The sequence below is a fragment of the Pseudomonas sp. GM41(2012) genome, from assembly GCF_000282315.2.
Classification (GTDB): Bacteria; Pseudomonadota; Gammaproteobacteria; order Pseudomonadales; family Pseudomonadaceae; genus Aquipseudomonas.
Window position 1 is genome coordinate 682,716 of sequence record NZ_AKJN02000006.1, and the last position, 57,671, is coordinate 740,386.

The 57,671-nt window shown below is 59.6% G+C and carries 42 protein-coding genes, 1 tRNA gene and 1 pseudogene (1 of these 44 only partly in view); 26 read left to right on the forward strand and 18 right to left on the reverse strand.

Annotated features, from left to right (window positions below; all coding sequences use genetic code 11):
• Window positions 1-188: 188 nt before the first annotated feature.
• The 8 genes and pseudogenes from PMI27_RS22535 (at window position 189) to PMI27_RS22505 (ending at window position 10,879) form a co-directional block, all read left to right on the forward strand.
• Window positions 189-1,646, forward strand: coding sequence for a serralysin family metalloprotease (locus tag PMI27_RS22535; RefSeq protein ID WP_008156345.1), 1,458 nt, complete (start codon window positions 189-191; stop codon window positions 1,644-1,646).
• 67 nt (window positions 1,647-1,713) lie between these two features.
• Window positions 1,714-2,139 (forward strand): AprI/Inh family metalloprotease inhibitor, encoded by a 426-nt coding sequence (locus PMI27_RS22530; RefSeq protein WP_081757395.1) that lies wholly within the window; start codon window positions 1,714-1,716, stop codon window positions 2,137-2,139.
• Window positions 2,140-2,345: 206 nt separating this feature from the next.
• Entirely contained in the window at window positions 2,346-4,121 is a 1,776-nt protein-coding gene (locus PMI27_RS22525) for a type I secretion system permease/ATPase (protein ID WP_008156341.1), read from the forward strand.
• Window positions 4,118-5,452: an HlyD family type I secretion periplasmic adaptor subunit gene (locus tag PMI27_RS22520; RefSeq protein ID WP_008156339.1), complete on the forward strand. Its 1,335-nt coding sequence runs from the start codon at window positions 4,118-4,120 to the stop codon at window positions 5,450-5,452. The genes PMI27_RS22525 and PMI27_RS22520 overlap by 4 nt, the downstream gene beginning before the upstream one ends.
• Window positions 5,453-5,454: 2 nt before the next feature.
• On the forward strand, window positions 5,455-6,819 hold the full coding sequence (locus PMI27_RS22515) for a TolC family outer membrane protein (protein ID WP_008156337.1): 1,365 nt from the start codon (window positions 5,455-5,457) through the stop codon (window positions 6,817-6,819).
• A gap of 121 nt (window positions 6,820-6,940) precedes the next feature.
• Window positions 6,941-7,198 (forward strand): annotated as a pseudogene (locus PMI27_RS30255) (autotransporter domain-containing protein); the annotation flags it as partial.
• Window positions 7,199-7,241: 43 nt separating this feature from the next.
• A complete protein-coding gene (locus PMI27_RS22510) occupies window positions 7,242-8,930 on the forward strand; it encodes a polyurethane esterase (protein ID WP_008156333.1) in 1,689 nt (562 codons plus the stop codon).
• A 95-nt stretch (window positions 8,931-9,025) separates the two neighbouring features.
• Window positions 9,026-10,879 carry a polyurethane esterase gene (locus tag PMI27_RS22505; protein ID WP_008156331.1) on the forward strand — a complete coding sequence of 618 codons (1,854 nt, stop codon included), beginning with the start codon at window positions 9,026-9,028 and terminating at the stop codon, window positions 10,877-10,879.
• A gap of 122 nt (window positions 10,880-11,001) precedes the next feature.
• Here PMI27_RS22505 and PMI27_RS22500 read toward each other — a convergent pair whose 3' ends face one another.
• The gene (locus PMI27_RS22500; protein ID WP_008156328.1) at window positions 11,002-11,226 is read right to left on the reverse strand and encodes a YgdI/YgdR family lipoprotein; all 225 of its coding nucleotides are present in this window, start codon (window positions 11,224-11,226) and stop codon (window positions 11,002-11,004) included.
• A 208-nt stretch (window positions 11,227-11,434) separates the two neighbouring features.
• Between PMI27_RS22500 and PMI27_RS22495 the strand changes: the two genes are divergently transcribed.
• From PMI27_RS22495 to PMI27_RS22480, 4 genes are all read left to right on the forward strand, one after another.
• The gene (locus PMI27_RS22495; RefSeq protein ID WP_008156326.1) at window positions 11,435-13,102 is read left to right on the forward strand and encodes a VRR-NUC domain-containing protein; all 1,668 of its coding nucleotides are present in this window, start codon (window positions 11,435-11,437) and stop codon (window positions 13,100-13,102) included.
• Entirely contained in the window at window positions 13,099-15,378 is a 2,280-nt protein-coding gene (locus PMI27_RS22490; RefSeq protein WP_008156323.1) for an ATP-dependent DNA helicase, read from the forward strand. The genes PMI27_RS22495 and PMI27_RS22490 overlap by 4 nt, the downstream gene beginning before the upstream one ends.
• A 128-nt stretch (window positions 15,379-15,506) precedes the next feature.
• Window positions 15,507-16,415: a zeta toxin family protein gene (locus PMI27_RS22485; protein ID WP_008156321.1), complete on the forward strand. Its 909-nt coding sequence runs from the start codon at window positions 15,507-15,509 to the stop codon at window positions 16,413-16,415.
• A gap of 86 nt (window positions 16,416-16,501) precedes the next feature.
• Window positions 16,502-18,424 (forward strand): hybrid sensor histidine kinase/response regulator, encoded by a 1,923-nt coding sequence (locus PMI27_RS22480; protein ID WP_008156319.1) that lies wholly within the window; start codon window positions 16,502-16,504, stop codon window positions 18,422-18,424.
• Between the two features lie 822 nt (window positions 18,425-19,246).
• Here the strand turns inward: PMI27_RS22480 and PMI27_RS22475 are convergent.
• The 5 genes from PMI27_RS22475 to PMI27_RS22455 form a co-directional block, all read right to left on the reverse strand.
• The gene (locus PMI27_RS22475) at window positions 19,247-19,723 is read right to left on the reverse strand and encodes a hemerythrin domain-containing protein (protein WP_008146888.1); all 477 of its coding nucleotides are present in this window, start codon (window positions 19,721-19,723) and stop codon (window positions 19,247-19,249) included.
• A 244-nt stretch (window positions 19,724-19,967) separates the two neighbouring features.
• On the reverse strand, window positions 19,968-21,311 hold the full coding sequence (locus tag PMI27_RS22470; protein ID WP_008146886.1) for a cation:proton antiporter: 1,344 nt from the start codon (window positions 21,309-21,311) through the stop codon (window positions 19,968-19,970).
• A 46-nt stretch (window positions 21,312-21,357) separates the two neighbouring features.
• On the reverse strand, window positions 21,358-21,969 hold the full coding sequence (locus PMI27_RS22465; RefSeq protein WP_008146884.1) for a Yip1 family protein: 612 nt from the start codon (window positions 21,967-21,969) through the stop codon (window positions 21,358-21,360).
• Between the two features lie 80 nt (window positions 21,970-22,049).
• Entirely contained in the window at window positions 22,050-22,907 is an 858-nt protein-coding gene (locus tag PMI27_RS22460) for an SDR family oxidoreductase (protein WP_008146882.1), read from the reverse strand.
• Window positions 22,908-23,085: 178 nt separating this feature from the next.
• Complete coding sequence (locus tag PMI27_RS22455; protein WP_008146879.1) at window positions 23,086-24,240, reverse strand: MalY/PatB family protein; 1,155 nt, start codon at window positions 24,238-24,240, stop codon at window positions 23,086-23,088.
• A gap of 389 nt (window positions 24,241-24,629) precedes the next feature.
• Here PMI27_RS22455 and fdnG point away from each other — a divergent pair, with 389 nt between their 5' ends.
• The 7 genes from fdnG (at window position 24,630) to PMI27_RS0229220 (ending at window position 33,722) form a co-directional block, all read left to right on the forward strand.
• Entirely contained in the window at window positions 24,630-27,695 is a 3,066-nt protein-coding gene (gene fdnG / locus PMI27_RS22445; protein ID WP_150113512.1) for a formate dehydrogenase-N subunit alpha, read from the forward strand.
• Window positions 27,696-28,631, forward strand: a complete 936-nt coding sequence (gene fdxH, locus PMI27_RS22440; RefSeq protein WP_008146872.1) for a formate dehydrogenase subunit beta — start codon at window positions 27,696-27,698, stop codon at window positions 28,629-28,631.
• On the forward strand, window positions 28,628-29,281 hold the full coding sequence (locus tag PMI27_RS22435; protein ID WP_008146870.1) for a formate dehydrogenase subunit gamma: 654 nt from the start codon (window positions 28,628-28,630) through the stop codon (window positions 29,279-29,281). Before fdxH ends, PMI27_RS22435 begins: the two co-directional genes overlap by 4 nt.
• Before the next feature lie 4 nt (window positions 29,282-29,285).
• Window positions 29,286-30,212: a formate dehydrogenase accessory protein FdhE gene (fdhE, locus tag PMI27_RS22430; protein ID WP_008146868.1), complete on the forward strand. Its 927-nt coding sequence runs from the start codon at window positions 29,286-29,288 to the stop codon at window positions 30,210-30,212.
• A gap of 76 nt (window positions 30,213-30,288) precedes the next feature.
• Entirely contained in the window at window positions 30,289-31,716 is a 1,428-nt protein-coding gene (selA, locus tag PMI27_RS22425) for an L-seryl-tRNA(Sec) selenium transferase (protein ID WP_008146866.1), read from the forward strand.
• On the forward strand, window positions 31,713-33,620 hold the full coding sequence (gene selB, locus PMI27_RS22420; protein ID WP_008146864.1) for a selenocysteine-specific translation elongation factor: 1,908 nt from the start codon (window positions 31,713-31,715) through the stop codon (window positions 33,618-33,620). The genes selA and selB overlap by 4 nt, the downstream gene beginning before the upstream one ends.
• Before the next feature lie 6 nt (window positions 33,621-33,626).
• A tRNA-Sec gene (locus tag PMI27_RS0229220) sits at window positions 33,627-33,722 on the forward strand.
• 9 nt (window positions 33,723-33,731) lie between these two features.
• Here the strand turns inward: PMI27_RS0229220 and PMI27_RS22415 are convergent.
• The 5 genes from PMI27_RS22415 to phbB all read right to left on the reverse strand — a co-directional run bounded on the left by PMI27_RS22415 (window position 33,732) and on the right by phbB (window position 39,713).
• Window positions 33,732-35,063, reverse strand: a complete 1,332-nt coding sequence (locus PMI27_RS22415) for an OprD family porin (RefSeq protein WP_008146863.1) — start codon at window positions 35,061-35,063, stop codon at window positions 33,732-33,734.
• Window positions 35,064-35,130: 67 nt separating this feature from the next.
• Window positions 35,131-35,784, reverse strand: a complete 654-nt coding sequence (locus PMI27_RS22410; protein WP_008146861.1) for a hydrolase — start codon at window positions 35,782-35,784, stop codon at window positions 35,131-35,133.
• A 144-nt stretch (window positions 35,785-35,928) separates the two neighbouring features.
• The gene (gene phaC, locus PMI27_RS22405; protein WP_008146859.1) at window positions 35,929-37,632 is read right to left on the reverse strand and encodes a class I poly(R)-hydroxyalkanoic acid synthase; all 1,704 of its coding nucleotides are present in this window, start codon (window positions 37,630-37,632) and stop codon (window positions 35,929-35,931) included.
• A 98-nt stretch (window positions 37,633-37,730) separates the two neighbouring features.
• The gene (locus tag PMI27_RS22400; RefSeq protein ID WP_008146857.1) at window positions 37,731-38,909 is read right to left on the reverse strand and encodes an acetyl-CoA C-acetyltransferase; all 1,179 of its coding nucleotides are present in this window, start codon (window positions 38,907-38,909) and stop codon (window positions 37,731-37,733) included.
• A gap of 57 nt (window positions 38,910-38,966) precedes the next feature.
• Window positions 38,967-39,713, reverse strand: a complete 747-nt coding sequence (phbB, locus tag PMI27_RS22395; RefSeq protein WP_008146855.1) for an acetoacetyl-CoA reductase — start codon at window positions 39,711-39,713, stop codon at window positions 38,967-38,969.
• Between the two features lie 256 nt (window positions 39,714-39,969).
• On the opposite strand from phbB, the gene PMI27_RS22390 reads away from it, so the two are divergent.
• The gene (locus PMI27_RS22390) at window positions 39,970-41,007 is read left to right on the forward strand and encodes an AraC family transcriptional regulator (protein ID WP_008146851.1); all 1,038 of its coding nucleotides are present in this window, start codon (window positions 39,970-39,972) and stop codon (window positions 41,005-41,007) included.
• 142 nt (window positions 41,008-41,149) lie between these two features.
• On the opposite strand, the gene PMI27_RS22385 is transcribed toward PMI27_RS22390, so the two are convergent.
• Window positions 41,150-43,651, reverse strand: a complete 2,502-nt coding sequence (locus tag PMI27_RS22385) for a DUF3141 domain-containing protein (protein WP_008146849.1) — start codon at window positions 43,649-43,651, stop codon at window positions 41,150-41,152.
• Between the two features lie 255 nt (window positions 43,652-43,906).
• Between PMI27_RS22385 and phaP the strand changes: the two genes are divergently transcribed.
• Complete coding sequence (gene phaP / locus PMI27_RS22380; protein ID WP_008146847.1) at window positions 43,907-44,476, forward strand: TIGR01841 family phasin; 570 nt, start codon at window positions 43,907-43,909, stop codon at window positions 44,474-44,476.
• Window positions 44,477-44,511: 35 nt separating this feature from the next.
• Here phaP and phaR read toward each other — a convergent pair whose 3' ends face one another.
• From phaR to PMI27_RS22350, 6 genes are all read right to left on the reverse strand, one after another.
• Window positions 44,512-45,060 (reverse strand): polyhydroxyalkanoate synthesis repressor PhaR, encoded by a 549-nt coding sequence (gene phaR, locus PMI27_RS22375; protein WP_008146845.1) that lies wholly within the window; start codon window positions 45,058-45,060, stop codon window positions 44,512-44,514.
• 203 nt (window positions 45,061-45,263) lie between these two features.
• Complete coding sequence (locus PMI27_RS22370) at window positions 45,264-46,532, reverse strand: OprD family porin (RefSeq protein WP_024164540.1); 1,269 nt, start codon at window positions 46,530-46,532, stop codon at window positions 45,264-45,266.
• A 129-nt stretch (window positions 46,533-46,661) separates the two neighbouring features.
• Window positions 46,662-48,434, reverse strand: a complete 1,773-nt coding sequence (locus PMI27_RS22365; protein WP_008146414.1) for an acyl-CoA dehydrogenase C-terminal domain-containing protein — start codon at window positions 48,432-48,434, stop codon at window positions 46,662-46,664.
• A gap of 64 nt (window positions 48,435-48,498) precedes the next feature.
• Complete coding sequence (locus tag PMI27_RS22360) at window positions 48,499-50,169, reverse strand: cation acetate symporter (RefSeq protein ID WP_008146417.1); 1,671 nt, start codon at window positions 50,167-50,169, stop codon at window positions 48,499-48,501.
• Window positions 50,169-50,495, reverse strand: a complete 327-nt coding sequence (locus tag PMI27_RS22355) for a DUF485 domain-containing protein (RefSeq protein WP_008146418.1) — start codon at window positions 50,493-50,495, stop codon at window positions 50,169-50,171. Before PMI27_RS22355 ends, PMI27_RS22360 begins: the two co-directional genes overlap by 1 nt.
• A 127-nt stretch (window positions 50,496-50,622) precedes the next feature.
• Entirely contained in the window at window positions 50,623-52,245 is a 1,623-nt protein-coding gene (locus PMI27_RS22350; protein WP_008146420.1) for an acyl-CoA synthetase, read from the reverse strand.
• A gap of 230 nt (window positions 52,246-52,475) precedes the next feature.
• On the opposite strand from PMI27_RS22350, the gene PMI27_RS22345 reads away from it, so the two are divergent.
• The 5 genes from PMI27_RS22345 to PMI27_RS22325 form a co-directional block, all read left to right on the forward strand.
• On the forward strand, window positions 52,476-54,752 hold the full coding sequence (locus PMI27_RS22345; RefSeq protein WP_008146421.1) for a PAS domain-containing sensor histidine kinase: 2,277 nt from the start codon (window positions 52,476-52,478) through the stop codon (window positions 54,750-54,752).
• 4 nt (window positions 54,753-54,756) lie between these two features.
• Complete coding sequence (locus tag PMI27_RS22340; protein WP_008146422.1) at window positions 54,757-55,392, forward strand: response regulator transcription factor; 636 nt, start codon at window positions 54,757-54,759, stop codon at window positions 55,390-55,392.
• Between the two features lie 422 nt (window positions 55,393-55,814).
• On the forward strand, window positions 55,815-56,915 hold the full coding sequence (locus PMI27_RS22335) for an AI-2E family transporter (RefSeq protein ID WP_008146423.1): 1,101 nt from the start codon (window positions 55,815-55,817) through the stop codon (window positions 56,913-56,915).
• 67 nt (window positions 56,916-56,982) lie between these two features.
• Window positions 56,983-57,447, forward strand: coding sequence for a MaoC family dehydratase (locus PMI27_RS22330; RefSeq protein ID WP_008146424.1), 465 nt, complete (start codon window positions 56,983-56,985; stop codon window positions 57,445-57,447).
• Window positions 57,448-57,589: 142 nt separating this feature from the next.
• On the forward strand, window positions 57,590-57,671 hold the 5' end (the start) of the coding sequence (locus tag PMI27_RS22325) for a patatin-like phospholipase family protein (protein WP_150113538.1). The gene runs 1,061 nt beyond the window's last position; 82 of the gene's 1,143 nt are visible here — the first part of the coding sequence; the start codon lies at window positions 57,590-57,592; the stop codon falls past the right edge of the window.

The following is a 57,671-nucleotide window of genomic DNA, read 5'->3' on the forward strand; positions in this document are numbered from 1 at the left end:
CAGCGCAGGCATTGTTTCCGGGTACTTGCAGGAACAACTCAATTTGACGTCAAAAAAAATGTAGACGGTTGATTTCAAATTGTGTCAGTTTTCTTTCGCCTTCATTGGGCGAGTGATAGGACGATCTCGCCAGAGATTGTCGCTGTCTGACAAAAAACTGTTCCATAGCTAAACAAGGAAGTGTGTTTATGTCGAAAGTAAAAGACAACGCTATTGATACCGCCGAACAGGCGTTCCAGCCACTGCAAGCATTGGCTGCATCCAGTTCTGCGTTCAACCAGATCAATAGCTTCAGCCATCAGTATGATCGGGGCGGTAACCTCACGGTCAATGGCAAACCCTCCTTCTCCGTCGACCAGGCAGCGACCCAGTTGCTGCGCGATGGTGCTGCCTACCAGGACAAGGACGGCAGCGGCAAAATCGAACTCACCTACACGTTCCTGACCTCGGCGTCGTCGAGCACCATGAACAAACACGGGATTACCGGGTTCAGCCAGTTCAGCGCTCAGCAGAAAGGCCAGGCCGTGCTGGCCATGCAATCCTGGGCCGATGTAGCCAATGTCACGTTCACCGATAAGGCCACGGGTGGCGACGGTCACATGACCTTCGGCAACTACAGCGGCGGTCAGGATGGCGCAGCGGCCTTCGCCTATCTGCCGGGTACGGGCGCTGGTTACGACGGTACTTCCTGGTACCTGACCAACAGCAGCTACACGCCAAACAAGACGCCGGACCTGAACAATTACGGCCGGCAAACCCTGACCCACGAAATCGGTCATACCCTGGGCCTTGCCCATCCTGGCGACTACAACGCCGGCGAGGGCGCTCCGACCTACAACGACGCTTCCTACGGGCAAGACACCCGCGGTTACAGCGTCATGAGCTACTGGAGTGAAAGCAATACCAGCCAGAACTTCAGCAAGGGCGGCGTCGAAGCCTATTCGTCCGGTCCGCTGATGGACGATATCGCAGCCATCCAAAAGCTCTACGGCGCCAACACCACCACCCGTACCGGCGACACCACGTACGGCTTCAACTCCAACGCCGGGCGCGACTTCCTGAGCGCGACTTCGTCGTCGGACAAGGTTGTGTTTTCGGTTTGGGATGCGGGCGGAAAGGACACCCTGGACTTCTCCGGTTTCACCCAAAACCAGAAAATCAACCTCAATGAGGCCTCGTTCTCCGATGTTGGCGGCCTGGTGGGTAACGTGTCCATTGCCAAGGGCGTCACCGTCGAGAACGCTATCGGCGGTTCGGGCAACGACCTGCTGATCGGCAACAGCGTGTCCAACGAACTGAAGGGCGGTGCCGGCAACGACATCCTCTACGGCGCGGGCGGCGCGGACAAACTTTGGGGTGGAGCCGGTTCGGACACCTTCGTGTTCGCCGCCAGCAGCGATTCCAAACCCGGTGCTGTCGACCAGATCCTCGATTTTGTCAGCGGCCTGGACAAGATCGACCTGACCGGCATCACCAAAGGCGCGGGCTTGCATTTCGTGAATTCGTTCACCGGTGCGGCAGGCGATGCGGTGTTGACCTCTTCGGGTGGCAACAGCCTGTTGTCGGTGGACTTCTCCGGGCATGGCGTGGCTGATTTCCTGGTCAGCACCGTGGGTCAGGCGGCTTACTCCGACATCGCTGCGTAATGTGAGGTGAAAAGGAGGGCGGCGCAGATGCGCTGCTCTCTGCCCCTTGATTGGAGTAAAACGCCTTATGATTCATAACGGCTTAACTGACAGAGCAACCGCGTGGCTATTGGCGACGCTCATGATGATTTTTGGAGATGTAGCCATGGCGAGCAGCCTGAAATTAGCAGACCCCTCGGAACTGGCCGGCAAATGGCAAGCCACCTTGAACACCGCGCAAGACGCCCCTGAGTCCCAAGCGTTGCAGGACAAGCCGTCAAACGTATGCGTCATCGACTTTCAACTGAAACAGACGCTGGGTGATGGCGCCGAATGTCTCAGCGCCTGGCTGGACGAGCCGGCCGTTGGCTGGTTCCCGGAACCCGACGGCATTTCGATTACCGGCAAAGAAGGCTCAAGAGTTGTGTTCTTCAGCCGACAACATGAGGGGCTTTACAAAAGCACTTTGAAGTCAGGTCTGATCATTACGCTCCAGCGCACTGTGCTGAAGTGAAAAATACCAGACCTCTGTCAGATGCCGAATATAAAGCCTGTAATTGCAGTTATAAGCAGAACATGAGTAACCGGACTGTTGGGCGAGCCTGAATAGTTGTTATTAATGTGTAAGCGATAACTGGTAAAGAATGTCTCGACTCGTGTGCGGACAGTTAATTGGAATCTCGCCAGGAATGGCGAGAGATATCATCTCAGGAAAAACCAATGAAGACGGCGAAGGCCCAAGCCACCGCACCGTTAATCAAGGCACTGGGCGACTATAAAAGCATTCTGATCAGCGTCGGTTGTTTTACCGCATTGATCAACATACTGATGTTGGTACCCTCTATTTATATGCTCCAGGTCTACGACCGGGTGCTGTCATCGCAAAACGAAACCACCTTGGCCATGTTGTCGTTGATGGTGATCGGGTTCTTTGCCTTCATTGGCTTGCTGGAGATTGTCCGCAGCTTCATTGTCATCCGCATCGGCAGCCAATTGGAGCGACGCTTCAATTTACGGGTCTATCAGGCGGCGTTCGAGCGCAACCTGTTCAAAGGCGAGGGCAATGCTGGCCAGTCCCTCGGAGATCTGACCCATATTCGCCAATTTGTCACCGGCCCTGCGCTGTTTGCCTTCTTCGATGCGCCGTGGTTTCCGGTCTACCTGTTCGTGATCTACCTGTTTAATGTCTGGCTTGGCGTGTTTGCGACAGTAGGCACGGTGCTGTTGATCGGCCTTGCTTGCCTCAACGAGGCAATGACCAAAAAGCCCCTGGGTGAAGCCGCAGGGCTTTCCCAGAAATCCAGCCGACTGGCCACCAGTCACCTGCACAACGCCGAAACCATTCAGGCCATGGGCATGCTCGGGGCGTTGCGTACACGTTGGTTCCTGGTCCATTCACGTTTCCTCGGCTTGCAGAACCAGGCCAGCGACACCGGTGCTGTCATCAGCTCCCTGAGCAAAACCCTGCGCCTGTGCCTGCAATCGTTGGTGCTGGGGCTGGGTGCATTGCTGGTGATCAAGGGTGATATGACGGCCGGGATGATGATCGCCGGTTCCATTCTGATGGGCCGCGTCCTGAGCCCCATCGATCAGTTGATCGCCGTGTGGAAGCAGTGGAGCGGCGCCAAGCTCGCTTACCGTCGTCTTGATTCGTTGCTGCAAGCCTTTCCACCGAGTGACGAGGCCATGGCGCTGCCGGCGCCGAAGGGTCAGATCAGCTTCGAACAGGTCAGTGCCGCGCCGCCGGGGCAACGGGCCGCCACGCTGCATCTGGTCAATTTCAGCCTTGGCGCGGGAGAAGTGCTGGGGGTGCTCGGGGCATCCGGTTCCGGAAAATCGACCTTGGCCCGGGTGCTCGTTGGCGTCTGGCCGACGCTGGGCGGCACGGTGCGGCTCGACGGCGCGGACATTCATCGCTGGAACCGCGACGATCTTGGCCCCTACATCGGTTATCTGCCGCAAGACATCGAGCTGTTCAGCGGCAGCATCGCCGAAAACATCGCCCGGTTCAGTGAGGCAGACCCGCAAAAAGTCGTTGAAGCCGCGCAGCAGGCCGGCGTTCACGAACTGATTCTGCGCATGCCGAAAGGCTACGACACCGTGCTCGGCGAGGACGGCAGCGGCTTGTCCGGGGGCCAGAAGCAGCGCGTAGCACTGGCTCGCGCGTTGTACGGTAACCCGCGTCTGGTGGTGCTGGACGAACCCAATTCCAACCTCGACACCGTGGGCGAAGCCGCATTGGCCAGCGCCATTGCGCAAATGAAAGCCCAAGGCACCAGCGTGATTCTGGTGACCCATCGCTCCTCAGCACTGGCCCAGGCCGACAAGCTGCTGGTGCTCAACGAAGGGCGCCTGCAAGCCTTCGGTGCAAGCCAGGACGTGCTCAAGGCACTCGCCGCCAATCAGGAGCAGCAGCGGGAGAAAACCGCGCAAGCACCGGGCGGGCTCAGCATGAGCCGGCAGTATCAGCCCTCGACAAGGAATCCGGGCGTATGAGCAACATCAGCGAAGCCACCCTGGAACATGACTACATCGCAGAACGCCCTGAGCGCGACGCGCGTTTCTTCGTCCGCATGGGCTGGATTCTGGCGATCGTCGGCGCCGGGAGTTTCTTCACCTGGGCCAGTCTCGCGCCTCTCGACCAAGGCATTCCCGTGCAAGGTACGGTCGTGGTGTCGGGCAAGCGCAAAGCCGTGCAATCAATGAGCAGTGGCGTGGTCAGCCAGATTCTGGTGCGCGAGGGTCAAGTGGTGAGGCAGGGCCAGTCATTATTCCAGCTCGACCAGACGCAAGTCGCCGCTGACGTGCAATCGTTGCAAGCGCAATACCGCATGGCCTGGGCCAGTCTGGCGCGGTGGCAGAGTGAACGGGACAATCTCAAACAGGTGAGTTTCCCCGCTGAACTGAGCAACAATCCTGACCCGCGCCTGGCCTTGGTGCTGGAAGGCCAACGGCAGTTGTTCAGCAGTCGCCGTGAGGCGTTTTCCCGCGAACAGGCTGCCTTGCGCGCGAGCATTGAAGGCGCCAGTGCGCAACTGGCCGGCATGCGCCGCGCCCGCACTGACCTGACTGCCCAGGCCAGCTCTCTGCAACAGCAGCTGAGCAACCTGCAGCCCCTGGCGGATAACGGCTACATCCCGCGTAATCGGTTGATGGAGTACCAGCGTCAGCTGTCGCAAGTTCAGCAACAATTGGCGGAAAACACCGGAGAAAGCGGTCGTGTGGAGCAGGGCATCCTCGAATCGCGGCTGAAACTGCAACAGCACATCGAGGAATACCAGAAAGAAGTCCGCACCCAACTGGCCGATGCGCAATTGAAAAGCGTGACGCTGGAAGAGCAACTGACCTCTGCCGGGTTCGATCTGCAACACAGCGAGATCATCGCCACGGCCGATGGCATTGCGGTCAACCTCGGTGTTCACACCGTCGGCGCGGTGGTGCGTCAGGGCGAAACCCTGCTGGAGATCGTGCCTCAGGGGACGAGTCTGGAGGTGGAAGGGCACCTGCCGGTCAACCTGGTAGACAAGGTCGGCACGCACTTGCCAGTGGACATCTTGTTCACGGCGTTCAACCAGAGCCGCACACCGCGCGTGCCCGGCGAAGTCAGCCTGATCTCCGCCGACCAGATGATCGACGAGAAAACCGGTGCACCGTATTACGTACTGCGCAGCAGCGTCAGCGATCAGGCCATGGAAAAACTCAACGGTCTGGTGATCAAGCCTGGCATGCCGGCGGAAATGTTCGTGCGCACCGGTGAACGTTCACTCCTCAACTATTTGTTCAAACCGCTGCTCGACCGGGCAGGTTCCGCGTTGACTGAGGAATAAGGATGTTCCGCTGTATGAATAAGCTTTCCATGCTCGCAGCGACCCTCGCGTTGCTGACCTGCAACAGTGTGCTGGCGATGGGACCGTTCGACATCTACGAACAAGCATTGCGCAATGATCCGGTGTTTCTCGGCGCCATCAAGGAACGCGATGCCGGCCTTGAAAACCGCGCCATCGGCCGCGCCGGACTGTTGCCCAAGATCGGTTACAACTACAACAAGGGGCGCAACTCCTCCAAGGTCACCTCCCTCAACGAACGCGGGCAGAACCGCACCGATGACCGCAACTACAGCAGTTACGGCTCGACCCTGACCCTGCAACAACCGCTGCTCGACTACGAGGCTTACGCGTCGTACCGCAAAGGCGTGGCGCAATCGCTGTTTGCCGACGAAGCCTTTCGCGGCAAGAGCCAGGAATTGCTGGTTCGGGTACTGGAGAGTTACACCCAGGCGCTATTCGCTCAGGATCAGATCGACATCGCACAAGCCAAGAAAAAGGCTTTCGAGCAACAGTTCCAGCAGAACGAGCACATGTTCCGTCAGGGCGAGGGCACGCGGACCGACATCCTTGAGGCCGAGTCCCGCTATGAACTGGCCACGGCCGAGGAAATCGAAGCCCGTGATGAACAGGACGCGTCGTTACGAGAACTGGGCGCGCTGATTGGCGTGCCGGCGATCAACATCGGGGATTTGGCGCCGTTGGATCAAGGCTTCCAGACGTTCACTCTGCAACCGGCCAATTACGACACCTGGCACGAAATGGCCGTGGCCAACAATCCGAACCTGGCTTCGCAGCGCCATGCCGTGGAAGTCGCGCGTTATGAAGTCGAACGCAACCGCGCCGGACACCTGCCCAAAGTCAGCGCCTACGCCTCGGTGCGCCAGAACGAGTCGGAAAGCGGCAACACCTACAACCAGCGTTACGACACCAACACCATCGGCATCGAAGTCAACGTGCCGTTGTACGCCGGCGGCGGGGTCTCGGCCTCGACCCGCCAGGCCAGCCGCACCATGGAGCAGGCCGAGTACGAACTGGACGGCAAGACCCGGGAAACGTTGATTGAACTGCGTCGCCAGTTCAGCGCCTGCCTGTCGGGCGTGAACAAGTTGCGCGCTTATCAGAAAGCCCTGAAGTCCGCCGAAGCGTTGGTGGTTTCGACCAAGCAAAGCATTTTGGGCGGTGAGCGCGTCAACCTCGATGCATTGAATGCAGAACAACAACTATTTACCACCCGCCGCGATCTGGCAAAGGCACGCTACGACTACTTGATGGCCTGGACCAAGTTGCATTACTACGCCGGGACGTTGAATGAGCAGGATTTGGCCAAGGTTGACGAGGCGTTCGGCCAAGGCCCCAGGACCCAATAGATACCCCCAAAAAAAAACAAAAAAAGCGAGAAGTCACGAACATGGACGTACAGATCAAGCCGATGTCGGTCGGCACGCTATTGTTCTGGATTTCATTAGCGCCCGGCTCGGCCCAAGCGCTTTATCAGGAGGCTGGCAGCACAACCTGAGCGGTACCGATTCCGAAGAGCACCTGGCGTTTGCCGGCGGCAGCACAGCGTTTTCCGTGGAGAGTTCGCCAATGGTGCGTGATGCGGCGCTGGTGGGCGCCCATGCCAGCCTGGCCCTGAGCCGGGACATCCGCTTGGACCTCGATTACACGGGCCAACTGGCCAGCCGCGAGAAGAGCCATGGCGTAGGGCTGAGCCCTGTAGGAGCCAAGACCACGGTGTGGGTCTGACGCTCGACTGGCAGTTCTGATTTAACGCAAAGGAAGCAAACCTATGGGACTGTTTGATTACAAAAATGCTGACGGCAAGGCGTTGTACTCCGATGCCATCGCGCTGACGCTGTATGCGTACACGCCAACCGGTCAGCCGCTGCCGGCGACGGGTTGGGCGCCGATTGGCGCTACGCAGCTGGGTTATCAAGGCAAGGTCGGCGCTCAAGGCACCTTCTATGGCGAAAAGGACGGCTTCACCAGCGCCGAAGCCGAAGTGCTCGGCAAGTACGACGTGGCGGGCAAGCTGATCAGTATCGGCATTGCCTTTCGTGGCACCGGCGGCCTGGGTTATAGCGACACCTTCGGCGACATGAAAAACAACCTGCTGGCCGCCGTCGGCCCGGTGGATTACGCGACGAACTACGCGAAGAATGCCTTCGACAACTTGCTCACGGACGTTGCCGCGTTTGCGATTTCCCATGGTCTGAACGCCAAGGACGTCATGGTCAGCGGCCATAGCCTGGGCGGGCTGGGCGTCAACAGCCTCGCCGAACTGAGTGGCAACAACTGGGGCGGTTTCTTCAAGGAGGCCAACTACGTTGCCTTCGCCTCGCCGACCCAGAGCGCTACCGGTAACAACGTGCTGAACATCGGCTATGAGAACGATCCGGTGTTTCGGGTACTTGACGGCACCACGTTCAGCAGCGGTTCCCTGGGCAAGCACGACGGACATCAGGACTCGGCGACTAACAACATCGTCCACTTCAATGACCAGTACGCTTCCACCGCGCAGAACCTGGTGCCGTTCAGCATCCTCAACCCGTTGAACTGGTCGGCTCACGGCTCGCTGGGTTATGCCGACGGGTTGAACCGGGTAATCGACTCGCGTTTCTACGACCTCACCGACAAGGACTCGACGCTGATCGTGTCCAACCTGGCGCAAGCGTCCCGGGGCAAGACCTGGGTCGAGGACCTCGGTCGCAGCGGCGAACCTCACTCCGGCAGCACCTTCATCATCGGCACCGACAGCAACGACTTGCTCAAGGGCGGTGCCGGCAATGACTTCATCGAAGGTCGCGACGGCAATGACCGCTTCCGCGATGACGGTGGCTACAACCTCCTGCTGGGCGGCAAGGGCAGCAACACCTTCGAACTGCAGAAACCGTTGCAAAACTTCAGCTTCGCCAACGATGGCGACGGCACGCTGTACGTGCGTGATGCCTATGGCGGCATCAGCATGACCCGCGACATCGGCGCGCTGGTCAGTAAAGAGTCGGGTTCATGGTGGGGGAGCAAGGAGGTGGCTTACAGCGTCACCGCCAACGGTTTGCTCAACGGCAGTGAGCTGACCCAGTACAACCACTCGCTTAACGGTGATGCCTACGGCAACACGCTGGCGGCCAGTGTCGACGGCGACTGGCTGTTCGGCAATGCCGGCGACGACCTGCTGCGTAGCGACAAAAGCCACGTGACCTTCGTCGGTGGCGCGGGCAATGACGTGATGCAGGCCTCGGGTGGCAACAACACGTTCCTGTTCAGCGGCGCCTTCGGTTTCGACGCGATTAATGGCTACCAGGGCAGCGACAAACTGCTGTTCGTGGGCGTTCAGGGCGCGGGGCAGGGTTATGACTACAAACAACACGCTTCGCAGTCGGGCCATGACACGGTGCTGAAGATTGGCGACTTTGCCGTGACCCTGGTGGGGGTGGGACTGGATAACCTGTCGGCTTCAGGCATTACATTTGCCTGAGGCTGCATGCACTAAATGCTCCGGGGCGCCTCGTGAGTGAGGCGTCCTGGTTGTGAGCTATCTCTAACAATTCCAACAAAAGAGAGGCAATACCAATGGGTGTGTACGACTACAAAAACTTCGGTACAGCCGATTCCAAAGCGTTATTTACCGACGCGATGGCAATCACGCTGTATTCCTACCACAACCTGGATAACGGCTTTGCCACTGGCTATCAGCACAACGGCTTCGGCCTTGGCTTGCCGGCGACACTGGTGACCGCACTGATCGGCGGCACCGACTCCCAAGGCGTCATTCCCGGAATCCCCTGGAACCCCGATTCGGAAAAAGCCGCACTGGACGTGGTGCAGAAAGCCGGCTGGACGCCGATCACCGCCACGCAACTGGGCTATGACGGCAAGGTTGATGCACGCGGAACGTTCTTCGGCGAAAAGGCCGGGTACACCAGCGCTCAGGTGGAAATCCTCGGCAAGTACGACGCGCAAGGTCATCTGAGCGAAATCGGTATCGCCTTTCGCGGCACCAGCGGCCCACGAGAAATCCAGATCGGCGACTCCATCGGCGATGTGATCAATGATCTGCTGGCGGCGTTGGGGCCAAAGGATTATGCGAAAAACTACGTCGGCGAAGCCTTCGGTAATCTGCTCGGCGACGTGGCGGCCTTTGCCCGGGCCAATGGCCTGTCGGGCAAGGACGTGCTGGTCAGCGGTCACAGCCTCGGCGGGCTGGCGGTCAACAGCCTGGCGGATTTGAGCAACGACAAGTGGGCCGGGTTCTACCAGGATTCCAACTACATCGCCTACGCCTCGCCGACCCAAAGCAGCACCGACAAAGTGCTGAACGTCGGTTACGAAAACGACCCGGTGTACCGCGCCCTCGACGGTTCATCCTTTAACCTGTCATCGGTGGGCGTGCACGATGCCGCCAAGGTCTCGGCGACCGATAACATCGTCAGCTTCAATGACCACTACGCTTCGACAGCGTGGAATGTGCTGCCGTTTTCCATCCTCAACATCCCGACCTGGATCTCGCACTTGCCCACCGCCTATGGCGACGGCATGAACCGGGTGATCGAGTCGAAGTTCTACGACCTCACCAGCAAAGACTCGACGATTATCGTTGCCAATCTGTCGGACCCGGCGCGTGCCAACACGTGGGTTCAGGATCTCAATCGCAACGCAGAAACCCACAAGGGCAGCACCTTCATCATCGGCAGTGACGGCAACGATCTGATCCAGGGTGGCCGGGGCAACGACTATCTGGAAGGCCGCGATGGCAACGATACTTTCCGCGACGGTGGTGGCTACAACATCCTGTTGGGCGGCAAGGGCAACAACGTGCTGGACGTGCAGCAGTCGGTCAAAAACTTCGACTTCGCCAACGACGGCGCCGGCAACCTGTACATCCGCGACGCCAATGGCGGCATCAGCATGACCCGCGACATCGGCAGCATTGTGACCCAGGAACCGGGGTTTCTGTGGGGGCTGTTCAAGGATGACGTGATCCGCAGCGTCACTGCCGACGGCCTTAAGGCAGGCACCAACCTGACTCAGTACGCGTCAACGGTGAAGGGCGGGGCCGGCGCCGATACGCTCACGGCTCATGCCGGTGGTGATTGGTTGTTCGGGCTGGATGGCAATGATCATTTGCTCGGCGGCAATGGTAACGATGTGTTTGTCGGCGGGGCGGGCAATGATGTGTTGGAGTCGGGAGGCGGGATCGATACGTTCCTGTTTAGCGGCGCGTTTGGTCAGGACCGGGTGGTTGGCTACCAGGCCAGCGACAAACTGGTGTTTCTCGGGGTTCAGGGGGTGACGCCGAACGACGACTATCGGGCGCATGCCACGGCGGTGGGGCACGACACGGTGCTGACGTTTGGGGGGGATTCAGTGACGTTGGTTGGGGTTGGGCTGGATAGCTTGTCCGGCTCAGGGGTGGTTATCGCCTGATGGTGATTTGCTGCCTGTAAGGGCCCCATCGCGAGCAGGCTCACTCCCACATTAGAACTCGGTCTAATGTGGGAGTGAGCCGGCTCCGGGCGGCGTTCCGACGATGAACGATAACGCGGTATTCAGTCTTCCTGCCGAATCGTGCTCACTTCATCGGCCCTGACCTTCACTTTCGCCCCGGAAATGTCTTCGAACTCGAAGAAGCCGTCCTTGGTCTTGGTTTTCGGCATGTCCTTGGTCAAATACTGGGTGCCGTTCTGCAGCGTCACAACCGTTGGCGTCGAGCAACCGGCCAGGGCCAGAAAGGCCGCTACCGCCAGGGGCAAGCCCAGAGTCTTGATATTCATAACCACCTCTCATCCTTCAAAAAAAACAGCGCGACTGCCACGAACGAAATCAGACTTCGCTGTACCTCTATCGCGGTTAGGTGCGATGGAGCGGCAGAAAGTTCATAGACACCGGAAAAATTACCGAATCAGGCCGCCGCTTATCCTTTTCCGTTTGCCCGGGCAGGGCGTAGCTGGTATCTGTACGCATAACCAGTACTCGCTCGCCATGGCCTTTTTTCCTGTGACTGCAAATCCGCTCGACGATCCGTTCTATTACTTGAACAACTTCATGCAAGTGCTTGATTGGCTTGAGCTTCGCTATGCCGATGTGCTGAGTGTCGAAGAGCAACACTTCACCCGCGAGTTCAAGCGGTTGCCCCGTGAGTCTAAGGCGTTGCTGGTCCGGATGGTGATGCGCAAGGGGATTCATTTCCGGGCGAGCAAGCTGCATTACCTCGAGATCGGCGACATCGGCATTGCCGCCGGCCCGCTGCTGGCGCTGGGCTGGATCGATGAGCAATCGCCGCTGTCGATCGAAGCGCTGTTCGAGGTACTGCTCAAGGCGGAAATTCTCCAGTGTTTTGGCCCCACCATCGATCAACCCAAGGGAAAAAAGACCGATTGGCTGCCCGCACTGAGCGAACGGTTTCCCCAGACTCACAGCTTCGGCCAGTGGTGCCCGGCGCTGGATGATCGATTGTTCAGCCTGACCATCATGGGCCTGTGTGATCGGCTGCGCTTGATGTTTTTTGGCAATCTTTACCAGGACTGGTCCGAGTTCGTGCTGGCTGACCTGGGCATCTTTACCTATGAAAAAGTCGAGTTCTGCGCCGACTCCCGAGGCCTGCGCAGCCGTGACGACGTGGACGCCTGCCTCTTCCTTCATGAATGTCAGCAACATTTCGAGGCCGGTGAAGCCGTGGAAGGCATTGTCGAGCAGATCAAAGGGCTGGCGCTGAGCAATCCCTGGCTGCAAAGACGTCGCGAAAAACTGTTGTTCCAGATCGGTCAGCACTGCGAGCGTGTGGCGGATTTCTCTACCGCACTGGCGATCTACCGCGAGTGTGCCTATCCCGGCGCGCGCCTGCGGTTGATTCGCGTGTTGGAGCGCTGCGGTGAATACCAGCTGGCCATGGACCTAGCCACCGCGGTGGAGCAATCGCCGGAAAGTGCCGCCGAGCAGCAACAATTGCTGCGTGTGCTGCCCAGGCTGCGGCGCAAGCTGGGCGGGCCGGTGATAAAGCGCTCGTCCCCACGAGAGATGCTGCGCCTGGACCTGCAACTGCCCAGAACCGACCCGGCATTGTCGGTGGAGTCTTACGTTCAGGCGCATTTGGCGGAAGATTCGGCACCGGTGCATTACGTCGAAAACAGCCTGATCAACTCGCTGTTCGGCCTGCTGTGCTGGCCGGCGATTTTCGCGCCGTTGCCGGGGGCGTTTTTCCACCCGTTCCAGCGTGGGCCGGTGGATCTGCTCAATGAGGATTTTCACGCACGCCGTGCGGAGCTGTTCCAAAGCTGCCTGGCTGAACTCGATGACGGGCGCTACCGTCAGACGATTCGCGAACGCTATGCCAGCAAGTGGGGCGTGCAGTCGCCCTTCGTGTTCTGGGGTGTGCTGAACGAAGCATTGCTCGATCAGGCACTCGATTGCCTGCCGGCCGAACACCTCAAGCACTGGTTCAATCGACTGCTGTCGGACATCAAGGCCAATCGCGCCGGCATGCCGGACCTGATCCAGTTTTGGCCGCAGGACAAAACCTACCGGATGATCGAAGTCAAAGGCCCCGGTGATCGCCTGCAAGACAATCAATTGCGCTGGCTCGAGTTCTGTCATGAGCACCAGATGCCGATTGCCGTCTGCTACGTGCAATGGGCGGAGCAGGGCGCTTGAGTTACAGCATCGCGGTGCGGGCGCTGTGTGAGTTCACCGCCAAGGTCGGTGACCTCGACCTGCGTTTTACGCCTTCGCCGACGGCGCTGGAAGGGATTGTCGGGCACCGTACGGTGGCGTCCCGGCGCAGCGAGGGCTACCAGAGTGAAGTCGCGCTTGAAGGCCTGTATCAAACGTTGAAGGTAAAGGGCCGGGCCGACGGCTACGACCCCGCGCAAAATTGCCTGGAAGAAGTCAAAACCTATCGCGGCGACTTGAGCAAGCAACCGGCCAACCACCGTCAGCTGCACTGGGCGCAGGCGAAGATTTACGGCTGGTTGATGTGCCAGAAACTGCAGCTGACGCAGATCAATCTGGCCCTGGTGTACTTCAACATCGTCAATGAAAAGGAAACCTGCCTGGTCGAGTCTTTCAGCGCCGCGCAACTGCAGCTGTTCTTCGAACAACATTGCGCCTTGTTCCTGCACTGGGCCGAGCAGGAAATGGCTCATCGCGAAGGGCGTAATCGGGCGGCGCAACAACTGGCGTTTCCCCATGCCGACTTTCGTCCCGGGCAACGCCATCTGGCGGAATCGGTGTTCAAGGCGGTCAGCACCGGTCGTTGCTTGATGGCGCAGGCGCCCACGGGGATCGGCAAGACCGTCGGCACGCTGTTCCCCATGCTCAAGGCCCTGGCACCGCAGCAACTGGACAAGGTGTTCTTCCTCACGGCGAAAACCCCGGGGCGCAAACTGGCGCTGGACGCCGCGCAAGTGATCCTCGACAGCGCCGACGCGCCACCCTTGCGGGTGCTCGAAATGATCGCCCGGGACAAGGCCTGCGAGCATCCGGACAAAGCCTGTCACGGCGAATCCTGCCCGTTGGCCCAGGGTTTCTATGATCGCTTGCCCGCCGCTCGCCAGGCGGCCAGCAAGTTGTCCCTGCTGAACCAGAACGCTTTGCGCAAGGTTGCCCTGCAACACGACGTCTGCCCCTACTACCTGAGCCAGGAAATGGCCCGTTGGGCAGACGTGGTAGTCGCCGATTACAACTACTATTTCGATTTCAGCGCGCTGCTGTTCGGGCTGGCCCAGGCCAATAACTGGAAAGTCGCAGTGCTGGTGGACGAAGCGCACAATCTGGTGGAGCGCGGCCGGCAGATGTACAGCGCCAGCCTCGACCAATCGACCCTCAACGCTGTACGAAAAACCGCTCCCGAGGCGTTGAAAAAATCCTTGCAGCGGGTCAACCGTGAATGGAATGCCCTGCATAACCTGCAACTCGGCGCCTATCAGGCCTATGACAAGGCGCCGGAAAAGCTGCTCCAGGCGTTGTCATCGTGCAGCGCGAGCATCGGCGATTACCTGAACGATCATCCGCAAGGCCTGGACGGGGCGTTACAGAACTTCTATTTCGACATGCTGCAATTTTGCCGGGTGGCCGAGCTCTTTGATGAACAGTTCCTGTTCGACATCAGCAAGCGCGACCTCGACCGTCAACGCAACCTGTCGCAGCTGTGCCTGCGCAACGTGGTGCCCGCCGGCTTCATCCGCCCGCGCTTGACGGCAGCACGCAGCACCGTGCTGTTTTCCGCGACCCTGAGCCCTCGCCACTACTATGCCGACCTGCTGGGTACGCCGGCGAACACGGTGTGGATAGACGTTGAATCGCCATTTCACGCCGATCAGCTGCAAGTGCACATCGTCAGCCAGATCTCCACGCGGTTCGTCCATCGCCAGTCATCCCTTGCGCCGATCGTCGAGCTGATTGCCCGGCAGTTCAGCCAGCGTCCCGGCAACTACCTGGCGTTTTTCAGCAGTTTTGATTACTTGCAGCAAGTGGCGCAGTTGCTGGCCCAGAGGCATCCCGACATCAATCTGTGGTCGCAGTCCCGGGGCATGGGGGAAGGGCAGCGACAGGATTTTCTCGATCAGTTCACCGCCGAAAGTCAGGGTGTCGGTTTTGCGGTGTTGGGCGGGGCTTTTGGCGAAGGCATCGACTTGCCCGGGGCGCGACTGATTGGAGCGTTTATCGCCACCCTCGGACTGGCGCAACTCAACCCGGTCAACGAGCAGTTGAAACAGCGCATGGCAGCCATTTTCGGCGCCGGTTATGACTACACCTACCTGTTTCCCGGTGTGCAGAAAGTGGTGCAGGCGGCGGGGAGGGTGATCCGCACCCAGCAGGACCAAGGGGTGGTGATGCTGATCGATGACCGGTTTGGCGACAGCAAGGTCAAACAGTTACTGCCGCGCTGGTGGTCGATTGCTCCGAGGATTTTGCACACTGTTGAGTAGGATTTTTTACTTTAAAAACATCGACATATCTTGAAAGACACGCCCATTTGAACAATCAGCGAATACTGTCTTTATTCAAAGAGCCAGTCATCACTTTCACGCTGAATCTTTGATAAGGAAATCAAGATATGTCAGTAGCACCGAAATACACGTACACCCCTGAGCAGGTCACCGCTGCATTCGATGAAATAAAAGCAACGCTGTTCAGCGGCATCACGGCCGAGGCAATCCCAAAAATTCTGGTCGTTGCCGGGCTGCAAGGGTCAGGTAAAACCTATCTGCTGGAAAAGACCCTGCTGCCTTCAAATCGCTACAACAACTATGTTCGCCTGTACCTGCCCGACTACCGCAAGAAACACCCTCAATACACAGAGATGATCAAACTTGGCGTCTTGCATGCGTATGAGCATACCGAGGCATTCGTCCGTGAAATCAGTAAGAAGATCTTTACGCAGGCCTTCACCGGCAAATTCAACATCATCATGGAGTGTGCGTTCGATAGCCTCGATTTCGCGGCCTTCCCGCAGTCGGCGACCGCCGCTGGCTATCAGTTCGAAACTCACATCGTGGGTTGCACTCAAGAGTTTGCTCATGTGTCGAGCATTAAACGAGCGTTCAAAAGCCTTGAAGCCCTGGAAATGGAACGGTTTCTCACGGTATCGACGCTGGATGCCAGCATGAGTTATGCGCCTGCGATCATCCTGGCCTTCGAGACGGCTGCAAAAGCGGTCAGCGGCTCGCAAGTCAATGTGTACGAACGCGGGTTCGGCCTGTTGAACGAGCGCACCTTGATTGCCCAGAGTACCTACTCAAAAGGTGTCGACGGTTCCGTCACCACCACGACAACCAAGGTAAATTTTGCATACAGCATCTATTCGAACATTATCGACAATTACGTCTTCGCGGCGAGCGATCGCGACGAAGTCGTCAAAGAGTGTCATCTGGCACTGCTCAAGACGACGACTCATGCTTCGCATGTTCCAAATTTCGTCTACAACGACCTGTACGCCTACATCGTAAAGCACGTGAATCGATAACGCGGGGCGACGAGTACCTTTTTTCCGACTTTTCAAATGCGTGGTTTGCCGCATACTCAAAAAAACGCTCATGCCACGAGGGATCAATGAACGAGGATCGGACCAAAGCCAACGCCATCGACGACAGTCGTTTTCGCCTGTTGATCGATGCTGTGATTGACTACGCGATCTACATGATTGATCCCGATGGCATCATCACCAGCTGGAACGCCGGCGCCAGGCGTTTCAAGGGGTATGAAGAGGCCGAGATTCTCGGTCAGCACTTTTCGCGGTTCTATACCGAAGAGGATCGCCGAGCCGGTTTGCCCCAACGGGCACTGGACACGGCGATCAGGGAGGGACGTTTCGAGGGCGAAGGCTGGCGGGTTCGCAAGGACGGCACGCATTTTTGGTGCCACGTGGTCATTGATCCGATTCTCGACCCGTCGGGCACATTGCTTGGGTTTGCCAAGATCACCCGGGACCTGACCGACCGCAAGATGGCTGAAGAGATCCTCAAGCAAAGCGAGCAGCAATTCCGCCTGCTGGTTCAAAGTGTCACTGATTACGCCATCTACATGCTCACGCCGGATGGCCGCATGACCAATTGGAATCTTGGGGCTCAGCGCATCAAGGGCTACTTGCCCGAAGAAGTCATTGGTCAGCATTTTTCGATGTTTTACACCCAGGAAGATCGCGAGGCCGGCGAACCACAACGGACTCTGGACATTGCGGTACGTGAGGGGCGATTCGAAAACAAAAGCTGGCGCGTGCGCAAGGACGGTACGCGATTCCTGGCGCATGTCGTGGTCGACCCGATTTGGGGCGACACCGGCACGTTACTCGGCTTTGCCAAGATCACCCGTGACATCACCGAAGTCACACAAGCCCAGCAGACCCTGGAGCAAACCCGCGAAGCGCTGTTTCAGGCGCAGAAGCTGCAGGTCATCGGTCAACTCAGTGGTGGCATTGCCCACGACTTCAACAACTTGCTGACCGTCATCCTTGGCAATCTGGAGATCATCGGCAAACGCGTCGGGGACGATTCGAGAATTACCCGATTGGTGGACAACGCTACCCAGGGTGCCCAACGTGGCGTAACCCTGACTCAGCGCATGCTGGCGTTTGCCAGACGCCAGGAGCTCAAGTCCGAACCTGTCGAGATCCCGACGCTGGTGCAAGGGATTATCGGGCTGTTGCGCAGCTCCCTTGGGCCCTCCGTGGTGCTCGAAACGCGCTTTTCGCAAGAACTTGAACCGGTCCTGGCCGACATCAATCAGCTCGAACTGGCGGTTCTGAACCTGGTGACCAACGCTCGAGATGCAATGCCCCATGGCGGAAAAATCGTGATCAGTGCCCAGACTGATGCTGTTCTGGACAAGGCGCAGCTTTCCCTGGCACCCGGTCGTTATGTCTGCCTGAGTGTCACCGACACCGGTGAGGGCATGGATGACGCGACGCTGGCATCGGCAACGGACCCTTTTTTCACCACAAAGGGCGTTGGTAAAGGCACTGGTCTGGGGTTGTCGATGGTTCATGGTTTTATTGAGCAATTGGGCGGCCGATTCGTTCTCAAGAGCCTGAAGGACAAAGGCACAACCGCCGAACTCTGGATACCCGTCGCCACCGCTGGTTCAGTCGCCAAACCAGTTGCCGAGGAGCAAGCCGCTCCGCCGGTGCCCCGACTGTGTGTGTTGGTGGTGGACGACGACAGCCTGGTATTGACCAGTACCTGCCTGTTGCTCGAGGACCTGGGACATCGAGTGATCAGTGCAGCGTCCGGCGCGCAGGCGCTGGCAATGTTCGACAGCGAACAGGCGATTGATCTGGTCATCACCGACATGGCCATGCCGCAGATGAATGGCGCGCAACTGGCGCAGGCTATCCGGATCATCAAGCCGAACCTGCCGATCATCCTTGCCACCGGTTACGCCGAGCGTCTGGAAGGTTTCGCGACCAGACTGCCGCGGCTGTCCAAACCCTTTACCCAACTTAATCTGGTGGAAATCATTGCCACGAGCATGAAGTGACAACGCTTGCTCAGTGTTTGGCCGCTTTTGTGATCGGGTACATATCCGTTGCTGCGGTCACGGCGGCTATCGGTTTCGCTTTTACAGCGAGTCACTTGGAAAAGCCCCAAGTAACCAAGGGCTCTTGCCCCTGTCGTTCGGTGCCTCGCTGAGGCTCGGCATGCCCTCGCTCCGGTCCTGCTCCGTGGGCCCGCCGCCATCGGCCATCCATGGCCGGGGGCGGCTAACCCGGCATCCATGCCGGGTTGCCCACTGCGCAGAACCTGCGCTCGGCCTCTCGATGGGGCGTGCACCGCAAAAGCACCGCGAGGCGGCCTACCGGCCGGCCTGTCTCTTCAAGCGTACGCATTCCCCTGTGGGAGCGAGCCTGCTCGCGAAAGACGTGAACGATAACGCGTGCTGTCTGAATGGACGCGATGTCCGGACGTTTTTCGCGAGCAGGCTCGCTCCCACAGGTACCGCGCCAGGCTTTGGCTTTGGCTTTGGCTTTGGCTCTGGTTTTTGATCTTGATCTGCTTGCCCCCTTTCCCAGAGGCCGAACGCAGGCGTTGCGCAGGGGGCACCGCGGCAAGGATGCCGCGGTAGCCGCCCCCGGCCATGGATGGCCGATGGCGGCGGGCCCCCGGAGCAATGCCGGAGTGAGGGCATGCCGAGCCTAAGCGAGGCACCGAATGGAGGGGCAAAGCCTTTTGGTTCCTTTTTGGCGTTTGAAAAAGGGACTCGCTGTAAGAGCGAAACCGCCAGCCGCCGTTACCATAGAAACGGATATGCCCCCCGACCTTAAGCGAACAGCATTACAGTGCCCTTGCCATTCCTCCAGCATCAAGCCGCCAGATTGGCTGCGCTTATCTCTTTCTTGTACTGAACTTTCAAACTTTCCATTTGCGCCCCCAACTCTTCCAGGGTGGCTTTGCCCAACAACTTCCTGGCCTGAGGAAACATCTCGGTTTCCTCTTCTTCAATGTGATGTTCCAGCAGTTCCTTGACCACTTTCACCCGACCGGCAAATTCCGGCGTCGACGGGTCGGTGACCTTCAAGTCTGGCAGTACCAGCGAATCAACGGTGCGATGTTCTTCCTTGGCTTCGTAATACATGACGTCCTGCTCCTTGCCCCCAGCTTTCTTGTACGCCGGGTACAAGACTTCCTCTTCGAGGCGGGAATGTATGGCGACCTCCATTTCCAGCTTGGCCAGCAACTCGCCGCGCTTTTTAACACCACGCTCCGTGGATTCGCTTAATTGGGTCAGGATGCCTTTTACACGTTCATGGTCGGCTTTCAACAAGTCTATGGCGTTCATGGTCGAGTCTCTCCAACAAGTCATGGGGTGAGCGCGAACGGTCTAAAGGCCGAAAGTCGCTCATTGTCCTGGAGCATTTGTCGTGCCGGTTTGCCAGTGCGATAACGTGTTTACAAAACAATAAGTTGAAGCGACTGATGGCGAACTGCGGTCATGCAGCCTGCATGAGTCCAGAAATTGACCCATGCAGTTCGCAGTGAACCATTGATGTTTCAGACAATAAAAAGCCACACCCACAGCGAAATCAAAAAACCTGTTTTTTTTGCCGTTCATATCGAGCCAGGATCGGTTGAGTGCTGATCCCGTGGAGGAGAATGCTGAGCGCGACCACGGATAAGGTCAGGTCGGTGCATAGCGTTGCTATCGACTCACCCACCCCATGGTTCAGGGCATAAAACAGGTAATACAGACTGCCGATGCCGCGTATGCCGAACCAGCCAATCAGCATTCGCTGGTGGCCGTTGAGCAAACTGCCCCAGGGCATGGCGAAGACGCTCAGCGGTCGTATCAGGCAAAACAACACGCCGGCGATCGACAACGCACGCCAGTCCCAATGCGCCATCAGCACCACGCCGAGCAGCGTCACCAGAAACACTTCCATGGCCCGTTCCACCAGGCTGCCAAAGGCAAGCATGTCGCTCATCATGATGCCCGCGGCAACCTGAGTGTCTTCAAGGCTTGCGGTATCACCATGAACCGCATGTTGCGGCTCGACGTTCTGATGTCCCACAACCGGCTGAACCAGATGCTCGGCAGGAAGTTCGTCGTCGCCCGTGGATTTGACTTCCTCGTGGCGCAAACCCAAACCGGCGGCGAACACTGACAAAAATCCATAACCGTGAATCCACTCGGCCCCGACATACGCCAGGGCAATCAAGGCGAGGGCGAGGTAATCATTTGGGGAAAGGGTGCTGTCGTCATTTTTGATGCGCATTAACAAAGTCAGGCGGCCAATACCGCGGCCCATCCAGTAGCCGGTGAGCAAACCGGCCGGTACTGCCCACAACAGACTGCGCAGCACCCAGTCGCTCAGCCAGCCGGGGTTGCCGTCGTGTTGCACCAGCAGCAGGCCGAGGATGACAAACGGGAAGGCGATCCCGTCATTGAGCCCGGCTTCACCCGACAGCCCGAAGCGCACGCTGTCGTCATCCCGGGCGTCGTTGACTTGCACCAGGGCGGCGAGCACCGGGTCGGTGGGCGCCAGAATCGAACCGATCAACACGGATGCGCCCCAAGACAAGTCGAAAGCGTAATGCAGCAACAGGCTGACACCGGCAATGGTCAACACCATGACCGGGCCGGCCAAGCCGTAGGCAATGCGCCAGTTTTTGTTCCTGAGCGGCAAGCGCAACTTCAAACCACAGACAAACAACGAAAACAGCACGGCGACTTCCGTCAGGTGCTCCATCCAGGTGGACGCATCATCGGTGTCCAGTTTCAACAGCCCGAGCCCCGCGGGTCCGATGGCTACACCCAGCACCAGGCACACCGCCGACGTCGTCACCGGCATCCAGCGCAGGTACGACGATGTCAGTGCCAGCGTCAGCAGCACGGCACCCAGCACCGCCACCCATAAAATGAAACTCATGCTCGGTACTCGTCGGGTGCGTGCCGCGATGTAGAGCCTTTGGCGCTCAACCGACGGTCGCGCGCAGGTATTCAGGCGTCAATACGTTGAACCATAGCAGGATCATCGAGACCAGCAGGGTGACCAGCACCAGCAGGCCGATGCCCCAGACGCAAGCGGCGTTCAGCAAGCCTTGTTCCTTGCGCTCATGCATAAAGGTCGGCAAGCCAACGAACAGTAGAAACGTCGAATAGATCGACGCCGCGCCCAGCACCACAATCGCCAGCCAGCGGCTCGGGTACAAACCGGCAAGGCCGGCAAGGAAAAACGGGGTCACGGTGTAAGCGGCAAAACCGATGCATTGGTTGACGGTCGGCCGCGCGTCGAAGGTGCGCGACATCCAGCGGATGAACAGCCCCATCAGCGCCACGCCGGCGACGATGGTCACGTACAGCAAGACGCAGAGCTGTAGCGCGCTGGCGCTGCTGAGCTTGACGATTTCGTTTTCGACCAGGCTCCAGCCGACGTAGGTGGTCCCGATAAACAGGCACGCAGCGGGAATCATGGCGAGCAACAGTAAATGAGCGAGGTAGTGGCATGGATGCGCTTCCTCTTCCTTGCGGATATCCGTCCACGCGTAGTTCGGTTGGGTGAACAGCTTGACGATAGGTGCAGACATGATGACCTCCAGATATCGAAAGGCCCGCCATTGGAGGGCCTATAAGAATGTGGAGCTCTGGAAATGGCGACGGGTTCAACTTAAAGCATTGGCTTGCCACCGGTGATTCCATAGCGCTGCCCCGTGATGTAACTGGCCTCATCTGACGCCAGCAATACATAAATCGGCGCCACTTCCACCGGTTGGCCCGGCCGGCCGAGCGGGGTTTGACCGCCGAAGTTCTGAACCTCTTCATCGGGCATGGTTGAGACAATCAGCGGCGTCCAGATCGGCCCCGGTGCCACGCAGTTCACCCGAATGTTCTTTGGCCCCAGCATCTGCGCCAGGCCAGCGGTGAAGTTGGCTATCGCACCCTTGGTCGTGGCGTAAGGCAGGAGGGTCGGTTTGGGCATGTCCGAATTGACCGAGCTGGTGTTGATGATCGAACTGCCGGGTTTCATGTGCTTCAACGCGGCCTGACAGAGCCTGAACATGGCGGTGATATTGACGTCGAAGGTCATCACCCATTCTTCGTCCGGGATGTCCTCGAGGTGTTCGTGGCTCATCTGGAACGCGGCGTTGTTGACCAGCACATCGATCCGGCCGAAGCGTTCGACCGTCTTGTCCACCAGGGCCTGGCAGTGTGCTTTCTGCGCCAGGTCACCGGGCAGCAACAGGCTCTGCCGGCCGGCCCGTTCGACCCAGCGTGCGGTTTCCTGTGCGTCTTCATGTTCATTGAGGTAGGCGACGGCAACATCCGCGCCTTCACGGGCGAAGGCGATCGCTACGGCGCGACCGATGCCACTGTCGGCGCCGGTGATCAGGGCGATCTTGCCGTCCAGTCGGCCTGAGCCCTTGTAGCTTTGTTCGCCACAGTCGGGGTACGGGTCCATTTTCTTTTGGGAACCGGGGACGGGCTGGGCCTGTTTCGGGAAGGGTGGTTTGGGATAGGCAATCATTGCGAAATCTCCGTTCTCAAGGCAGAGGAGTCAAAGGGTTGACCCTGGTGTTTTGCCTTGAGTTCGGTTGGATTTTCATGTCGCGAAAAATCAAAAGATCGCAGCCTGCGGCAGCTCCTACAGGGTGTACGCAATTCCGTGTAGGAGCTGCCGCAGGCTGCGATCTTTTGATCTGGATTCAGGCTTTGCGATTGAGCAAGCTGCGCTCCATCCGCGCAATGCCTTCTTCCAGCAACGATCGTGGGCAGCCGAAATTCAGGCGCACGAACTGTTTGCTGTCATCGCCGAAATCCAGACCAGGGCTCAACCCGACTTTGGCCTGTTCAAGGAAGAACTGCTGAGGGTTGTCCAGTCCCAGCGCCGAGCAATCGAGCCACGCCAGATACGTGCCTTGCGGGATATTCATGGTCACGCCCGGCAGTCGGGTGTTGATCGCGTCCACCAGATAATCCCGATTGCTTTGCAGGTACGCCTTCAACCCGGCCAGCCAAGGGCCGCCTTCGCTGTAGGCGACGCGCGTCGCTTCCATGCCCAGCGGGTTGACGCTGTCGACCATGCCACAGCGGGCGTGGTTGACCTTTGCACGTAAAGCCGAGTCCTGAATGATCATGAACGACGTCTTCAGACCGGCAATGTTGTAAGCCTTGCTCGCCGACATCAGCGTGATGGTGCGCTTGGCGATTTCCGGACTCAGGGACGCCGTCGGAATGTGCACGCGCCCGTCGAAACACAGCTCGGCATGAATCTCGTCAGAGATGATCCAGGCGTCCTGCTCCAGGCAGATGTCGGCGACCGCTTGCAGTTCTTCTCGCGGGAAGACTTTGCCCACCGGGTTGTGCGGGTTGCTCAGCAGCAGCGCACCGCCACCGGTCAGCGCCCGATTCAAGGCATCGAGTGGCGTGGCGTAAGTGCCGTCCGCCAACGCGTCGAATTCGAGTTCAACCTTGTTCAAGCCCCAGTGACCCGGCGCATGGCGCAGCGGCGGGTAGTTCGGAACCTGGACCACAACGTTCTGCTGCGGCTGGACCAGCGCATTCAGCGCCATGTTGAACCCCGACTCCACGCCCGGCAGGAAGATCAGTTCATCAGGCAATACGCGCCAGGCGTACTTGTTCCAGAGGTCGGCGACGATGGCATTGCGCAAGTCATCCTGAGCCACGCTGTAGCCGAGCATCGGGTGTTCCAGACGTTTTTGCAGGGCCTGGATGATCACCGGCGGTGCGGAGAAGTCCATGTCGGCCACCCACATCGGCAACACGTCGGCCGGGTAACGGCTCCATTTGGTACTGCCGGTGTTGTGGCGGTCGAACACCTGATCAAAATCGAAAGTCATGCTCAGTCTCATAAAGGGCAGGGTAAATCCGACGGTCATGATAAACGCCAAGCCCCTGTGGGAGCGAGCCTGTGTGGCGAGGGGATTTATCCCCGTTGGGCTGCGAAGCGGCCCCGAAATTGAAAACCGCGGTGTGCCAAGTACTCCGCGCATGATGGTTTTACGACTGCTTCGCAGCCGAACGGGGATAAATCCCCTCGCCACACAAGCTCGCTCCCACAAGGTTATGTGTGGTGGCTGAGGCCCCGGTATTGCCCGATGGTCGGTTTTCACACAGTCAGTTCTAACATTGTCTACAGTTTTAAATGTCGGCAGCCAGACTGCCGCAACCATGATTGTCCAGAAAAACCCGGCAAAAGTACCGGGTCTCCACCTGACAGGAGTGCACGATGGACCTCAACCGTCGTCAGTTCTTCAAGGTCGCTGGTATCGGCCTTGCGGGCTCGAGCCTCGGCGCGCTGGGCATGGCCCCCGCGACTGCCTTCGCCGAGCAGGTGCGCCACTTCAAGCTTGCCCACACCCATGAAACCCGCAACACCTGCCCGTACTGCTCGGTCGGCTGCGGCGTGATCATGTACAGCCAGGGCGATGCGGCCAAGAACGTCGCGCAAAACATCATCCACATCGAAGGCGATTCCGACCACCCGGTCAACCGCGGCACCCTGTGCCCCAAAGGTGCCGGCCTGCTGGACTTCATTCACAGCCCCGGCCGCCTGCAATACCCGCAAGTGCGCAAACCCGGCACCACCGAGTGGACGCGTATCTCCTGGGATGAAGCGCTCGATCGCGTCGCCGACCTGATGAAGGCCGACCGCGACGCCAACTTCATCGAGAAGAACGCCCAGGGCCAAATGGTGAACCGCTGGCTGACCACCGGTTTCCTCGCGGCCTCAGCGGCGTCCAACGAAGCCGGTTACATCACCCACAAGGTGGTTCGCAGTCTCGGCATGCTGGGGTTTGATAACCAGGCGCGTGTCTGACACGGCCCGACGGTGGCAAGTCTTGCCCCGACGTACGGCCGTGGTGCCATGACCAATACCTGGACCGATATCGGTAACGCGAATCTGATCCTGGTGATGGGCGGCAACGCAGCAGAAGCGCACCCGTGCGGCTTCAAATGGGTGACCGAAGCCAAGGCGCACAACAAGGCCCGCTTGATCGTGGTCGATCCGCGTTTTACCCGGACCGCCTCGGTGGCCGACTATTACGCGCCGATTCGCACCGGCACCGACATCGCCTTCATGGGCGGGCTGATCAACTACCTGCTGACCGAAAACAAAATCCAGCACGAGTACGTGCACGCCTATACCGACGTGTCATTCATCGTTAAAGCCGGGTTTGGCTTCGAGGACGGGATCTTCAGCGGCTACGACGCGGCCAAACGCAGCTACACGGACAAGTCCGGCTGGGGTTATGAAATCGGTGAGGACGGCTTTGTCAAAGTCGACCCGACCCTGCACGACCCGCGCTGCGTCTATCAATTGATGAAGACCCATTACAGCCGCTACACCATCGAACTGGCCAGCCAGATTTGTGGCATGCCAGTCGACTCCATGCGCAAGATCTGGGAAGAAATCGCCACCTGCTCGCAACCGGGCAAGACCATGACGATTCTCTACGCGCTGGGCTGGACCCAGCACTCGATCGGTTCGCAGATCATTCGCAGCGCGGCCATGGTGCAATTGCTGCTGGGCAACGTCGGCATGCCGGGCGGGGGCGTCAATGCCTTGCGCGGGCACTCCAACATCCAGGGGCTGACCGACCTCGGTTTGCTGTCCAATGCGCTGCCGGGCTATCTGACCTTGCCGCAGGATGCGGAGCAGGATTACAACGCCTACATCGTCAAGCGCACGCAAAAACCGTTGCGGCCGGGGCAGCTGTCCTACTGGCAGAACTACGGCAAGTTCCACGTCAGCCTGATGAAAGCCTGGTACGGCGCGAATGCCACGCTCGAAAACCGCTGGGCTTATGACTATCTGCCAAAACTCGACATCCCGAACTACGACATCCTCAAAGTGTTCGACCTGATGGGCCAAGGCAAGGTCAACGGCTACATGTGCCAGGGCTTCAACCCTATCGCTGCGTTGCCTGATAAAAACCGGGTGATGGCGGCACTGGCCAAGCTGAAGTGGCTGGTGGTGATGGACCCGCTGTCCACCGAAACCTCGGAGTTCTGGCGCAATGTCGGGCCGTACAACGACGTTGAAACCGCTGGCATCCAGACCGAAGTGATTCGCCTGCCCACCACGTGTTTCGCCGAAGAAGACGGCTCTCTGGTCAACAGCAGCCGCTGGCTGCAATGGCACTGGAAAGGCGCCGACGGCCCTGGCGAAGCGCGCACCGATATACGGATCATGAGCGAGCTGTTTATCCGTCTGCGTCAGCGTTACCAGGCCAACGGCGGCGCTTATGCCGAACCGATCCTCAAACTGTCCTGGCCCTACAAAATCGCCGAAGAGCCCTCGCCGGAAGAGCTGGCCAAGGAAATCAACGGCTATGCCACCGCTGACTTCACCGACGCTACCGGCGCGGCGATCAAGGGCAACGCGCAACTGGCCGGTTTCGGCCAGCTCAAGGACGACGGCAGTACAGCTTCCGGTTGCTGGATTTTCTGCGGCAGCTGGACTGAGGCGGGCAACCAGATGGCCCGGCGCGACAACAGCGATCCGTATGGCATGAAGCAACACCAGGGCTGGGCCTGGGCCTGGCCGGCGAACCGGCGGATTCTCTACAACCGCGCTTCGTGCGACCCGCAAGGCAAGCCATGGGACGAAAAAAAACGCCTGGTGTGGTGGAACGGCAAAGTCTGGAGCGGCACCGATGTGCCGGACTTCAAGGCCGACTCGCCACCGGAAGCCGGGATGAATCCGTTCATCATGAACCCGGAAGGCGTGGCGCGGTTCTTTGCCGTCGACAAGATGAACGAAGGACCTTTCCCCGAGCACTACGAGCCGTTCGAAACACCGATCGGCATCAACCCGCTGCACCCGCAAAACAAGAAAGCCACCAGCAACCCGGCGGCGCGGATCTTCGATTCGGTATGGGATTCCTTAGGCGTGGCCAAGGACTATCCGTATGCCGCGACCAGCTACCGGCTGACCGAGCATTTCCACTTCTGGAGCAAGCATTGCAAGCTCAACGCGATCTCCCAACCCGAGCAGTTCGTCGAGATCGGTGAAGTGTTGGCCAAGGAAAAAGGCATCGTCGCTGGCGACCGGGTTCGTGTCAGTTCCAAGCGCGGACATATAGAAGCGGTGGCGGTGGTGACCAAGCGGATTCGTCCGCTGCAGGTCAACAATCAGGTGGTGCACCAGATCGGTATCCCGCTGCACTGGGGGTTTACCGGGCTCACGCGTCACGGTTACCTGACCAACACCCTGGTGCCGTTCCTCGGCGATGGCAACACTCAGACCCCGGAATCCAAGTCATTCCTGGTCAATGTGGAGAAAGTCTAAATGGCCAGCCAAGACATCATCGCCCGTTCGGCCACCACGACCGTCCCGTCCTCGGTACGCAATCAAGAGGAAGTGGCCAAGCTGATCGACACCACCAAGTGCATCGGCTGCAAGGCTTGTCAGGTCGCCTGCTCGGAATGGAACGAGCTGCGCGACGATGTCGGCCACAACCTTGGCACCTACGACAACCCACAGGACCTGAGCGCAGAAACCTGGACCTTGATGCGCTTCACCGAGCATGAAACCGACGCTGGCAACCTGGAGTGGCTGATTCGCAAGGACGGCTGCATGCACTGCGCGGAGCCCGGCTGCCTGGCGGCGTGCCCGAGTCCGGGGGCGATCATCAAGCACGCCAATGGCATCGTCGATTTCGACCAGGACCATTGCATCGGCTGCGGGTATTGCATCACCGGTTGCCCGTTCAATATCCCGCGAATCTCGCAAAAGGATCACAAGGCCTACAAATGCACATTGTGCTCGGACCGGGTGGCGGTGGGGCTGGAGCCAGCCTGCGTCAAAACCTGCCCGACCGGCGCCATTGTGTTCGGCACCAAGGACGACATGAAAGAACACGCGGCCGAAAGGATCGTCGACCTCAAGAGCCGTGGCTTCGACAACGCTGGCCTGTATGACCCCGAAGGTGTCGGCGGCACCCACGTCATGTACGTGCTGCACCACGCCGACACACCGAAGTTGTATGCCGGCCTGCCGAGCGCTCCGACCATCAGTCCGCTGGTGGAGTTGTGGAAAGGCGTGAGCAAACCCTTGGGATTGCTGGCCATGGGTTTGGCGGTGCTGGCCGGGTTCTTCCACTACGTGCGGGTCGGGCCGCAACTGGTCGAGGAGGACGAACTGCCGACCACCGTTGATCCTGCGGTGCATGAAGTCGATCCGTCGGTACATACCTTTGATCCGCGCGGGGAGGACAGACCATGATCCGCAGACAGATCCTGCGCTACACCTCGAACCAGCGCACCAATCACTGGCTGGTGGCGATCTTTTTCTTGATGGCGGCGCTGTCGGGGCTGGCGTTGTTCCATCCGGCACTGTTCTGGCTGAGCAATCTGTTTGGCGGTGGGCCGTGGACGCGCATTCTGCATCCGTTCATGGGCGTGGTGATGTTCGTCCTGTTCCTGGGATTGGTGATTCACTTCTTCCGGGCGAACTTCTTTATCAGCAATGACCGCTTGTGGCTGCGACGCGTCGGGCGGGTGATCAAGAACGAGGAAGAGGGCGTGCCGCCCATCGGCAAGTACAACCCTGGGCAGAAGCTGCTGTTCTGGACCTTGCTGATTTGCATGCTGGTGCTGTTGTTCAGCGGCTTGGTGATCTGGCGCGCGTATTTCAGCGAGTACTTCGGCATCACCAGCATTCGTTGGGCGATGCTGCTGCATGCGTTGGCGGGTTTCATCCTGGTGCTGAGCATCATTGTTCACATCTACGCCGGCATCTGGATCAAGGGTTCGGTCAGCGCCATGACGCATGGCTGGGTCAGCCGCGCCTGGGCGAAAAAACACCATGAACTCTGGTACCGCGAAGTGACCCGCGACGAGCACCCCGATCGGCCGATCAGCAAAAAAGGATAACCCCTTGGCGACGATTCTTGAGCCTGGCGAGATCGAAGCGGCGGCGAGCTCGCCGCCGTTTCTGCACCTGCCACCGAACAACCTGTTCACCTTGCGCGCCTTGCGCCTGGAGCGTCTGGTCGACGGCCATCCATTGGCCGATTACCTGCGGCTGGTGACCGGTCTGTGCCACGTGCAGCAGGGGCTGATGGACGATCCGCCCGTGGCCGCCGTGCCCGATCCCGAACGTATGCGCGTGTGCCAGCAACACGGCTTGCCGCCGTTCGCCGCCGACAGTCTGGTACGCGAAGACCATTGGCTGCCTTACCTCGAAGCCCTGTTGCAGCGTTACCAGCCACCGCCGCAACCGGCCGTGGAAAAAGCCGTGGCGACCTTGCGCAGCGCCAACGTCGGGCAACGCAAGGCTTGGGCGATTGCGCTGGTCAGCGGCCAGTTCGCCTTGCTGCCCGCCGCCGTGGTGCCGTTTCTCGGCGCGGCGTTGCAGGTGGCCTGGAGTCATTGGCTGCTGAGCACACCGGACCTTGCGCTGAAACCCGGCGACAGTCTCAGTCAGTGCCCGGCCTGCGGTTCACCGGCCATGGCCGGGGTGATTCGCCATCGCGGCAAGTACAACGGCTTGCGGTATCTGGTGTGCTCGCTGTGTGCCTGCGAATGGCATGTGGTGCGGGTCAAGTGCGTGTATTGCGAACAAAGCAAAGGCCTTGAATACGTCAGCCTCGATGATGACCGCCACGCCGCCAATCAGGCCCCGTTGCGCGCGGAGGTCTGTCCCGGCTGCCACAGCTACCTGAAACTGCTTTACCTGGAAAACGACGCCGAGGCCGAAGCGCTGTCGACGGACCTGACCAGCCTGCTGCTGGACATGCGTCTGGAGCAGGAAGGCTACCAGCGTCCGGCGCCTAATCTGTTGCTCGCACCGGGAGGTGACTGAGCTATCCCTTTAAGCTATCCCTGCGAGCTCAGCGGCTACACTCAGGCGCTACGGTCAACGTTTGTGGGAGCGCCTGATGTCTTCCAGATCCGCCAGTGTTTCAACCCTGCGGCTGCCTTCTATCGACAGCTTGCTGCGCCATCCCGCCTGTCAGCCATTGGCCGAGCGTTACGGGCGTGATGCACTGCTGGCCAGCCTGCGGCAATTGCTCGATGACTTGCGTGAACCGGTGGTTTCAGGGCAACTCGACGCCATTGAAATCGCGCCTGAAGCGTTAGCGGGCAGGGCGGGTGAACGCTTGGCCAGTCAGCATCGCAGCAACGTGCGCCGGGTGTTCAATCTCACGGGCACGGTGCTGCACACCAATCTTGGGCGAGCGTTGTTGCCGGAGGAAGCCATCGAAGCGCTGCAGAGGGCGGCCCGTTATCCACTCAATCTGGAATTCGATCTAAACAGCGGCAAGCGCGGCGACCGTGACGATCTGATCGAAGGCCTGATCCGCGAGCTGACCGGCGCCGAGGCGGTGACGGTGGTCAACAACAACGCCGCTGCGGTGTTGCTGGCGCTCAACAGCCTGGGCGCGCGCAAGGAAGGCATCATTTCCCGGGGCGAACTGATCGAAATCGGTGGTTCCTTCCGCATTCCCGACATCATGGCCAGGGCCGGGGTCAGGCTCCACGAAGTCGGCACCACCAATCGCACTCATGCCCGCGATTACGAGGCGGCCATCGGCCCGCGTAGCGGCTTGGTGATGCGCGTCCATGCGAGCAACTACAACATCGAAGGCTTCACCGCGCGGGTGCCGACCGCCGAGTTGGCGCAACTTGCGCATCAACACGGCTTGCCATTGCTTGAAGACCTCGGCAGCGGCAGCCTGCTGGACTTGACGCGCTGGGGCTTGCCCGCCGAACCGACGGTGCGCCAGGCGCTGGTCGATGGTGCAGACATCGTCACTTTCAGCGGCGACAAGTTACTGGGTGGCCCCCAGGCCGGGTTGATTGTCGGCCGCAAAGACCTGATCGCGAAGATCAAGAAGAATCCACTCAAACGCGCCTTGCGGGTCGACAAACTGACCCTGGCCGCCCTCGAAGCGGTGTTGGCGCTGTACCGCGACCCTGATCGTCTGGCCGAACGGTTGCCGAGTTTGCGCCTGCTGACCCGGCCCCAGGCGGACATCCTCGCCCAGGCTGAACGCCTGCAACCCTCGCTGGCCAAAGCCTTGGGCGATGGCTGGAGCGTCAGCGCAGTACCGGCGCTGGGCATGATCGGCAGCGGCAGCCAACCGGTGGCGCGATTGCCGAGTGCAGCTTTATGCCTGCGACCGCACGTGTCCAATCGTCTTCGCGGACGGCAGCTGCACGGTCTGGAAGCGGTCCTGCGTGCGTTGCCGATTCCGGTGCTCGGGCGCATTGATAACGATGCGTTGTGGCTGGACCTGCGGCAACTGGACGATGAACCGGCGTGGCTGGCGCAACTCGATCAAATTGCAGGAGCCGTAGCGTGATCGTCGGCACCGCAGGGCACATCGACCATGGCAAGACTGCCTTGCTCCAGGCACTGACCGGCCTGCTCGGCGACCGGCGTCGGGAAGAGCGTGAACGCGGCATGACCATCGACCTCGGCTACCTCTACGCGGCGCTGGAACCGCATGCGCCCCTGACCGGTTTTATCGATGTGCCGGGTCATGAGCGCTTCACCCACAACATGCTGGCGGGGGCTCAGGGCATTGATCTGGTGTTGCTGGTGGTCGCGGCCGACGACGGCGTCATGCCGCAGACTCGCGAACACCTGGCCATCGTTGAACTGCTGGGTATCCCTCGGGCGCTGGTGGCGATCAGCAAATGCGACCGGGTCGAACCGTTGAGAGTGCAAGCCGTTCGCGATCAGGTCCAGACATTGCTGGCGCCGGGGCCTTATGCCAACGCGCCGCAGATTGCGCTGTCGAGTGTGACCGGGGAGGGCGTCGAGACCTTGCGACAGGCTTTGCTCGAGGCGCAGCGGGAAATCGTTCAACGCAGCACCAGCGGCGGTTTTCGCCTGGCGATTGACCGTGCCTTCAGCGTGGCAGGCGTCGGTATCGTGGTGACCGGCACTGCGTTGTCTGGCGTGGTGGCCGTGGGCGATACGCTGAGGCTCGGCCCTCAGGGCAAACCGGTTCGCGTGCGCGGCCTGCATGCGCAGAGTCAGGCTGCCGAGGTCGCAATGGCCGGACAGCGAGTGGCGTTGAACCTGAGTGCCGAACGCTTGGCCCTGGAGCAGATTCATCGCGGCCACTGGCTGCTGGCCGAGTGGCTGTACGCGCCGACCCAGCGAGTGGATATCGATCTGCAATTGTTGGCCAGCGAACCCAAAGCCTTCGAGCACTTTCAGCCTGTGCATGTTCACGTAGGGACTCAGGACGTCACCGGCCGAGTGGCGTTGCTGGAAGGCACCCGCCTTTTGCCGGGTGAACGGATGTTCGCGCAACTGCTGTTGAATGCGCCGGTGCAGGCCGTGAAGGGCGATCCCTTGATCCTGCGTGACCAGAGCGCCCAACGCACCCTCGGCGGCGCCCGGGTGCTCGACCCGTTCGCACCGACCCGACAACGCCGCAGCCCCGAACGGTTGGCGCAGTTACATGCCCTCGCCACAGGCCATGAGTTGGAGGAGATCCTGCCGGCGTTATTGGCCAACAGCGACACCGGGCTCGGTCCGCAGCGTCTGGAGCGTCAGTTCAACCGCCCCCGCAACACCTGGATTTTGCCCGGTGACGTGCGACTGATCGACACCCGCCAAGGCCCGTTGCTGTTCAGTGCTGCCCGCTGGGAAGCACTGAAAGCACCGTTGCTGGAACACCTCGCACGTTTTCATCAACTGGAACCGGATCAAATGGGCCCGGACCGGGATCGCCTGCGGCGGTTCAGCGGCACAGCGCTGGACCGTCCGACGTTCATCAGCCTGCTCGACGAATTACTCGCCAGCGGGGCCATTGCGGCCAGCGGGCCATGGTTGCATTTGCCCGATCATCAGGTGCGTTTGAGCGAAGATGACGAAGCCCTGTGGCAACACTTGCAACCGTTGTTTGAACAGGCTGGTTTTGATCCGCCGTGGGTGCGCGACCTTGGCCATGACGAGGCGGTCGTGCGCTTGCTGCTGTGCAAAATGGCGAGGTTGGGATTGGTGCATCAAGTCGTCCGTGACCTGTTTTACACCGACACGATGATCCGCCGATTGGCGGCTATGCTTGTGCAACTGGCCGCGCAAAACCCGGTGATTCAGGTCACGGCGTTTCGTGATGCAGTGGGCCTGGGGCGCAAGCGCAGCATCCAGATTCTCGAATACTTCGACCGGATCGGCCTGACGCGACGGTTTGGCGACAAACGCCATATCCGCCTCGACAATGCCTTGGCCCAACGCACCGACCACTGATTTCAAGGAAGGCAATCGCGCCCGGTGGCGCGGCCGGGCTTCAAACCCGGTTGGGGACGGCATCCGTTCCCGGGCAGGTTCGACTCCGGCTGCCTTCCGCCATTTTCCCCATCAGAGATGCCCGAAGCTCAGCGGGTACTGGATGACTACATAAACCCTGTCGATATCATCGCCCGCCTGGGCTGTGTTGGCTCGATGCGAAACATGGGACAGCTGCACGAACAGCCCTTTGGCCGAGCCGGACTGCACGATGTAACGCAGGTCTATGTCGCGTTCCCAATGCCGTCCGCCATCGCCTTGTTGAGGCACGTATTCATCGACTGAGTTATCGAAAAGGTTGTAGGCGCCGCCCTTGGGCGCATGGGTGCCGTCGATTTGGCTGCCCATGACGTAACGCGTCATGAAGTTCAGGCCGGGAATTCCGAAGGTGCTCAAATCGAGGTCGTAACGTGCTTGCCATGAGCGTTCATGGGCGCCGTTGAAGTCGGCGTATTTGATCGAGTTGGCCAGGTAGATCGAGTCTCCACCGACAAAATCGAACGGCGTGTCGCCATTGATTTTTTGATAGGCCAGGGTGAAGGCATGCGCATCGACGGTGTACTTGCCCGACAGGCTGAACGCGGTGTTGTCGATGGCACCAGCCAGCGCTTTGCCGGTGTCCTGCGTGTGGTAGAGATTGGCGTCGAGGAACACCCCGGGCTGCTTCAGGTGCAGATTGGCATAGTACTGATGCCAGGTGTCGCTGAGTTCTGAGGCATAGAGCGCGCCGCCGACTGGACGTTGGGTGAACAGGTTGATGCCGAGAAACGTAATGCCTCCGGCCTCGGTGTTGGCGCCGTAGCCGTAGAAGTTGCCCTTGCCCGAAGAACTGTCCTGGTTCTTGAACGCGGTGAAATGACCGGCAACCAGATTGACGCCTTCAATTTCGTGGCTGTTTAGCAGTAATCCTGTGGCGTACTCTGGTTGTAAACGCTTGTCCGCGGTGTCGAACACCGGGGTTTCCACCATCATTTCACCGAACGCCAAGGTCGTTTGGGAGGCTCTGATTTTCAGCGCGCCACCACCACTGGAATAGTTGTCTTCACTACGACCGTCATCATCCACGGGCAACAATCCCGTCCCGGAATGTCCTTTGCCGCCATCCAGCTTCAGCCCCACAAAGGCATGGGCGTTGAGACCAAACCCAAGCGTGCCAGGTGTGAAACCGGACTCAAAAGCGCTGATAAAGCCTTGAGCCCACTCTTTTTTGGAACGTTTGTCCCCAGGTGAGGGGGATTGGTCTTCACTGTTGAGGTAGAAGTTGCGGCTGAGCACATCAAGCGTCGCTCCGTCCATAAACCCTTGTGCAGATTCATCAGCGATGGCTGTCCCGGCGGTACCGGCGAAGAGCACCGATAACCAGAAGGGGAACCTGGCGCGAAGGTCTTGCTTACCAAACTTCATCGGTCAATCACCACGCAGCAGTGACTGCGGAATATCCGCAGTCACTCGCTTTTTATAGGAAAACCGCTTAATGGCCTTCCGAGGCACCGAACATGGTTTTGGCGTAGATCAGGCCAAGACCGTAGGAGCCTCCGTTCGCAATCGAGGTTTTCACCGTTTCGTCATAGGTTTCGGTACGTGCCCAGTCGCGCTGGAGTTCAAGCAGGTATTGCAGCGAGGTCATTGGGCGGGCGCCGATCTGGATCATGCGCTGCATCGCCATTTCATGGGCTTCGGTGCTGACGTCGCCACAGGCATCGGCAATCACGTAAACCTCGAAACCCTGGTCGATGGCCGACAGAGCCGGGCCCACGATGCACACAGAGGTCCACAGACCGGCGAGGACGATTTTCTGTTTGCCGAACGCGTTGACTTCGACGGCAATGCGCTCGTCTTCCCAGGTGTTCATGCTGGTACGGTCGATGACGTTGTGTTCCGGGAACACTGACTTGATTTCGTCGAAGATCGGCCCGGAAAAGCTCTTCTCGGCGACGGTGGTCAGGATGGTCGAGACCTTGAAGCCCCGCGCGGCCTTGGCCACAAGTGCAGCGTTGTTGCGCAGGGTGACGGCGTCAATTGACTTGGTCGCAAAGGACATTTGCGACTGGTGATCGATCATGATCAGGGTGTGGTCGGAAGGGGTCAGCAGGGTTTTGCCGGGAACAGCTTTTGCGAGGGCCATGGCGATGTCCTTACGGGTGAGTGAGGAGGCCATGGTCGCGTAGATTCAGGCGGGAATATTGAACCGATGTGCTGTGTTTGGTTTTTTTGCGAGGACGCTGAAGGACGACCCCGCGCGCTGTCGGTCAAGGCGCGGGGGTGTCTGTCACTGCATCACATAACGCCCCGGTGCAGACTCAATCGCCGGGTATTGCGCGTTACCGGTATGCAGCACCGAGGGCTGGCGTTCGCCAGACTGTTCAGCCAGCCAGACGAACCAGTCATTCCACCAGCTACCGGAATGTTGCTGGGCGTTCTTGAACCAGGTTTCCGGGTTTTTGGTGACCCGGTTGTTGGTCCAGTAGTGGCGTTTTTCCTTGGCCGGCGGGTTGATCACCCCGGCGATATGCCCTGATGCGCCCAGCACAAAACGCTTGGTCCCGGAGAGCAATTCGGTGCTGGCGTAAGCGCTTCTCCACGGCACGATGTGATCGTCATGGGTGGCGAGAATGTACGCCGGAGCATCGATGGCGCGCAGGTCCAGCTTGACCCCGCAACAGTCCAGCTCACCGGATTTCAGGTCGTTCTGCAGATAGGTGTGGCGCAAATACCAGCAGTACATCGGCCCCGGCAGGTTGGTGCTGTCGTTGTTCCAGAACAGCAGGTCAAGGGGGATCGGTTTCTGGCCCTTGAGGTATTTGTCGACGTTGTAGTTCCACCACAAGTCGTTGGGACGCAGCAGCGAGAAGGTATTGCCCATGTCCTCGCCCTTGAACAGGCCGATGGGGCCATCCAGGCCGCCGATGGTGCGCTCGCGGTAGGCCACCAGTTGTTCGTCGACGAAGATGTCGATGGGGCCGGTATCGAGGTAGTCGAGGAAGGTGGTCAACAGGCTCACGCTGCCGATCTCGCGGTCGCCGCGCGCCGCCAGGACCGCCAGCGCCGAGCTCAACAAGGTGCCGCCGATGCAGAAGCCGACGCAATTGGGCCGCTGATCGCCGCTGATCTCGCGGGTTACTTGCAGGCCTTTGATGATGCCGGTTTCGATCAGGTCATCCCACGTGGTGCCAGCGTGCTCCTGGTCGAAGTTGCGCCACGACATCAGAAACACCGGGTGCCCTTGTTTCAACAGATGGGCAACCATCGAGTTGTCCGGGCGCAAGTCGAGAATGTAGTACTTGTTGATTGACGGCGGCACGACAAACACCGGGCGCCGGTACTGGGTTTCGCTTTGCGGGTAATACTGAATCAGCTGGAAGAGTTCGTTCTCGAACACCACTTCGCCGGGGGTGTTGGCGAGATCGACACCGACTTTGAAGGCGCCGGCGTCGCACTGGCGCATCTTGCCTTCTTGCAGGTCGCTGGCCAGGTGCAACAGGCCGGTGAGGAGGCTGCTGCCCTGGGTGTCGACGACCCGTTGCAACGCATCGGGATTACTGGCCAGAAAGTTGCTGGGCGCGCCGGCGGCGATGGCTTGTTCCACCAAATAGAGCAGGCGCTGGCGCGGCTTTTTGTCCGGGATCGCTAACGTGTCCAGCAGCTTCAGCAGAAACCCTGCGTTGAGCAGGTAAAACGCTGCGAGGGAGCCGAACAGTGGCTGGCTCCAGTTGCCGCTGGCAAAACGTCGATCGTCGAAGCTGAATGGCTGACCGGTCAGCAGTTGCTGGCCGAGTTCGCCCCATTGCTGTTGGTAGTCCGATTGAAGGCTGTCCAGGGTGCCACGCGGCAGGTCAAACCACTCGTTGTAGTCCTGGCCGGTAAACCACGGATTGCTGCTGACCCAGAGACGTAGTTGTTGCACTGCAAAGGAGGCAATGAACGGAACCTGGCCTGACCAGAAGGTGTTGAAGGTATGCGCGTTATTGTCCATGGAACTCCTTGCCCACATCAGTAAACCGGGCAGAAAAAAACCGCGGCGCCGGACTTCGGCGCCGCGTTAGCAGTCAAGCAAGCAGTCCTGTGTTTCTTCTAGCGCTCGATGACCAGGCTGACACCCTGGCCGCCACCGATGCACAACGTAGCCAAGCCTTTTTTGCCGTCGCGACGAATCAGCTCGTGCAACAGCGACACCAGAATTCGCGCGCCCGATGCGCCGATCGGATGACCCAGGGCAATCGCGCCACCGTTGACGTTGACCTTGCTGGTGTCCCAACCCAGTTCCTTGCCCACGGCCAGTGATTGCGCGGCGAACGCTTCATTGGCTTCGATCAGGTCGAGGTCGTCCAGGCTCCAGCCGGCTTTGGTCAATGCCAAGCGGGTGGCCGGTACCGGGCCGATGCCCATGATCGAGGGGTCGACGCCAGCGCTGGCGTAAGCCTTGATGCGTGCCAGAACCGGCAAGCCGAGGGCCTGGGCCTTGGCGGCGCTGGCCAGCAGCAGTACGGCGGCACCGTCGTTGAGGGTCGACGAGTTACCGGCGGTGACGCTGCCGTCTTTCTGGAACGCGGGTTTGAGGTTGCCCAGCGCCTGCAGTGTGCTGCCCGGACGCGGCTGTTCATCAGTGTCGAAGACCAGCGGCTCACCCTTGCGCTGAGGGATCAGGATCGGGGTGATTTCACGCTTGAAGTAACCCGCTTCGATAGCAGCAGCGGCTTTCTGTTGCGAGGCCGCGGCGAAAGCGTCCTGGTCTTCGCGACTCAGTTCGTACTTCTGCGCCAGGTTCTCTGCGGTGATGCCCATGTGGTAGTCGTTGAAGGCGTCCCACAAACCGTCCTGAATCACGCTGTCTTGCAGTTGCGCATGGCCCAGACGCAAACCGGTGCGGGCCTTGGGCAGAACATACGGCGCCAGGCTCATGTTTTCCTGACCGCCGGCAATGATGAGTTCGGCGTCGCCGCAACGAATGGCCTGGACCGCCAGCTGGACCGCCTTGAGGCCCGAGCCGCAGACCTTGTTCAGGGTCAGGGCAGGGGTGGTATGGGGCAGGCCGGCCTTGATCGCCGTCTGGCGTGCCGGGTTTTGTCCCGAGCCTGCGGTGAGTACCTGGCCGAGGATCACTTCATCGATCTGCGAGCCGTCCAGACCGGTCTCTTCCAGCAAACGGCGAATGACCGCCGCGCCCAGCTCGGTGGCTGGAATTGCGGACAAGGCACCTTGAAAACTGCCAATGGCGGTACGAGTAGCGGCAACGATTACGACTTCGTTCATGCGTGACCTCATTAAGATGTTGTCGAGCGAAAGCAGGGCATCCATGCCCTGACAGGTCTACTGCATGTTCATGCCGCCGTTGACCGAGAAGTCGGCGCCGGTGCTATAGGCCGATTCATCGGAAGCCAGCCAGGCCACGATGGAGGCGATTTCTTCTGGTTGGCCGAGACGCCCGACCGGTGTGGCCGCGATCATGGTCTCGAGAATGTCCGGGCGAATGGCCGCCGTCATGCTGGTCTGGATGTAGCCTGGGGAAACGGTGTTGACGGTCACGCCCTTGCCGGACACTTCCCGGGCCAGCGCCATGGTGAAGCCATGGATGCCGGCCTTGGCCGCGCTGTAGTTGGTCTGGCCGAACTGGCCGCGCTGACCGTTGATCGAGGAGATGTTGATGACCCGTCCCCACTTCTTGGCCAGCATCCCTTCAATCACCTGTTTGGTGGTGTTGAACAGGCCGCTCAGGTTGGTGCCGATGACCGCGTTCCAGTCTTCGGGCGTCAGCTTGCGAAAGGACGCATCACGCGTGATCCCGGCGTTGTTGACCAGGACATCGATCGGGCCGAATTGCTCACGCGCCATCTCGAACGCGTTGCGTGTTGATTCCCAATCGGTGATGTCGCCATAGATGCATTCGAATTGATAACCCGCCTCCAGTTGGCTCGCCATCCATTCTTTCTTGCGGGAGGAATCGGAGCTGCAGCCCACGATGACCTTGAATCCTTCCTTGTACAGGCGTTGGCTTATCGCCGTGCCAATCCCACCCATACCACCCGTGACCAACGCAATACGACCAAGCGACTTCATATGCTCTCTTCCTTTTTGTATTTTGCGTTGCAAGATGGGGGATTGTTCGGCATTGACGGGGCGTGCGGAAGTGTTGAGAGGTGACGGTCTGGTGTCCAACGGTGCCATGCCCGTGTAATGCCCGGCTGGCTAAATATGAGAAGTACCTATACTGGGATCAATATTGGTAACGGTACGATCCGTTAGTATTTGATTTATCGCAGATCAGTCATGGCTCCGGACAGGATGTTCGGTTCCACAGGTCATTGAGGACGCCATGTATAGAATGAGTTCAGGCTATGCCAGCGTGCTGGTAAATACGCTCTTGGCTCAAGGACTGGATGTTGCCAGTCTGTGCCAGGAGGCTGAACTAGACATGAAGCTCGCGAACAAACCAGGAGCGTTTTGCGAGCGAAGGGCTATCTATCGACTATGGGATCTGGCCGCTCAGGCCTCGGGTGATCCAGACATTGGCTTGAAGGCCTATGGAAGTTTCCACCCCGGTAGCTTTCAGATCGTCGGCTACACCATGATGTCCAGCCTGAATCTGAAAAAAGCCCTTGAACGACTGGTCCGTTTCAGTCCGTTGATTGGCACCGGATTCAGCCTTTTCTTTACATCGGAAGAGCAGAATTACCGACTTTCCGGCCTCGATCATCAACAAAAAGGCTCGGTCAAACCTCGCCAATACACCGATGCAGCGCTGGCTTCATTGCTGGGCTTCTGCCGTAAGCTGGCGGGCGGCAACGCACCGCAACCCTTGAGCGTGGGATTCACCTATCCCGAACCTGAAGACATCACCGAGCATCGTCGGTTGTTTGGCTGCGACCTGCATTTCGACGCGCCTTACGACAGCATTTTGTTTGACAGTGAGGAATTGATGCGTCCGTTGAGCATGGCCAATGAAGCGTTGGCGGTGCTGCATGACAGTTTTGCCGAGGCTCAACTGGACCTGCTGTTTGGTTTTTGCATTGTCAGCAGAATTCGCGCGTTGATTACCGAGCGCTTGAGTCAGGGCCAGGGGCAATGCGACATGGAGTCGATCGCGGCGGCATTGAACATCAGCAAGCGGACGCTGCAACGCGCGCTGGAAAAGGAAGGGACGCAATTCAAGGACGTGCAGAACGCGGTGCGCCGGCAATTGGCCGATTTCTACCTGCGCCATTCTCACTTCAACATGAAGCATGTCGCGTATCTCCTTGGTTTTCATGATCACAGCAGTTTCAACAAAGCCTGTAGCCGCTGGTTTGGCATGACACCCGGTCAGTATCGGGCCGATGAATCGTTTGAAATCAAGGAAGCCGCGTCGGTCTGACGCGCTCCTGTGTGGCGAGGGGATTTATCCCCGTTCGGCTGCGAAGCAGTCGTAAAACCATTGTGTGCGGTCCGCGGTTTCCGATTTAGGGGCCGCTTCGCAGCCCAACGGGGATAAATCCCCTCGTCACACAGGTTGCTCATCAGGGTGCAGGAGGTTTCTTCGCGCCTTTCTTGCCCTTGGCAGGTTTGCGCACTGGACTCGCAACCTTGGCGATGGGGTCTGGGGTCACTGCGGGTATTTTCTGCTTGATTGGCTCGGGAATTTCCACCGGCGTGATCTGCTTGATTGGCTCCGGGGTTACCGCTGGGGTTTTCTGCTTGATCGGCTCAGGGGTTACCACCGGGACTTTCTCTTCGATGGCATCGGCTTCACCGGGTGGTTGGGTCAGGCTGAACCCTGGCAACGGCACGTCGAGCAGCGTGTGCAGTTCACGCCAGAAGAGGTTGTCTGCGCCGCTGGTCAGCAGTTCAGGCAGCAAATTGGCGACGGCCGCCAACACTTGCTGGCGTTCTTCGAGCTCGACAAGCATCAAGGGCAGGCTGTGCAGGCTTTCTTGCGGATGGGTGGCGACCAGCAGTTTTTGCAGGCGCAGGGTTTCGCGCAAATCAAGCGGCTCGGCACTGTAGTCCTGGAGCAACACTTGCAGTTGCAGTATCAATTTTTCGACACTTTCCTTGCCCGGCTCGTCACTGTCGCGGCCCAGCAGGAACAGGATCCGTATCAAGGCTTCCATCAGGCCGCCAAGGGGCAGGGCATCCTGCAAGCGCTCGATCAAAACCTTGTCGTGCTGTTCGGCATGTTCCTGCAGATTTCGTCCGGGTGCATTGCCGGTGAGGCTGTTGAGTACGCCATACACGCCGTAGAAACACATTTCCTGAGCTGCATCACGCAGGTCCCGATAGCCGTTCAAGGCGTCCTGCACCTGGTTGGAAAACAGTTCCTGCCAGACCAGCAACGGGTTGTTCTGGCTGGCGGGGTGACGATCCTTGCTCACTTGGGTGGCACTGCCTGCCAGCCACCAGAGCGCCGGGTTCAAACTGCTCCAGGCCACTTGCTGCTGATGGAAAGGATGTGCCCGGCGCAGCATTTCGGCGCTCGGTTCGTTGATCAGCAGGCGCAACCACGGGCGTATGCATTCATCGTAAACACTGTTGTTGATATCAGACGCGCGCTGGACCAGCGCAAATTCGCGATCGTCGTCACGGGGCGGCTGCACCTGGCCATGGATGTCGGCGATACGCCGGCGTTCGAAACGCACGGCATACGGCGTCGCCGAATTCTCCGGCAGGTCTTCGATCAGCATTTCATACAGCCCGGCTGACAGCGCATTGATCGCATCGACCGCTCCGAGCAATTCACGGTGTTCACGCCGCGCCACATCACCGGACACGAAGATGCCCAGGTGACCGATGCTCGCGTGTCGCAGGTAAACGATGGTGCGGCCGGCATTTTGCAACGCGAGATCGCTGGGATAGACGTCGGTGATCCAGTCCAGTGCCTGCTGCGGGGAGGTGATGTTGTCGCCATACGAGCAGAACACCACCACCGGCACTTCGATCAGCTTGAGGTCAAGCCCGCTGCTCTTGCGCCCGAGGCCACCGGACAGTCGATTGCCGATGAACAGGTCGTCGACAATCATCTCGATCTCTTCGCCATTGAGCAGGGTCGGGCTGCCCCACCAGCGTTCGAAGTCCAGAAAGCGTGCGGCCTCGCTGTCGACTTCGCTGAACAGGTGGTAGTACTTGCCCCAAAAGGTGTTGGCCGGGTCCAGGTTTTCGAAATTGCTGACCAGCCAGGTGCCGTCGAAACGGTCATTGCCCAGGTCACTGCCCAGGCGTGCCATCCAGCCACCACCGAGCAAACCGCCGGTGTAGCGCATCGGATTGCGGCCATTGACGCCGGCCCAGTACGACAACGGCGCACCGTTGACGATGATCAGCCCCGGCAGCTCCGGGCGGGTGGCCGCGAGGCCCATTAACGCCCAGCCCGCCTGGCAGTTACCAATGATGACTGGTTTGGCGCTGTCTGGATGCCGGGCGCTGACGACTTCGATGAACCGCGCTTGGGCGTCGGTGATATCAGCAAGGGTTTGCCCTTGGCGGGGCGCGTGACTGAAGGAGATGAAGTAGGTGGGGTGGCCGGCTCTCAGGCTTTCGCCGATGACCGAATCCTGTTTGAAACCGCCGATCCCCGAGCCGTGACCGCCGCGGGGGTCAATGATGATCACCGGCTGTTTTTTGCTGTCGATCCGTTGACCGGGGCCACCGAGGATTTGCAACAACGAATAGTTGACCGGGCGGGGCAGGTCTTCACCGGCGACCAGCGTTTCATGATTGAACTTGAGCAGCAGCGGATACCCGGCGCGTTCGTGGGCCAGGGTGTTGTCGCCGCGCTGACGCAAGGTGTCCCAGAACAACACGCTGCGTTGGCCGAGGTCCGTGAAGTATTCCTGCCAGTCAGCAGGCGTTGGCTGTCGGAGTTGCCCAAGGCTTAAAGGCGCGAAGGTTTTTGCCTGGCGCTTCTGCACGGCGTCGAGGACGTTGCGGGTATTGAGGCGTTGCAGATGATTCAGGTGTTCGAACAAGCCGGCGGGTTCGGAGAACTCTTCATCTTGCAGCGCAATATTTAATTCCTGACCCATCGTGATCTCCTGACGCTGTGCATGGGAGCCGGCCCATCAGACCCCTTTAATTAAAGAGGGCTAGCCTGACCGTTCGATGAGCAGGAGTTTACAGCCAATAAGGAGGGCTTTAGCAAAGTTTATTTTGCACCGCACAAAAATAGGCGTTGCCAAATGGTTTTGTGCGCTGCAATATCAAGGCTAACGCGATGACTGGCCGGATCGCTATCGCGTCCTCAGGCTCATCAGGGCCTTCCAGTACCAGGAGATTCAAGCATGTCTTTTTTCAATTCGGAAAAACTGCAAACCGCTCAGAAAGCCAACCTCGATCTTTTGCAGCAAATCAGCGGCAAAGTCTTCGCCAGCGTTGAACAGCTCAGCCAGTTGCAGTTCAAGGCACTGCGCGACTCCACCGAAGAGCACTTCGAAGGTGTTCGCAAGCTGCTGGCCGTTCGTGATCCACAAGGTTTCGCCGAGCTGCAGGCTTCTTTCACCCAGCCGAGCGCGCAGACCGAACGTCTGGCCGAGTTCAATCGTCAGGTTCAAGCGCTGATCGTGGGTACTCAGTCGGACATCGCCAAATTGACCTCGAGCCAGGTCGAAGCGGGCACCCAACAGGTGCAAGAGTTCGTTGAAACCATCAGCAAGAATGCACCGGCCGGCTCCGAGCCTGTTGTGGCAGCGTTCAAGTCGAGCCTGGCGAATGCCGGTACAGCATTTGAAAGCGCACAGAAAGCCGTGAAACAGGCTTCCGAAGCCGCTCAAAGCAATTTCGAAGCAGCCACCGCCGCAGCCGCCAAAGCTGCTCCAGAAGCAAGCGCCAAGGCTACCAGCGGTAACAAGTAAGTCACATTAGATCAGCAGCACCAATGGCGATGGGTTTATTCCCCATCGCCATTTTTTTTCGTTCCGCCATCGGCACCAGGCTTGCCGCCGAACATGCCAAACAGATTCTGGGTGTTCAGGTACAGCGCCTTCGACTGGTCGACATATTGGCGCATCAGATCCTGCATCACTGGGGCCTGTTGATGCATGAAATCGCTCCAGGCCTCGGACGACTGCGCGCCGGTCTGGGACTGGATGTCGATCACGGTCTGAATGCTCTTGTCCAGATAGCTACCGAGTACGCCTTGATAAGGGCCGTAGAACTGGATAATCCCCATCAGCATTTCGGTAGTGAAGATGGGCTCACCGCCGCTTTCAGCTTCCAGAATCACTTGCAGCAGGATGCTGCGCGTCAGGTCCTCGCCGCTCTTGGCATCGACCACCTGAAAGGCAACTTTGTCGACCACCAACTGGCGTATGTCCGCCAGCGTCAAATGACTGCTGGTGTGGGTGTCATACAGTCGGCGATTGGGGTACTTCTTGATCAGGCGGGGGCTGGTATCAGTCATGCGGGGCGTCTCGCGGCGGGCCTGGTTTGCAGGCATCTTAACCTACAATCATCATTGGTGTTTTTGAGGCCGCCTTCGCGAGCAGGCTCGCTCCCACATTAGACCGTGTCAATCTGAACATCCCGGTAACTGTGGGAGCGAGCCTGCTCGCGAAGAGGCCCGCCATTACTGCGAAAATCCAGAATTAAAAAGAGGACTGCGCCGTCAAGCGAGTCCCCCTTTGTGCAACCAGAACTGACTTACCAGATCGGCAAGGTGTAGCTGACGATCAAACGGTTTTCATCCAGGTCGCTGCCGAAATTGGTCGAGCGCACCGTCGCGTTACGCCATTTCACCCCGACATTCTTCAGCGGTCCGCTCTGCACGACATAACCAATGTCGGTATCCCGTTCCCATTCCTTGCCTTCCGGGCGGTTGCCGCCCAGATCGATGTTGTCGCCGGTGAGGTAGCGGGTCATGAACGTCAGGCCCGGAACGCCGATGGCCGCAAAGTTGTAGTCGTAGCGCGCCTGCCAGGACTTTTCGTCCTTGCTGGCGAAGTCGCCGATCTGCACGAAGTTCACCAGGAACGCATCGGTGCCGTTGACGTAGGCGTAGCCGGTGTCGCCGCTCATGCCTTGATAACCCAGGCCCAACGCATGCCCGCCGAGGTTGTAGGTGAACATCGCGCCGATGGCGTTGTTATCGACATTGCTGCCGCCATCATCCGTGGAACGGGCGTAGCGCAGATCCGTCTTCAGCGACTGGCCGGTGGTGACTGGCAACACGTAGGTCAGGTTGACCAGGTGCTGGCTGTAGAAGTTGTCGAGGTGACCGTAGCTGTAGCCGGTGGCGAGGTTGCTGGTCCATTTGTAGTTCAGGCTGGCGAAATCGAAGCTGTCGCTGTCGAGATGACGTGTGGTGATGCCCTTGGCGCCGGTGCGGGTGATGCCCATGTCCTCGTAATCCGAGGAGTCGCGCTGATTGACCTGCGTCAGTCGCCCGGCATCCACGGTCAGGCCTTCGAGTTCCAGCGAGGTCAACTGACCGCCCTTGAAGGTTTGTGGCAACAGCCGTGAATCGTTGGCCAGTAACGTGGGCAGTTTCGGCAGCAACGTGCCGAGTTTCAGCGTGCTTTTCGAGGCGCGCACTTTGGCGGTCAGGCCCAGTTCGCCGTACTCGTCCTGCGCACCTTTGCTCGTGTCGCGGTGGCGTTTGAGCAAGCCGGAGCCTGCGCGATCAGGGCTGGAATCGAGCTTGACGCCGAGCAGGCCGATGGCATCGAAACCGACACCGATCAAACCGTCGGTGAAGCCCGATTCATAGCGCAGCAGGAAACCCTGGGCCCATTCCTCTTGTTTGGATTGGGCGGCGTTGTCCTGGCGATAGTCGCGGTTGAAATAGAAGTTGCGCAGTTCCAGGCTGGCCTTGCTGTCTTTGACAAAGTCAGCAGCGGCGGGGGCCGAGAGGCTGATGACGCCGCCGGCCAGCAACAGTCGGGTAGCGAGGGTGCGGGTATTGCGGTCCATGGTGAAGCCCCTTTGTTTTTATTATGGAAAGACAGGTCCCGCGGCCCTCGCCAGGTGGGCGAGGGCTTATCAATAAAAAAACGCGAACGCCAAAAAGACAGGAGCACGGCGCCGCGTGCGGTTCAATCGTTAGAACTGTTCGGCGCTCAGGCCAAACAACGAGGCACTGCCCGCGCGAATGGATTGCTCCAGACTCAAAATGCGCGGCAGCAGGCGGTGGATATAGAAGTCGGCGGTGGCGATTTTCGCGCCATAAAACCCTTCGTCTTCGGGCAGCTTTTGCTTGGCAACCTGTGCCATGCGTGCCCAAAGCCAGGCGTAGGCGACATAACCGAACAGGTGCAAATACTCCACCGACGCGGCGCCGATTTCGTTGCGGTTGGTCGCGGCCTGATCCTGCAGCCAGTCGCTCAGGTCTTCCAGACGCTGCACGGCATCGAACAACTGAGCGGAGTAGGGCGCGTCAGGCTGATGGGCGAAATGACGGATCTCACCGGTGAACTGGCGCAGCGCGAAGCCCTTGTCGGCGAGCACTTTACGTCCGAGCAGGTCCAGCGCCTGAATGCCGTTGGTGCCTTCGTAGATCTGCGCGATGCGCACGTCACGCACCAATTGTTCCTGGCCCCATTCACGGATGTAGCCATGGCCACCAAACACTTGCTGGCCGTTGATACAGCTTTCCAGACCAGTGTCGGTAAAGAATGCCTTGGCCACCGGCGTCAGCAGCGCAACCAGGGTTTGCGCGTTGTCCCGCTCCTGGACGTCATCGGAAAACTTCGCCAGATCGAGTTGCTGGCCGACATAACTGGCGAACGCACGGCCGCCCTCGGTCATGGCTTTCATGCTCAGCAGCATGCGGCGCACGTCGGGGTGGACGATGATCGGGTCAGCCACTTTGTCCGGGGCAATGGCACCGGTCGGCGCGCGGCTCTGAACCCGTTCGCGTGCATAGGCGACGGCGCTCTGATAGGACGCTTCGGCGCAGCCAATGCCCTGAATGCCGATGGACAGGCGTTCGTAATTCATCATGGTGAACATCGCCGCCAAACCTTTGTTGGCTTCACCGACCAGCCAACCACTGGCGCCGTCGAAGTTCATCACGCAGGTGGCCGAGGCCTTGATGCCCATCTTGTGTTCGATGGAGCCGCAACTCACGGCGTTGGCATTGCCGAGGGAACCGTCGGCATTGACCAGCACTTTGGGCACGACGAACAGTGAGATGCCTTTCGGCCCCGCCGGTGCGTCCGGCAGTTTGGCCAGCACCAGATGGACAATGTTTTCGGTCAGGTCCTGATCGCCACCGGTGATGAAGATCTTGCTGCCAGTGATGCTGAAACTACCATCGGCCTGAGGTTCGGCGCGGGTGCGGATAATCCCCAGATCAGTGCCGGCGTGGGCTTCGGTCAGGCACATGGAACCGGCCCAGCGGCCTTCGTACATCGGCGGCAGGTAGAGGTTTTTCAGGGTGTCGCTGGCGTGGGCATCCAGCGCCAGGCAGGCACCGGAACTCAACGCCGAATACAGGGCGAAGCTGGAATTGGCGCCGTAGAGCATTTCTTCGAACTGCACGGCGAGCATTTTCGGCATGCCCATGCCACCGAAATCGGCGTTACCAGAAAGACCGACCCAGCCGCCTTCGATGTAGGTGGCATAAGCCTGTTTGAAACCGATCGGCGTGCTGACCTGGCCATCGACCCACTGGGCGCCTTCCTCGTCGCCGCTACGGTTCAATGGCGCAATCAGGTGCGAGGTGACTTTGGCCGCCTCCTCAAGAATGGCGTCAGCGGTGGCGGCGTCGACACTGTCGGCCAGGGCCGGCAAGCGTGCCCACAGGGCCGGGGCGTCGAACACTTCATGCAAGACAAAGCGCATGTCGCGCAGCGGGGCGTTGAATTCGGGCATAACGTGAACCTCAAAAGGTTGTGCGATGGGCACGGCGCCGCTTGGGCAGGCCGTGCCCTTTCTATCAATGAGCGCAAGCGCTGGCGGCACCGAGGCCGGTCTGGGCGCGAACGAACTGGTCGGCGTAAGCGTCGCGCTCCTTGTCGGCCCGCACGCTGCGGTCGAGTTTCGACACCACGACGATTACGAAGAACGCCAGCGGCATGGAGAACAGCGCGGGGTGGTCGTACGGGAAGATCGCGTGAGCATGGCCGAGCACGGTGACCCAGACGGCTGGCGAGAGGATCACCAGCACCAGCGCACAGATCAGGCCGGCGAAACCGCCGATGATTGCGCCTTTGGTGGTCAAGCCTTTCCAGTACATGGCCATGATCAGCACCGGGAAGTTGGTCGACGCGGCGATGCCGAAGGTCAGGCCCACCAGGAACGCGACGTTCATCTTCTCGAACAGAATGCCCAGCAGAATCGCGATGATGCCCAAGCCGACAGTGGCCATGCGGGTCACGCGCATTTCCTGCTTCTGGCTTGCTTTGCCTTTCTTGAACACCGTGGCGTAGAGGTCATGGGAAATCGCCGAAGCACCAGCCAGGGCCAGCCCGGAGACCACCGCCAGAATGGTGGCGAAGGCGACGGCCGAGAGGAAACCGAAGAACAGGTTGCCACCGACCGCTTTGGCCAGGTGCATGGCGACCATGTTGCCGCCGCCAATCAAGGCGCCGCCGACTTCACCATTAACGTAGTACTGCGGGTCGGTGCCGATGATCACCATCGCGGCAAAGCCCAGGGTGCAGACAACCAGGAAGAAGAAACCGATGAAGCCCGTCGCGTAGAACACCGACTTACGCGCTTCCTTGGCATTCGGCACGGTGAAGAAGCGCATCAGAATGTGCGGCAGACCGGCAATCCCGAACACCAGGCCCAGTGACATCGAAGCGGTGTTGATCGGGTCGGCGAGCATCGAGCCAGGGCCCATGATGTTCCAGCCACTGGCATGGGCTTCGACGGCTTTGGTGGCCAGGGTTTCGTAGCTGAAACCGAATTGCGACATGGCCATGAACGCCAGGGTCGTGCCGCCAGCCAGCAGCAACACAGCCTTGATGATCTGTACCCAAGTGGTGGCGATCATGCCGCCGAAAATCACATACACCAGCATCAGTGCGCCGACGATCACCACGGCTACCGGGTAGTCGAGACCGAAGAGCAATTTGATCAACTGACCGGCGCCGACCATCTGCACGATCAAGTAGCAGCACACCACCGTCAGCGAACCGAAGGCGGCGAAGATCCGCACTTTGTTCTGGTCCAGTCGATAGGACACGATGTCGGCAAAGGTGTAGCGCCCCAGATTGCGCAAGCGCTCGGCCATCAGGAAGGTAATGATCGGCCAGCCGACGAAGAAGCCGATGGTATAGATGAAGCCGTCGTAGCCCTTGGCGAACACCAGGCTGGACAGCCCCAGCAGCGTGGCGGCGGACATGTAGTCGCCGGCAATAGCCAGACCGTTCTGGAATCCGGTGATGCCACCGCCCGCGGTGTAGAAGTCCGACGTGGATTTGGTTTGCCGCGCGGCCCACCAGGTGATGGCCAGCGTGCCCAGCACGAAGACGAAGAACATGCCGATCGCATGCAGGTTCAGCGGTTGTTTTTCCACCGCACCCAGCGCGGGCGCAGCCAGTACAACGGAGGCCGGCAAGAGCCCGGCAGCGGCGAGGAGAAGTTTACGCAGCAGGTTCATTACTTGCTCTCCTCGAGAATGGCGGCGCCCAGTGCATCGAAACGCGTGTTGGCGCTGTAGACGTACCAACCGGTCAGTAGCCAGGAAAAAATGATGATCGCCGCGCCAACCGGCATGCCCAGGGTCAACATCCGATGTTCGGCGAGCGGCGCATGCAGCCACTGCGGGGCAAACGCCACCACCAGCATGAACGCGTAGTAAGTGCCCAGCACCGCAGCACTCAGCGACCAGGCCAGGCGCGAACGGCTGCTCACCAATTGAAGGAATTTCGGGTTGGACCGAATGCGCTCACAGCGTTGGGTATCGGTTGAATGGATGTCGATCATGGGAAGGCTCCACATTGTTTTTGTTATCAGTGTGTGGGGGGGCAGGGCAGCGCCGAATTCGGCGTGCACGAGCCCGAAACGGCAGGTAAAGGCACCTGCCGCTTGACGGGGACAACGTTGGTTCGGGTTAGAGTGCTTTAGCCCTGTCGCGCAAAACGTACTTCTGGATCTTGCCGGTGGAAGTCTTTGGCAGCAGGGTGAAAATCACCGTGCGCGGCACTTTGAAGCCGGCCAGGTGTTCGCGGCAGAAACTGATGATGTCGGCCTCGCGAACGTCCTGGTGATCAGCCTTCAACGTGATAAAGGCGCAGGGCGTTTCGCCCCACTTCTCATCGGGACGGGCGACGACGGCCGCTTCCATGACGGCTGGATGCCGATAGAGCACGCCTTCCAGTTCGATGGTGGAAATGTTCTCGCCACCGGAAATGATGATGTCCTTGAGGCGGTCCTTGATCTCGACGTAACCGTTGGGATGACACACCGCCAGGTCGCCGGTGTGGAACCAGCCGCCTTCGAACGCTTCGGCCGTGGCGGTCGGGTTCTTCAGGTAGCCCTTCATCACGGTGTTGCCGCGCATGAAGATCTCACCGATGGTCTGACCGTCTCGCGGGGTCGGCTCCAGTGTCTTCGAGTCGCCGACCATCACGCCTTCGAGCGTCGGGTAGCGCACGCCCTGACGGGATTTGATTTGCGCCCGTTCGTCCAGCGGCAACTCATCCCATTCGGCATGCCAGGCGCAGAGCGTCACCGGACCATAGGTTTCGGTCAGGCCATAGACGTGGGTGACCTTGATGCCCATTTCTTCCACGGCACCGATCACTTTGGCCGGTGGCGCGGCACCGGCGACCATCGCGTTGACCGGATGATCGATCGCCGCTTTCGCTGATTCCGGCATGTTGACCAAGGCATTGAGCACAATCGGCGCAGCGCACAGATGGGTGACCTGATGCTCGCGGATCAGCGTGAGGATTTTCTGCGGATCGACACGGCGCAAGAACACATGAACACCGGCCATGGCAGTGATGATCCACGGGTAGCACCAACCGTTGCAATGGAACATCGGCAGGGTCCAGAGGTAGACCGGGTGGTTGCCCATGGCCCAGGTCATCTGGTTGCCCAACGAGTTCAGGTAAGCACCGCGATGGTGGTAAACCACGCCTTTGGGGTTGCCGGTGGTGCCTGAGGTGTAGTTCAGCGAGATGGCTTGCCATTCGTTCGCCGGCCACTGCCAGGCGAAAGCCGGGTCGCCTTCGGCCAACAGCGCTTCATAGTCCAGATCGCTGACCGCCTGGCCTTCGCCGTATTCCGGATCATTGACGTCGATCACCAGCGGCGGGTGATCGAGCATGCCGATCGCCGCGTGAATCACATCATGGAACTCGCGGTCGGTAATCAGCACCTTGGCTTCGCCATGTTGCAGCATGAAGGCGATGGCTTCGGCATCCAGGCGCACGTTGAGCGGGTTGAGCACCGCGCCGATCATCGGCACGCCGAAGTGCACTTCAAGCATCTCGGGAATGTTGGGCAGCATTACCGCCACCGTGTCGTTCTTGCCGATGCCGCGACCGGCCAGCGCCGAAGCCAGACGGCGGCAGCGGGTGTAGGTCTGCGCCCAGGTGCGGCGAATTGAGCCATGGATGACGGCGGGGTAGTCCGGATAAACGCTGGCGGTGCGCTCGATGAAGCTGAGCGGAGACAAGGCAATATGATTGACAGCCGCAGGGCCTAGCCCTTGTTCATAGATCGACATGTACGGGTACTCGGTGGCTGATTGTTAGCTCTATAGATGTCCTTGCAGCGTCGCCGCTGAGGGCACCTTTTATGTCCGGCTTGCTTTATATAACATTCAGCCTCTGATATGGAAGTACAACCTACGTCATATAGGATATGTACTATATTTGATTCTTGCGGATCTAAATCAATACAGTCATACCACCAAGGCCGGTATATCCTTGGCCTCCCCAACGAAGCGGACCTGTGATGACCCTGACCCCCGTTCGATTGCACAGCTGGTTGCGCCTGCAGCGCGAGGGTGTGTCTCTGGCCGCCCGGGCCGATGCGTTGTGCCGTGCGCTGCAGGATTGCCCCGAGGTGCGCCGGGCGGTTTATCTGAGTTGGCAAACCAATGCGCGGATTTACAGCCACGAGGGCGCCGCCCAGCATTTTCCACCGGGGCTGGGCGACCCTTCGCTGGCCAGTGATCAGCGGCTGTTCGATCGACTGGTCGAGGCGGGGCGGCTGGATCTGGCGCAAGTGCGTCAACTCGATTGCTGGTTGGCCGGGCGACTGCGCCGGGCCGCTATCAGCCATGGCCAGGTGTTTGATCTGGCCTTGCAACCGGGGCAGCCGGGGTTGCTGCTGGTGGAAGTGTGCGAGGGCGTGAGTCTTGATTGGCTGGGTTGGGTGCAGGATTTGCTGACGACCTTGCTGAGCAGCGTCAACGGTATGCTGCGCGGCTCACCGCTGTTGGGCCACGATCCGCAACCGAGTCTGTTGCTCGATGCGCAAGGCCGACCGCTGGAGTTCAACGCGGCGCTGTTGGCACTACTCGCCGAAAAGCCGCTGACTGATGTGTTGGGCTTTTTGCCGGTCAATCACCGGGTGCTGGTACGCGCCTGCCTGGACCAGCAACGCGCCATCGACGGGGTCGAAGCGCAGTTCGAAGCGCAGATCCTGATCTGGACGTTTATCCCCGATCCCCAGGACAACCGCGTGCTCGCCCGTTGCCGCGATGCCACGGCACAAGTGCTGGCCGAGCGTGAAGCGGCCACGGCACGCCGGTTGTACCGGCTGATCATCGAAAACACCACCGACCTGATTTCCCGACACACACCGGACGGACGCTTTCTGGATGCCTCGCCCGCGTCCTGGACATTGCTCGGCTACTGGCCGGAAGAGTTGCGCGGGCAAATGGCCCAGGGTTTGTTCCATGGTCAGGACCTGGCCAGCCTGGTGCAGCGCGCGCGGGATGCCCTGGAGCAGGACGGTTATCACACGATGACCTATCGCATACGCCATCGCGACGGGCATTACCTGTGGTTCGAAACCGCGAGCCGGGCGATTCGTGAAACCTACACCGGGGCGGTGGTTGAAGTGGTTAGCGTCTCCCGGGACATTACCGCCCGGGTGCAAGCCGAGGAGAACAAGCGGCGCCTGGCGGAGGTGGTTGAAGCCAACACCGATCCGGTGTTGTTCATCGACCCCGAGGGGCAAGTCACTTACTTCAATCCAGCGGCGCGGCGCATTCTCGGGATCGACGAGCAACAACCGATGCCGGCCCTGGCGCAATTGTTCGCCAGCGGCGACCTGGCACGTCTGCAGCGCGATGGCTGGAGCAGCGCCGAGCGCGACGGTGTCTGGAGCACCGATGCGCGATTGCAACCACCGGGTGGCGGCACTTCAGTGCCGGTGTCGCTGGTGCTGCTGGCGCACCGTTCGGCCGGCGGCGAACGCTATTACTCGTTGGTGGCGCGGGACATGACCGAGCGTGAACTGCGTGAGGTGCAACAGCGCCGCCATCAGGACGAACTGGCCCACACAGCGCGGTTGGTCACCCTGGGTGAATTGGCCTCGGGCATCGCTCACGAAATCAACCAGCCGCTGGCGGCGGTGGTCAATTACGCGAATGCCAGCCAGCGCTATTTACAGACGCTGGATTCCAATCCCCAGGCTGCCGCCCGAGTGGCGCAAGGACTGGAACGCATTACCTATCACGCCACGCATGCTTCAGAAGTGATCAGGCGTTTACGGGCGTTTCTGCGCAAGGGACAACGCCGGATGCAAGCCCTGAATTTCACCGACGTCGCCCGCGAGGCCGTGCGTTTATGTGCCTGGGAAGCGAGCAATTGCCAAGTGACAATCGAGGATCGCCTGCCGGATAATCTGCCGCCGATTTATGCCGACCGGGTGCTGCTGGAGCAGGTCCTGCTCAATCTGTTGCGCAATGCCATCGATGCCAACCGCGAACAACATCCTGGGCAACCTTCACTGATCGTGATGACTGCGGAGCAGGGCGGTGGTGCAACCGTGGAAATCAGTGTGCAAGACCAGGGACCTGGCGTCAGCGAGCCGGAACTGGAGCAGATATTTACCCCGTTCTATACCAGCAAGGCCGATGGCCTGGGACTTGGCTTGTCCATGAGCCGCAGCATCATCGAAGGTTTCGGTGGCGAATTGCAGGCCCGACGCCAACCTGTCGGGCTGCTGATGTGCTGCCGCTTGCCGCTGGCCGGCCCAACAAAACAACAACAGGAATAACGTAATGGCAGGTGTGACGGAGCACGTGGTGTATGTGGTTGACGACGATCAAGGCATGCTCGACTCAACGGTCTGGTTATTGGAATCGGTAGGGCTCAAGGCCTTGCCGTTTACCAGTGGGGTGGAGTTTCTCAATGCGTGTGATGCCACGCTCGATGCCTGCGTGTTGCTCGATGTTCGCATGCCCGGCATGGGCGGGTTGAACGTGCAGGAAGAAATGCGCGCACGTGAGCTGAACCTGCCGATCATTTTCGTCAGCGGGCACGCGGACGTGCCAATCGTGGTTCGCGCCTTCAAGGCGGGCGCCCATGACTTCATCGAGAAACCCTATAACGAGCAATTGCTGCTGGACAGCGTGCAACAGGCGCTCAGCAATTGCGCGGCAAACCGCTCAGGCAATCAGGGCCACGAAGCCTTGCAGGCCCGCTTGCTGACATTGACCCCACGGGAGCGCGATGTCTTGCTGCCGCTGGTCCAGGGTTACACCACCCGTGAGATCGCTGAACAACTGGGCGTGAGCGCAAAAACCGTCGACCTGTATCGCTCTCGGGTGATGAAACGCATGCAGGCCAATACCTTGCCGGACCTGGTGGGCATGGCCATCGCCGCTGAACTGGTCGATCCGCTGAAGCTGCGGTGATTTGCGCAGGGGTAACAGGGGGGGGGGCAGATGAATCCACCCCTCACCCTAACCCTCCCGAAACGTCGGACCGCCCCAGAGGGTAGAGGGGACTGACCGAGTTGTTCTTAGAGTTACATCGACCTGAAAGCCCGAGTCGAACTCAGGTATAGAAGCACGTGGAGATCTGCCCCCTTTCCCCCTCTCCCCACTGGGGCGGTCCGACGTTTCGGGAGGGCTGGGGTGAGGGGTGGATCCTGAGCCGAACACGGAATCCAGGTTCACCCGATCCCAAGCTTCGCTTGCTCCACCCCCAACGCGTCCTCCCAATCCCAAATCCATCCAACCACTTATCCATCACCGCCATCCTCGTGTTGTCCATTGAGCGTCTATGCTGGGCTTACCGATCCCATCCCTCTGCAGCGATCTGCAAGGAGGCAGCAATGGTGCCCACATCCAGCTCCGAGAAGGCGTTCACTCGCAGTCTGCTCGATGTTTTGATCCGTGCCGGGTTGATTGCCGTACTGGTGCTGTTCTGCTTTGAGATTTTCAGTCCGTTCCGCGACCTCATGCTGTGGTCGCTGATCCTGGCGATCACTCTTTATCCATTGCAAGAGCGGCTCAAGGGGCCGCTGGGGCAGAAAGACGGCCGTATTGCGACGCTGATTGTGCTGGTCGCTATCGTTGTGCTCATGGTGCCGATCTATCTGTTGGTCACCTCGATTGCCGATTCGGTCGAGCACGCCATGACCACCATCAGGGACGGCAACTTCCATATTCCGCCACCCGCCGATTCAGTCGCTGACTGGCCGTTAGTGGGCAAGCGTCTCTCTGCTATATGGCTGCAGGCCTCCACCGATCTTCCCGACCTGACAGCGAAGTACCTGCCGCAGATAAAACATTTCAGCGTGAGTTTCCTGGCCAAACTGGCCGGCGTCGGCATGGGGTTCCTCACTTTTATCTTTGCATTGATCATCGCCGGCATTTTCATGGCCTATGGCGAGAGCGGCAGGCGCAGTGCGATACAGATCGCTTCACGCGTCAGCGATCCGGGCAAGGGGCCGAAAATCGCCGACCTGTGTACCGCGACGATCCGGGCAGTCGCGCTGGGGGTGGTCGGCATCGCCTTCATCCAGATGCTGCTGGTCGGCATCGGATTCGTGCTCAAGGGTGTCCCCGGTGCCGGATTGCTTGCGCTGGCCGTATTGCTGCTGGGCATCATGCAATTACCGGCGACCCTGATTACCCTGCCGGTGATTGCCTACGTGTTCGCCACCGAAGGGGCCAGCACGGCGACCATCATCTTCGCCATCTATGTGTTCGTTGCCGGCCTGGTCGATAACGTGCTCAAGCCTTTGCTGCTGGGGCGCGGTGTCGATGTGCCGATGCCGGTGGTGCTGATCGGAGCCTTGGGCGGCATGGTCACCAGCGGTATCCTCGGGCTGTTCATCGGCCCGGTGGTGCTTGCGGTCGGCTATCAGTTGTTCTGGCAATGGGTGGAGGATCAGCCGCAGAACAGACCGGACGTCCCGCCGACGTTATGACTGCCCGGGCTTGCGCTAGCATGAAAGATGTTCAGGCCACTCGGCTACGCCTAGAGAGGGTTGAATCATGACCATTCACTCCTGGGAAAAACTCTACCTCGATGACCTGAGCCTGGGTCAGCAGTTCGAAAGCGACAGCCTGCGTGTCCATCGGGCGTCGATGCTGGCCTTTGCTCAGGAGTTCGACCCGCAACCGTTTCACCTCGATCCTGAAGCCGCTGAGCTGAGCCTGTTCCGTGGTCTGGCGGCCAGCGGCTGGAACACCGCAGCCCTGACCATGAAACTGCTGGTGGAAAGCGTGCCGTTGGCAGACGGGATCATAGGCCTGAGCATTGAGTTGAGCTGGCCGACGCCAACCTACCCGGACGATCTGTTGCGTCTGCAATGCACCGTGCAGGCCATCGATCCATCCAGCTCCAAACCAGATCGGGGTGTGGTGACCCTGTTCATGGAAACACTCAATCAAAACGACAAGGTCGTGCAGCGAGCCACCGGCAAACTGCTGGTCTTCAGAAGACCGGCGCCTGATTGAGAAAGTAGTCATGGGTGTGGGGAGCGTGCGTGATCGGCAAGGCGTCTTGCCGTTACATTGAGCGCGCTCTTTGTCGATTGCAGGGGCCGGAGGCGGCGTTTTGAAAACATTCCTGCTCAGACCTAGCGCCTCAACGCTGAACATGTTGCGTCAAGCCTGCCTACAACGCCGTGATGCAGTGCCGCCAACGTTAACCGAAAAAGCGCTCATCCCTGGCATTCCAG

Excerpts from the sequence above, each read along its gene's own strand:
- PMI27_RS22535 (WP_008156345.1), top strand. The coding sequence starts at position 189 with ATGTCGAAAGTAAAAGACAACGCTATTGATACCGCCGAACAGGCGTTC.
- PMI27_RS22530 (WP_081757395.1), top strand. The coding sequence starts at position 1,714 with ATGATTCATAACGGCTTAACTGACAGAGCAACCGCGTGGCTATTGGCG.
- PMI27_RS22525 (WP_008156341.1), top strand. The coding sequence starts at position 2,346 with ATGAAGACGGCGAAGGCCCAAGCCACCGCACCGTTAATCAAGGCACTG.
- PMI27_RS22520 (WP_008156339.1), top strand. The coding sequence starts at position 4,118 with ATGAGCAACATCAGCGAAGCCACCCTGGAACATGACTACATCGCAGAA.
- PMI27_RS22515 (WP_008156337.1), top strand. The coding sequence starts at position 5,455 with ATGTTCCGCTGTATGAATAAGCTTTCCATGCTCGCAGCGACCCTCGCG.
- PMI27_RS22510 (WP_008156333.1), top strand. The coding sequence starts at position 7,242 with ATGGGACTGTTTGATTACAAAAATGCTGACGGCAAGGCGTTGTACTCC.
- PMI27_RS22505 (WP_008156331.1), top strand. The coding sequence starts at position 9,026 with ATGGGTGTGTACGACTACAAAAACTTCGGTACAGCCGATTCCAAAGCG.
- PMI27_RS22500 (WP_008156328.1), bottom strand. The coding sequence starts at position 11,226 with ATGAATATCAAGACTCTGGGCTTGCCCCTGGCGGTAGCGGCCTTTCTG.
- PMI27_RS22495 (WP_008156326.1), top strand. The coding sequence starts at position 11,435 with ATGGCCTTTTTTCCTGTGACTGCAAATCCGCTCGACGATCCGTTCTAT.
- PMI27_RS22485 (WP_008156321.1), top strand. The coding sequence starts at position 15,507 with ATGTCAGTAGCACCGAAATACACGTACACCCCTGAGCAGGTCACCGCT.
- PMI27_RS22480 (WP_008156319.1), top strand. The coding sequence starts at position 16,502 with ATGAACGAGGATCGGACCAAAGCCAACGCCATCGACGACAGTCGTTTT.
- PMI27_RS22475 (WP_008146888.1), bottom strand. The coding sequence starts at position 19,723 with ATGAACGCCATAGACTTGTTGAAAGCCGACCATGAACGTGTAAAAGGC.
- PMI27_RS22470 (WP_008146886.1), bottom strand. The coding sequence starts at position 21,311 with ATGAGTTTCATTTTATGGGTGGCGGTGCTGGGTGCCGTGCTGCTGACG.
- PMI27_RS22465 (WP_008146884.1), bottom strand. The coding sequence starts at position 21,969 with ATGTCTGCACCTATCGTCAAGCTGTTCACCCAACCGAACTACGCGTGG.
- PMI27_RS22460 (WP_008146882.1), bottom strand. The coding sequence starts at position 22,907 with ATGATTGCCTATCCCAAACCACCCTTCCCGAAACAGGCCCAGCCCGTC.
- PMI27_RS22455 (WP_008146879.1), bottom strand. The coding sequence starts at position 24,240 with ATGACTTTCGATTTTGATCAGGTGTTCGACCGCCACAACACCGGCAGT.
- fdxH (WP_008146872.1), top strand. The coding sequence starts at position 27,696 with ATGGCCAGCCAAGACATCATCGCCCGTTCGGCCACCACGACCGTCCCG.
- PMI27_RS22435 (WP_008146870.1), top strand. The coding sequence starts at position 28,628 with ATGATCCGCAGACAGATCCTGCGCTACACCTCGAACCAGCGCACCAAT.
- selA (WP_008146866.1), top strand. The coding sequence starts at position 30,289 with ATGTCTTCCAGATCCGCCAGTGTTTCAACCCTGCGGCTGCCTTCTATC.
- PMI27_RS22415 (WP_008146863.1), bottom strand. The coding sequence starts at position 35,063 with ATGAAGTTTGGTAAGCAAGACCTTCGCGCCAGGTTCCCCTTCTGGTTA.
- PMI27_RS22410 (WP_008146861.1), bottom strand. The coding sequence starts at position 35,784 with ATGGCCCTCGCAAAAGCTGTTCCCGGCAAAACCCTGCTGACCCCTTCC.
- phaC (WP_008146859.1), bottom strand. The coding sequence starts at position 37,632 with ATGGACAATAACGCGCATACCTTCAACACCTTCTGGTCAGGCCAGGTT.
- PMI27_RS22400 (WP_008146857.1), bottom strand. The coding sequence starts at position 38,909 with ATGAACGAAGTCGTAATCGTTGCCGCTACTCGTACCGCCATTGGCAGT.
- phbB (WP_008146855.1), bottom strand. The coding sequence starts at position 39,713 with ATGAAGTCGCTTGGTCGTATTGCGTTGGTCACGGGTGGTATGGGTGGG.
- PMI27_RS22390 (WP_008146851.1), top strand. The coding sequence starts at position 39,970 with ATGTATAGAATGAGTTCAGGCTATGCCAGCGTGCTGGTAAATACGCTC.
- PMI27_RS22385 (WP_008146849.1), bottom strand. The coding sequence starts at position 43,651 with ATGGGTCAGGAATTAAATATTGCGCTGCAAGATGAAGAGTTCTCCGAA.
- phaP (WP_008146847.1), top strand. The coding sequence starts at position 43,907 with ATGTCTTTTTTCAATTCGGAAAAACTGCAAACCGCTCAGAAAGCCAAC.
- phaR (WP_008146845.1), bottom strand. The coding sequence starts at position 45,060 with ATGCCTGCAAACCAGGCCCGCCGCGAGACGCCCCGCATGACTGATACC.
- PMI27_RS22370 (WP_024164540.1), bottom strand. The coding sequence starts at position 46,532 with ATGGACCGCAATACCCGCACCCTCGCTACCCGACTGTTGCTGGCCGGC.
- PMI27_RS22365 (WP_008146414.1), bottom strand. The coding sequence starts at position 48,434 with ATGCCCGAATTCAACGCCCCGCTGCGCGACATGCGCTTTGTCTTGCAT.
- PMI27_RS22360 (WP_008146417.1), bottom strand. The coding sequence starts at position 50,169 with ATGAACCTGCTGCGTAAACTTCTCCTCGCCGCTGCCGGGCTCTTGCCG.
- PMI27_RS22355 (WP_008146418.1), bottom strand. The coding sequence starts at position 50,495 with ATGATCGACATCCATTCAACCGATACCCAACGCTGTGAGCGCATTCGG.
- PMI27_RS22350 (WP_008146420.1), bottom strand. The coding sequence starts at position 52,245 with ATGTCGATCTATGAACAAGGGCTAGGCCCTGCGGCTGTCAATCATATT.
- PMI27_RS22345 (WP_008146421.1), top strand. The coding sequence starts at position 52,476 with ATGACCCTGACCCCCGTTCGATTGCACAGCTGGTTGCGCCTGCAGCGC.
- PMI27_RS22340 (WP_008146422.1), top strand. The coding sequence starts at position 54,757 with ATGGCAGGTGTGACGGAGCACGTGGTGTATGTGGTTGACGACGATCAA.
- PMI27_RS22335 (WP_008146423.1), top strand. The coding sequence starts at position 55,815 with ATGGTGCCCACATCCAGCTCCGAGAAGGCGTTCACTCGCAGTCTGCTC.
- PMI27_RS22330 (WP_008146424.1), top strand. The coding sequence starts at position 56,983 with ATGACCATTCACTCCTGGGAAAAACTCTACCTCGATGACCTGAGCCTG.